This window comes from Pseudorhodoferax aquiterrae (genome assembly GCF_014652235.1).
GTDB lineage: Bacteria > Pseudomonadota > Gammaproteobacteria > Burkholderiales > Burkholderiaceae_C > Pseudorhodoferax > Pseudorhodoferax aquiterrae.
In genome coordinates this window covers 1-57,671 of record NZ_BMYK01000026.1, presented here as the reverse complement: position 1 = coordinate 57,671, position 57,671 = coordinate 1, and the positions used below count along the sequence as shown (strand labels likewise).

Annotated in this window: 37 protein-coding genes and 1 pseudogene (1 of these 38 running past the window's edge); 22 read left to right on the top strand and 16 right to left on the bottom strand. The window is 63.1% G+C overall.

Annotated elements, in window-relative coordinates; translation table 11 throughout:
- From IE209_RS27140 to IE209_RS27130, 4 genes are all read right to left on the bottom strand, one after another.
- Window positions 1-731, bottom strand: the 5' portion of a protein-coding gene (locus IE209_RS27140; RefSeq protein WP_229883071.1) for a methyl-accepting chemotaxis protein. It extends 325 nt beyond the left edge of the window; only the first 731 of its 1,056 coding nucleotides appear in the window; the start codon lies at window positions 729-731; the stop codon falls past the left edge of the window.
- 90 nt (window positions 732-821) lie between these two features.
- Window positions 822-1,295, bottom strand: coding sequence for an MCP four helix bundle domain-containing protein (locus IE209_RS34020; RefSeq protein WP_229883070.1), 474 nt, complete (start codon window positions 1,293-1,295; stop codon window positions 822-824).
- Between the two features lie 110 nt (window positions 1,296-1,405).
- Window positions 1,406-2,575, bottom strand: a complete 1,170-nt coding sequence (locus tag IE209_RS34390; RefSeq protein ID WP_189690001.1) for a diguanylate cyclase — start codon at window positions 2,573-2,575, stop codon at window positions 1,406-1,408.
- Between the two features lie 11 nt (window positions 2,576-2,586).
- Window positions 2,587-5,487, bottom strand: a complete 2,901-nt coding sequence (locus IE209_RS27130; RefSeq protein WP_189690000.1) for a bifunctional diguanylate cyclase/phosphodiesterase — start codon at window positions 5,485-5,487, stop codon at window positions 2,587-2,589.
- 153 nt (window positions 5,488-5,640) lie between these two features.
- Between IE209_RS27130 and IE209_RS27125 the strand changes: the two genes are divergently transcribed.
- Window positions 5,641-5,910 carry a hypothetical protein gene (locus IE209_RS27125; RefSeq protein ID WP_189689999.1) on the top strand — a complete coding sequence of 90 codons (270 nt, stop codon included), beginning with the start codon at window positions 5,641-5,643 and terminating at the stop codon, window positions 5,908-5,910.
- A gap of 16 nt (window positions 5,911-5,926) precedes the next feature.
- Here the strand turns inward: IE209_RS27125 and IE209_RS27120 are convergent, their stop codons facing one another.
- On the bottom strand, window positions 5,927-6,166 hold the full coding sequence (locus tag IE209_RS27120; protein ID WP_189689998.1) for a hypothetical protein: 240 nt from the start codon (window positions 6,164-6,166) through the stop codon (window positions 5,927-5,929).
- A 366-nt stretch (window positions 6,167-6,532) separates the two neighbouring features.
- Here IE209_RS27120 and IE209_RS27115 point away from each other — a divergent pair, with 366 nt between their 5' ends.
- Window positions 6,533-8,722 carry an ATP-binding protein gene (locus tag IE209_RS27115; RefSeq protein ID WP_189689997.1) on the top strand — a complete coding sequence of 730 codons (2,190 nt, stop codon included), beginning with the start codon at window positions 6,533-6,535 and terminating at the stop codon, window positions 8,720-8,722.
- Here IE209_RS27115 and IE209_RS27110 read toward each other — a convergent pair.
- The 3 genes from IE209_RS27110 to IE209_RS27100 all read right to left on the bottom strand — a co-directional run bounded on the left by IE209_RS27110 (window position 8,694) and on the right by IE209_RS27100 (window position 13,841).
- Window positions 8,694-11,282, bottom strand: coding sequence for a putative bifunctional diguanylate cyclase/phosphodiesterase (locus tag IE209_RS27110; RefSeq protein WP_189689996.1), 2,589 nt, complete (start codon window positions 11,280-11,282; stop codon window positions 8,694-8,696). The genes IE209_RS27115 and IE209_RS27110 overlap by 29 nt on opposite strands.
- Window positions 11,283-11,318: 36 nt before the next feature.
- Complete coding sequence (locus tag IE209_RS27105; protein WP_189689995.1) at window positions 11,319-11,795, bottom strand: prepilin-type N-terminal cleavage/methylation domain-containing protein; 477 nt, start codon at window positions 11,793-11,795, stop codon at window positions 11,319-11,321.
- Window positions 11,796-12,116: 321 nt separating this feature from the next.
- Window positions 12,117-13,841 carry a diguanylate cyclase gene (locus tag IE209_RS27100; protein ID WP_189689994.1) on the bottom strand — a complete coding sequence of 575 codons (1,725 nt, stop codon included), beginning with the start codon at window positions 13,839-13,841 and terminating at the stop codon, window positions 12,117-12,119.
- A gap of 389 nt (window positions 13,842-14,230) precedes the next feature.
- Here IE209_RS27100 and IE209_RS27095 point away from each other — a divergent pair, with 389 nt between their 5' ends.
- The 3 genes from IE209_RS27095 (at window position 14,231) to IE209_RS27085 (ending at window position 18,952) form a co-directional block, all read left to right on the top strand.
- Window positions 14,231-14,521: a hypothetical protein gene (locus tag IE209_RS27095; RefSeq protein WP_189689993.1), complete on the top strand. Its 291-nt coding sequence runs from the start codon at window positions 14,231-14,233 to the stop codon at window positions 14,519-14,521.
- Between the two features lie 331 nt (window positions 14,522-14,852).
- Window positions 14,853-16,592, top strand: coding sequence for a methyl-accepting chemotaxis protein (locus IE209_RS34385; protein WP_308433226.1), 1,740 nt, complete (start codon window positions 14,853-14,855; stop codon window positions 16,590-16,592).
- 209 nt (window positions 16,593-16,801) lie between these two features.
- A complete protein-coding gene (locus tag IE209_RS27085; RefSeq protein ID WP_189689992.1) occupies window positions 16,802-18,952 on the top strand; it encodes a sensor domain-containing diguanylate cyclase in 2,151 nt (716 codons plus the stop codon).
- Between the two features lie 34 nt (window positions 18,953-18,986).
- Here the strand turns inward: IE209_RS27085 and IE209_RS27080 are convergent, their stop codons facing one another.
- Window positions 18,987-19,220, bottom strand: coding sequence for a hypothetical protein (locus tag IE209_RS27080; RefSeq protein ID WP_189689991.1), 234 nt, complete (start codon window positions 19,218-19,220; stop codon window positions 18,987-18,989).
- A 99-nt stretch (window positions 19,221-19,319) separates the two neighbouring features.
- Here IE209_RS27080 and IE209_RS27075 point away from each other — a divergent pair, with 99 nt between their 5' ends.
- The 6 genes from IE209_RS27075 to IE209_RS27050 all read left to right on the top strand — a co-directional run bounded on the left by IE209_RS27075 (window position 19,320) and on the right by IE209_RS27050 (window position 34,818).
- Window positions 19,320-20,561 (top strand): GGDEF domain-containing protein, encoded by a 1,242-nt coding sequence (locus IE209_RS27075; RefSeq protein WP_189689990.1) that lies wholly within the window; start codon window positions 19,320-19,322, stop codon window positions 20,559-20,561.
- A 340-nt stretch (window positions 20,562-20,901) separates the two neighbouring features.
- A complete protein-coding gene (locus tag IE209_RS27070) occupies window positions 20,902-22,443 on the top strand; it encodes a TolC family protein (protein WP_189689989.1) in 1,542 nt (513 codons plus the stop codon).
- On the top strand, window positions 22,440-23,204 hold the full coding sequence (locus IE209_RS27065) for an efflux RND transporter periplasmic adaptor subunit (RefSeq protein WP_229883069.1): 765 nt from the start codon (window positions 22,440-22,442) through the stop codon (window positions 23,202-23,204). Before IE209_RS27070 ends, IE209_RS27065 begins: the two co-directional genes overlap by 4 nt.
- A gap of 30 nt (window positions 23,205-23,234) precedes the next feature.
- Window positions 23,235-31,346 carry an Ig-like domain-containing protein gene (locus tag IE209_RS27060; protein WP_189689988.1) on the top strand — a complete coding sequence of 2,704 codons (8,112 nt, stop codon included), beginning with the start codon at window positions 23,235-23,237 and terminating at the stop codon, window positions 31,344-31,346.
- Complete coding sequence (locus tag IE209_RS27055; protein ID WP_189689987.1) at window positions 31,346-32,710, top strand: efflux RND transporter periplasmic adaptor subunit; 1,365 nt, start codon at window positions 31,346-31,348, stop codon at window positions 32,708-32,710. The genes IE209_RS27060 and IE209_RS27055 overlap by 1 nt, the downstream gene beginning before the upstream one ends.
- A gap of 2 nt (window positions 32,711-32,712) precedes the next feature.
- Window positions 32,713-34,818 carry a site-2 protease family protein gene (locus tag IE209_RS27050; protein ID WP_189689986.1) on the top strand — a complete coding sequence of 702 codons (2,106 nt, stop codon included), beginning with the start codon at window positions 32,713-32,715 and terminating at the stop codon, window positions 34,816-34,818.
- Between the two features lie 106 nt (window positions 34,819-34,924).
- Here IE209_RS27050 and IE209_RS27045 read toward each other — a convergent pair whose 3' ends face one another.
- The 3 genes from IE209_RS27045 to IE209_RS27035 all read right to left on the bottom strand — a co-directional run bounded on the left by IE209_RS27045 (window position 34,925) and on the right by IE209_RS27035 (window position 38,461).
- Window positions 34,925-35,989 (bottom strand): TAXI family TRAP transporter solute-binding subunit, encoded by a 1,065-nt coding sequence (locus IE209_RS27045; protein ID WP_189689985.1) that lies wholly within the window; start codon window positions 35,987-35,989, stop codon window positions 34,925-34,927.
- Window positions 35,990-37,069: 1,080 nt separating this feature from the next.
- Window positions 37,070-37,765: a DUF421 domain-containing protein gene (locus IE209_RS27040; protein WP_229883068.1), complete on the bottom strand. Its 696-nt coding sequence runs from the start codon at window positions 37,763-37,765 to the stop codon at window positions 37,070-37,072.
- A 345-nt stretch (window positions 37,766-38,110) separates the two neighbouring features.
- Complete coding sequence (locus IE209_RS27035; RefSeq protein ID WP_189689984.1) at window positions 38,111-38,461, bottom strand: response regulator; 351 nt, start codon at window positions 38,459-38,461, stop codon at window positions 38,111-38,113.
- Between the two features lie 321 nt (window positions 38,462-38,782).
- Between IE209_RS27035 and IE209_RS27030 the strand changes: the two genes are divergently transcribed.
- Both IE209_RS27030 and IE209_RS27025 read left to right on the top strand, forming a co-directional pair.
- Entirely contained in the window at window positions 38,783-41,377 is a 2,595-nt protein-coding gene (locus tag IE209_RS27030) for a PAS domain-containing protein (protein WP_229883067.1), read from the top strand.
- 240 nt (window positions 41,378-41,617) lie between these two features.
- A complete protein-coding gene (locus IE209_RS27025) occupies window positions 41,618-42,208 on the top strand; it encodes a hypothetical protein (RefSeq protein WP_189689983.1) in 591 nt (196 codons plus the stop codon).
- 440 nt (window positions 42,209-42,648) lie between these two features.
- Here the strand turns inward: IE209_RS27025 and IE209_RS27020 are convergent, their stop codons facing one another.
- The 3 genes from IE209_RS27020 to ligD all read right to left on the bottom strand — a co-directional run bounded on the left by IE209_RS27020 (window position 42,649) and on the right by ligD (window position 48,271).
- The gene (locus tag IE209_RS27020) at window positions 42,649-43,095 is read right to left on the bottom strand and encodes a hypothetical protein (RefSeq protein WP_189689982.1); all 447 of its coding nucleotides are present in this window, start codon (window positions 43,093-43,095) and stop codon (window positions 42,649-42,651) included.
- 153 nt (window positions 43,096-43,248) lie between these two features.
- The gene (locus IE209_RS27015; protein ID WP_189689981.1) at window positions 43,249-44,031 is read right to left on the bottom strand and encodes a THxN family PEP-CTERM protein; all 783 of its coding nucleotides are present in this window, start codon (window positions 44,029-44,031) and stop codon (window positions 43,249-43,251) included.
- An 847-nt stretch (window positions 44,032-44,878) separates the two neighbouring features.
- The gene (gene ligD / locus IE209_RS27010; protein ID WP_189689980.1) at window positions 44,879-48,271 is read right to left on the bottom strand and encodes a DNA ligase D; all 3,393 of its coding nucleotides are present in this window, start codon (window positions 48,269-48,271) and stop codon (window positions 44,879-44,881) included.
- Window positions 48,272-48,575: 304 nt separating this feature from the next.
- Here ligD and IE209_RS27005 point away from each other — a divergent pair, with 304 nt between their 5' ends.
- From IE209_RS27005 to IE209_RS26990, 4 genes are all read left to right on the top strand, one after another.
- The gene (locus tag IE209_RS27005; protein WP_189689979.1) at window positions 48,576-48,758 is read left to right on the top strand and encodes a DUF3606 domain-containing protein; all 183 of its coding nucleotides are present in this window, start codon (window positions 48,576-48,578) and stop codon (window positions 48,756-48,758) included.
- A 264-nt stretch (window positions 48,759-49,022) separates the two neighbouring features.
- Entirely contained in the window at window positions 49,023-50,606 is a 1,584-nt protein-coding gene (locus IE209_RS27000) for a sensor domain-containing diguanylate cyclase (protein ID WP_189689978.1), read from the top strand.
- Window positions 50,607-50,742: 136 nt separating this feature from the next.
- A complete protein-coding gene (locus tag IE209_RS26995) occupies window positions 50,743-51,702 on the top strand; it encodes an MASE4 domain-containing protein (protein WP_189689977.1) in 960 nt (319 codons plus the stop codon).
- Window positions 51,639-52,721 carry an ATP-binding protein gene (locus tag IE209_RS26990; RefSeq protein ID WP_189689976.1) on the top strand — a complete coding sequence of 361 codons (1,083 nt, stop codon included), beginning with the start codon at window positions 51,639-51,641 and terminating at the stop codon, window positions 52,719-52,721. The genes IE209_RS26995 and IE209_RS26990 overlap by 64 nt, the downstream gene beginning before the upstream one ends.
- 696 nt (window positions 52,722-53,417) lie before the next feature.
- On the opposite strand, the gene IE209_RS26985 is transcribed toward IE209_RS26990, so the two are convergent.
- Window positions 53,418-54,512, bottom strand: a complete 1,095-nt coding sequence (locus IE209_RS26985; RefSeq protein WP_189689975.1) for a sensor histidine kinase — start codon at window positions 54,510-54,512, stop codon at window positions 53,418-53,420.
- Between the two features lie 56 nt (window positions 54,513-54,568).
- Between IE209_RS26985 and IE209_RS26980 the strand changes: the two genes are divergently transcribed.
- The 5 genes and pseudogenes from IE209_RS26980 to IE209_RS34505 form a co-directional block, all read left to right on the top strand.
- On the top strand, window positions 54,569-54,943 hold the full coding sequence (locus IE209_RS26980; protein WP_189689974.1) for a response regulator: 375 nt from the start codon (window positions 54,569-54,571) through the stop codon (window positions 54,941-54,943).
- A 270-nt stretch (window positions 54,944-55,213) separates the two neighbouring features.
- The gene (locus IE209_RS26975; protein WP_229883066.1) at window positions 55,214-55,531 is read left to right on the top strand and encodes a hypothetical protein; all 318 of its coding nucleotides are present in this window, start codon (window positions 55,214-55,216) and stop codon (window positions 55,529-55,531) included.
- A gap of 571 nt (window positions 55,532-56,102) precedes the next feature.
- Window positions 56,103-56,450: an IS66-like element accessory protein TnpA gene (gene tnpA / locus IE209_RS26970; RefSeq protein ID WP_189689972.1), complete on the top strand. Its 348-nt coding sequence runs from the start codon at window positions 56,103-56,105 to the stop codon at window positions 56,448-56,450.
- Window positions 56,404-56,775 carry an IS66 family insertion sequence element accessory protein TnpB gene (gene tnpB / locus IE209_RS26965; RefSeq protein ID WP_308433225.1) on the top strand — a complete coding sequence of 124 codons (372 nt, stop codon included), beginning with the start codon at window positions 56,404-56,406 and terminating at the stop codon, window positions 56,773-56,775. Before tnpA ends, tnpB begins: the two co-directional genes overlap by 47 nt.
- Before the next feature lie 120 nt (window positions 56,776-56,895).
- Window positions 56,896-57,619: pseudogene (locus IE209_RS34505) on the top strand (IS66 family transposase); the annotation flags it as partial.
- Window positions 57,620-57,671: the final 52 nt, after the last annotated feature.

Here is a 57,671-nt window from a genome sequence, read left to right as displayed (position 1 = left end):
TCGGCCACGAGCTTGGTTCCAAGTTGAACGCGTTCCACGCTGGTGCCGATGAGCGCCTTGATCTCGCGCGCCGCCTCCGCCGATCGACTGGCCAAACCGCGAACCTCCGTCGCCACGACCGCGAAACCCCGTCCCTGCTCCCCGGCTCGAGCTGCCTCGACCGCCGCATTGAGCGCTAGGATGTTCGTTTGGAATGCGATGGAATCGATGGTCCCGATGATGTTGGCGATCCGTCCCGAGCTTTCGTCGATGCCTTTCATCGTGTCGACGACCTGCGTCACCACCTCGCCTCCCCGTCCTGCGACCATCGAGGCGTTCTCTGCCAAACTCTTCGCTTGACGTGCGTTGTCCGCGTTCTGTTGGACGGTCGAGCTGAGCTGCTCCATCGATGCGGCGGTCTCCTCCAAGGAAGAAGCCTGTTGCTCGGTCCGCGAGGAAAGGTCGTTGTTGCCTTGCGCAATCTCTGCGCTCGCCGTTGCGACGCCGTCGGCGCTGCGGCGCACGCCCGATACGACGGTCTCAAGCTTTTGCTGCATGTCGCGCAGCGCCATGGCCAAGTCGGTGGCTTCGTCCCGCCCATCGATCTGGACGTGGTTCGTGAGGTCCCCGTCGGCAATGCGTCGCGCCAGCACCGCGGCGTCTCCGAGCGGGCGCGTGATCGACCGTGAAATCGCCCACACGAACGCCGCGCCGAGCAGCACGGCGACGATGCCGCACGCGATAAGCACCATTTGCCCGTGTTCGGCAGACGTTTGCGCATCCTTGAGCGCCTGCAGGTACAGGTCCTGCTGCCGCTGCTCGAATTTCTGGATGCTTTGGCTTTAAGCATCAGCCAGAGGGCGCAGCGTGCGCTCCAGCTCGACGGAAACGTCCTCACCGCCACGGTGTCGCTTGAGCAGCGCACCGCGTGGCGTGCGGTAGGCTTCGCGCTTGGCATCGATGTCCTGCATGAGCTGCTTGCCGACGTCGGTGCGGACCATCTGAAGAAGCTTCTCCCGTATGCTCAACGTGAGCTGGGACGTCTTCTCGATGTCGGCCTGCATGCGCGCGATCCTTCCAGGATCGGTGTCCAGCATCGCCGCCTCGGTTCGGATCCAGTTGGAGTCGATCGTTTGACGCCAGCGAATGGCCAGCTCCTGACGCTCCTTGTCCACCGTACCAAGCCGTTGCGTCGCGTCGTTCGACTCCTTGAGCCGCCAGACGCCGATGGCGGCACTGACCACCACGATGAGCAGCACCACGGAGAAAGCAAGGCCCAACCTTTGGCCGATCTTGAGAGTCCGCAGACCGTTCATGTTCCAGCTCCTTTTAAGCCCCAGTTACGGTTCATGGTTCGGCTCGCACACTGTGCAGGCACCGACACCACACTTCAACCTATCGGCAAGACCAAGCGCCCGCCCTGCCGCTAGCCCACCCTGCGCCCTCGCTCGTTCCCCTGAGCGTTCTGCGTAGACCGTTTCACGGCATACGACATCGCGTCGGCCGACTCGCACAGACATGCAAACGTCTTGTCGCCCGCGGTGCACGCGTAACCGACTGAAGCGCCGACACTCAGTTCACCCGGTCCGAAAGCGACAGGCGCCTCGATGGCGGTTCGCACGCGCGCAGCGATCGCTCCAAGGGTGTGATCGTCCTGCAAACCCGGAATCAAGATCACGAACTCGTCGCCGCCGACCCTCGCCACCAAGTCCCCGCCGCGCGATTGGTGCAAAAGGCGCTGCGCGACGGTCTTGAGCACGTGGTCGCCTGCTGCGTGGCCGTAAGCGTCGTTCACCGGTTTGAACCTGTCCAGGTCAAAGCTGATCACGGCCATTGGCATGCCGTTCAAAGCTTCGGCCTGTCTTTGCAACGCCCGACGGTTGCTCAACCCCGTCAGAGGATCCTTGTCGGCGTGCGCGTGGAGGTCCCTGACCTTGGACTCCCCCAGGCCCACCAGCTTGTTGACATGGATGACAGTACCCAACGTGAAGCCGACAAACGCTGCGCCCAGTACGAGGCACCAGCGCTGGACCGCCGCGAATCGTTCCTCCCGCTGAGCCCTGCGCACGTCCAACCGGCGCCCTTCCTCCTCGTCCATGTCGTCCAGCAATCTTCTCAGTCGCGAGCTGGCATCGATGTTCACGCGCGAGGATAGTGACTGCTGCAGAGCGGCAACCCCGTCTCGCTCGGCGATGACCCGCGAACTCAAGTACCAGCCGACGATCTCGCGCGCCTCAGCCGCCACTTCTTGCGCCCTGACCAGCTGATCAGGATCTTCTGCCACCAGATTCTCCAGCTGCGTCGTGGCGCTCGTCGCGGCTTGCGACAGTCGCGCCGTCGCCGAAAGGAATTCCTCTTTTGGAGATATGGCGTAATTGCGAAGCGCCAGCCCTCCGTGCAGAACGGTCGAACGCACGGTGTCGATCTGAGTTTGTACGTCGTGCGAGCGATCGATCCATGCCTCCGCGCGTCGGAAGTCGGAAATGTTGCTCCACAGGAGAACTCCAAGCGCAAGAAGAACGAAGAGCGCTGCAATGTGCGAGATTTGAAGCACCCTTGCGATGCGGTGGAAGGCCCCGATGGTCGCAGCTGGCATGTCACCCTTCTTCAACTGGAGATGAGGTCCGATGTGCGCCCCACGCTGATGGCAAGTTGCTCTTTCGGTACCGGCTTGCTGAAGTAATAACCCTGAAATGCCTGGCAGCCATAACTGCGAAGGAGTCGAAGCTGCTCCGCCGTCTCCACGCCCTCCGCGATGACCGACAAACCCATGTTCTCGGCGAGCGACAGCACGGTGCGGGTGATCGCCACGTCGTTCGAATCGGTCTCGAGGTCGTTGACGAAGGACTTGTCGATCTTCAAATGGTCTAAGGGCAGGCGCTTCAAGTAACTCAACGACGAATACCCGGTTCCGAAGTCGTCGAGCGCGAACAGCACGCCGAGCGTCTTCAAGGTTTGCATTTTCACGATGGTCCGATCGACGTTCACGTGCATCATGCTTTCGGTCAACTCGAGCCTCAACTTCCCTGCAGGGGCTTCGGTCGCCTCCAAGATTCGGATCACCGAACTCACGAAGTTCTCGTCGTGAAACTGCTTGGCGCTGACGTTGACCGCAAGCGTCCAGTGTTTGCGCAACTCGTCACCTTCCCACTCTCTCAGTTGGCGGCACGCTTCCTTGAGGACCCACTCCCCGATTGCGATGATCAAGTTGGATTGCTCAGCCAAAGGGATGAAATCGGCCGGCGATACGAGACCGAGGCGATGCTGCTGCCATCGGATCAAACCCTCCACCCCGATGATGTCCAGGTTGGCGTTCACCACGGGCTGGTAGAAGAGCCTCAACTCGCCGCGCTCGTCGGCCCAGCGAAGTTCTCGCAGCAGTTCCGCGCGCGAGTTGATCTCCGACTGGAGCTTCGGATCGAAGAAGACGATCCGATTGCGTCCTTCGTCCTTGGCCTCGTACAACGCCATGTCTGCCTGTTTGACCATCTCGTCTGGGCAGTCGTCGTCCCCGCGAACCAAGACCACCCCGATGCTCGCACTGGTGTTCACCGTCTGCGCCGAGAGCGTGTACGGTTGTCTGAGGGCCTCCAAGATCTTGGTGCCGATGTCCAGGGTGTTGGCGGTGGCCTGGGCCTGCGTGTCCGCCAGTTTTTCCAAGATGACGACGAACTCGTCTCCGCCCAGCCGAGCCACCGTGTCGGTCTTGCGCACGCACTCGGTGATCCTTGAGGCGATCTGGCGGAGCAGCTGATCGCCCGCGGCGTGACCGAAGCTGTCGTTGACGTCCTTGAAGTTGTCCATGTCCAGCATCAGCAGCGCGCCGAAGCTGCGTTCGCGGTGGGCCGCATCGATGGCATGTTGCAGTCGGTCGCCCATCAACCGGCGGTTGGGCAGGCCCGTGAGCGCGTCGTGCAGGGCCATCCGCTGTGCCTCGGCCTCCGCCTCCTTGCGCTTGGTGATGTCCGCGCGTATCGCGATGTACTGCTCTGGAACACCCTTTTCGTTGATCAATGGAACGATGGTCGTCTGCACCCAATAGCGCGTGCCGTCCTTGGCCCTGTTGCAGATCTCGCCGTTCCAAACCTCACCGCTGGAAATCACCTTCCACATGTCGGCGAAGAAGCCTTTGGGATGATGTCCGGAATTGATGATGCGGTGCGTCTTCCCGATCAATTCTTCACGGGGGTACTTCGAGATTGCCACGAACTTGTCGTTCACCCTTGTGATGACGCCGCGCGCGTCAGTGACCGCCACGATGGCATGCGCGTCCAAGGCTGACTTCAGTTCCAACGTTTCGTGGGCAGCGTCCGCCGCCTGTCGTATGGCGTTTTCCCGTTCCGAAACGTCCGAGATGATCGCCAGCACACCGTTGATGACCCCCTCTCGGCTCGTGGGTGCGAGTACCACGTGCCTGTACCTGGGTTCGGCCCCCGCCAAACTCGTGGAGAAATCGAACTCCACCCTCGCGCCAGCCAGTGCGTGTTGAAAGTGGTCTTTCAGAACCGGTGCGTCCTCGGGCTGGACGAACGCGTCGAACGGGGTCCCTGGGAGGTGTCGATGGAGAATCCGCATGATTTTGCGGAAGTTGCGGTTGGCGTACCGGAGCTTGAGGTTCGCGTCCAGCCGGCAGAGCCCAGCGGGAATGTTCTCAACGATGGTGTTCAACTCCGACTCGCGCTCCTTCAAAAGGTTTTCCGCAAGAACCAACCTCCGAATCGGCCCGCGGACTCCTGCTAGATAGAGGGCTCGCGTGAGGCAGGCGTACGACCCCAGGCGGAACACGTCGACCATGAACTCGGCTTGCACGCTGCGGGAACCATACAGGCCGAATATCAACTGCGACGCAGCTGCAAAAAAAGTGCTGAGGGCCAGCCACAGCTCCGAATCGTCTTTGCGTGCTCGAAGCCTTGCGTAGAAGGCGAACGACGCCACGAGGTTGGCCATCGCGAGGCCTGCTGCGCCAGCCTCGGCAGCGTTCGCGGAGAGCTGCTCAGTGCCCATCCTGAGCCCGATGAACGCGATGATGCAAAGGATCACGAACGCGCCGAGTGCCCACCACGTCTGCTGCCAGGGCAAACTGAGGTGCGTGAGCAACACGGCCACGACGGCCAGCTGGAAGAGCCGGCCCGCGATCCAGTAAAAGTCGGCGGTGGACTCGTTCAGCGCAAGCATCGGATGGTGCCCTGCCTCGTGCGTCATCGCGTGCAGCAGGTCCAAGCCTGCAATGACGCCAAAGCAAAGGATCAGCGCGTTCGCAACCCGGCACACCGAAGGGCTCAAGCCACACCATGCGGTGGCAATGACGTGCGTTGCGACGGCGAAGGCGGCCATCTCGGCAATGAAATGGGCGACCTCCGCGGCTTTGTCCGAGCCCAGAAGGGCATTGGGCGTAGCCAGCACCAACGCGGCCACCATGGCGGACATGACGGCGAGGAACAACACCTTGCGTTGTGCCGACCTCAAGTCGACCGGCACCTCCAAACGACTCCGCTCCTCAGTCTTCATGCTCTACCTCTACGGAACGCTCTCTGTTGTTTTTCACGTGGCACTGAGGCGGAGCGCCTTTGAGCCCCCGCGTTTCGGTCGACCAGGTCTCGCAATGCCAGCGTCAGGTCAAGCCGAAGTCGTCAATGGTCGACACGTGGCACCGCCGCAGCCATGGCGCACATTGCGAGCGCACCCCGTCGCCTTGGGCAAGTAGCATTCCCGCAGTTCGGATTTTTCATGGGAGAACGGGGACCGCCTGCCCTGCAGCGCCCTGCACCGGATGACGTTGTCGGGACTGCCCGACACATCTTCGAGGTCATGATCGAGGTACGCGGCATCTGGGTTTTCCAGCAATTCGATCGACGCAAAAATTTTCTGACCGCATGCGGCTTGATTGTGGCGAAACTGTGGAAAGCGTTGCTAGCACGCGTCGCTCATTGACGCTCTGGACGGCTGGTCACGCACACTTGAGCACAGTTCCGAGTTTGCATACGGCTGGAACGCTGTCTGCAACCCGTCGGAGGGCTTCCCAGTGCGGCTTCAGCTCAGCGCTGGCGACTCCCTGCTCGTGGACGATTTCAAACAATCGTTGCGTTGCGTGTCTGGCAATCCGCAGGTCAGAGGCGTCGAGCGCAGATTCATCCAAAGCAGCGCGCACGTCTACCAACGCGAGCAGGGCGGTGTTGGTGCCGTCCATGAAGTCTCCTTCCAATTCGCAGCGGTTCTTATGTCGTTGCACGGCGACCCGTCGATTGCCAACGAGAATCGTTCTCGACGAATCCGCTCCTCCGAAACAATCAGCTGGCGTGATGCATTGCCTGCAAGTGATAAACGGCTGGACCATCAAGAGGCCCGTCGTCCCGCCAATTTTTTGGGATCTTTTCACAGGAAGGACACAAAAATTCTACGGCCTGTGCCTCGCTTGAATTCGTGACATTTGGCGTACTAATATCCGCCGACCATCGGCACGGGGACCGGCGATACGGCTGTTGGGATCGCACCGGACACCGATCCAGGTGCATCGTTCCGCCGCAATCGAAAACGTGGAGTCGAAAGCTGAGCCATGAGTCTCCGAGCACGCCTGTTGATGCTGGTTTTGGCAGTGTGGGTGCCAGCCGCCGTTGGCTTCGGTGTGTTCGCCACTTTCCTGTACAACAAGGAGGTGGAACTGGCGTTGGACAAGGTGGAACGTTTGGCCAACTGGGTGAGCACCGCGACAGAACGTCACGTGGATCAACGGGTGCTCCTCGCGAGAACATTGGCCTCGAGCAGTGCTTTGCAGGAGAAGTCTCTCTCCAAGTTCCACGACGAGGCCGCAGCAGCCGTGGACGCCTCCAACTGGGTGACCCTTTACAGCGGCAGACGCGTCTTCGTTGAGACTCCAAGGCCGTTCGCAGCACAACCTATGCTCAGCGACGTGGGTCTTCCAACACCGGGCGACCGTCCGACCGTGGTGTTCAGCACGCTGGGCAACGGCACGCCCAAGCCGGTGGTGAGCGTACTGGTAGCTGTGGCCCATTCCGCAAGGCCGGGCATGAACGTCGCCGTGTCGTTCGAACCCCAAGCGATCCAGTCCCTGTTGAACGACTCCACGCTTCCCCTGGGCGGCGTCATCGCGGTGCTGGACAGTGAGCAGACGGTGGTCGCACGAAGTCGAGACCCCGAGAAGTGGGTCGGTCGCAAGGCCACCGGTGCAACCTTGGACCGCGCGAGAGCGGGCAAGGTGGGGTTTGAAGACTCGGTGACGCTCGACGGCGTCCACTCGTTCACCTTCGTCGGCCCAGCGAACGCTTTCGGCTGGACCGTGGTCGTGGGCACGCCCAAGGCCGCGCTCGCGTCCACGGCGACGCGCGTGACGACGCAGGCCGTTGCGGCCTCAGCAGTTCTTCTGCTCGTCAGCCTCGCGTTGGCGTTGTTCGGCGCCCAAGGCATCAGCAGCGTGGTCCGGGCCCTTCAAAGGTCGGCTGCCGCGCTTGCCACAGGGTCGGTTCCCGAGCGCCTGAGGACTGGTGTGCGGGAGGTCGACGAGGTGAGCGTGGCACTCCACGATGCAGGTGCCACGATCCAGTCCGCCAACCACGAACTCGAAGGCCGCGTCGAATCGGCGGTCGCCAAGTACCAAGCGGCACAGGAGAAACTGGTCGCTGCACAGCGGCACGAGGCGATCGGTCGCCTGACCGGCGGCATCGCACACGATTTCAACAACCTGCTTCAGACGATCAGCAGCGCTCACCAATTGCTCAGCCGACACGTGACCGAAAGCCAGCCGCGCAAGCTGCTGCTTGGAGCTGTCCGGGCCACGTCAAAAGCCAGCGACCTGGTCAAGCACCTCCTTACTTTCGGCCGCGCGCAAGCGCTGCAGCCAACGACGGTCCATCTTGGCGATGTGCTTCTCAGCACTCAAGACCTGACCAGCAAGGCGGTCGGCGAGAACATCGAACTGACGGCGAATTTGCAACCGGGATTGCCAGCGCTTTTCGTCGATCCCGTTCAGTTCGAACTTGCCTTGCTGAACTTGGTCTTCAACGCCAGAGACGCGATTGCCGATCGGGGTCGCATCACCATCAGCGCAAGGCAGGCCGATGCGTCAGAGACCGCACATTTGGATGGCAATCTCTTCGTGCGGCTCGAAGTGGCCGATACCGGTGTCGGCATCCCGGACGACGTGAAGGCACGGGTTTTCGAGCCCTACTTCACCACGAAGCCGCTTGGCCAAGGCAGTGGTCTGGGGCTGGCTCAGGTTGACGGCTTCGCAAGGCAGTCAGGAGGCGATATTCAGCTGCACACCCAACCCGGTAGCGGAACGACCGTGGCTCTTTTTCTGCCGATCTCCACAGTGGCTGCGGGCCCAGGAAAGGAGCAAGCGCCTGCTGCGGTGTCGCGTACGCCACTGCGCGTGCTGATGGTCGAAGACGACGTGCTTTTATCGTCCGTGCTGGTACCGGCGCTGGAAGACGGTCTCCATCAGGTGACGCTCTGCCGCACCGCGGACGAAGCCGTGGAGCGCCTGCGAGACGGCGCTCCGTTCGACGTGCTGTTCACGGACGTCGTCATGCCTGGGAGCATGAACGGCATGGACTTGGTCAAGTGGGTCCGCGAACACTACCCTCACCTGCCGGCTCTGGTTGCTACCGGTTACGCCGAGCGCCTTTCCGAGGTGCCGGTGCAAGTGCTGCGAAAGCCGTTCGATCTGGAAGAACTGATGGATGCGCTACAGCAGTCGGTCATGGCAAGCGGGGCCACAGCGACGTAGGTTTGATCGTGGCCGCCTCCTCCACCGGGCGTCGATCGGACAACCCCTTCAGAGCCATCGAAGCTTGCGATAGCTCCTGACTTCCGCTTTTGCAATGGGATCTTCGAACCAATCTTTCGAAGTCCTCCTTCGCCAACGGACGGCTGAAGTAGTAGCCTTGGAACTCATCCACCCCTAGATCGCGAAGCACAGCCACTTGTTCGAGAATCTCGACGCCCTCCGCCACAACCGCCTTGTCGAGCGACTTGGCAAGTGCGACGATGGCCGCGGCAATCGCCTTGGAGGAAGGCTCCAGGTGGATGGTGTCAACGAAGCTCTTGTCCACCTTCAACGTGTCGAACGGCAATCGGTTGAGGTAGCTCAACGCCGAGAATCCCACCCCGAAGTCGTCGATGGCGATGTGGCACCCCACCTCGCGCAGGCGCTGCATCCCTTGTGAAGCTTTCACCACATCGTGGACGAGCGAACTTTCGGTGACTTCGAGTTCGATCCCACCGTCCTCGATCTGCCAGGTGGCCAAAAGAGCCGCCGTTCTCGAGAAGAAGTCGTCAGCCAACAATTGCGTGGGGGATACGTTGACCGACAATTGGGCAACTGGCAAACCGGCCTTCCGCCAGCTGGCAAGTTGCTGGCACGCCTGCGCAAGAACCCAATCACCGATCGCGTCGATGAGGCCATGCTGCTCGGCAAGCGGGATGAACTTGGCAGGGGGCACCGTGCCCAAGGTCGGGTGTTGCCAACGAAGCAGAACCTCCGCCGACAACGCTGCCGATTCGTTCCGGTGAAGACGCGGCTGAAACACCAGGTGGAACTGAGACCGCTCCAAGGCTGAACGGAGTTCTTCAACGAGCGACAGTCGCACCGCAGTGTCGCCTTCGAGTTCCTCGGAGTAGTGCATGACCGCTTGGCCACTGCTCTTAGCCCGATACATGGCCACATCCGCTTTGCGCAGCAACTCCACGACGGAGGTGCCATGTTGGGGAGCGCGCGCGACGCCGAAACTGCCGCTCAGACGCAGCTTCACAGTCGCGATTTCGAACGGTTCCAGGAACACCGCCTGCATGCGACCGAGACCGGTGGCTGCATCGTCTTGTGGAATCACGAAGGCGAACTCGTCGCCTCCCAACCGTGACGCGACGGCGCCCGTGCCCCTTAGCGACGCAGACAGCCTTCCTGCCACTTCCCGCAGCAGCGCGTCACCGGCTGTATGGCCGAATGCGTCGTTCAGTTCCTTGAATCCGTTCAAGTCCAGGTAGACGATGCTGATGTCGAAAGATGCGCCTTTGCCGATGACCCGTTGCAAGGCTTCGATGAAACCGAAGCGATTGGCAAGCCCCGTCAGGCTGTCCGTGGTCGCTTGCACGGCAAGCTGACGCTCGTAGGCATACGCCGCCGCAGCGATGACCAGTCGCTGCCCAAGGCTCTTCGTCTCTTGGAGGACCGGGCCTATTTCCAGCGGATTTCGTACAGGGCTGGCGAAGACGACTTCATAGACGACGCCATCCGCGGTAAAGAGCGCATGTTCACCCGTCCGATGGGCTTCGCTATCGTCGCGGTGACCTGCTTGGTCCAATGGTCTTACCGTGACGTCGGCGCCTACCGATGCGCCGCGCACCCTCACATAGTCGCGGACCATTTCGACCAGCTCCTTCAGCGGCCTTTTCGCCACGATGCCCGCGTCCAATTCTTGCGCAACCCGCTGGTACCGGAAACTGGCCTCCAGCGCCTCCATCATGCCATTGAAGGACGACCCCAGCTCTGCCAACTCATCCTTCCAACTCTGCGCCTGCACGCGAGTCTCCAACCGTCCCGCCTGAGCTGCACGATTCGCGGTGATCAAGGTGGCCAAAGCCGCGGTGACGCGCCGGAGGAAGACCGAGGCACCAATGGACGAGAGAAGCACTGCAAGTAAAACGACCCCTGCGACGACGAACAACGCATACGCACCATCGATGCGATTCAGTTCATCCGTTGCCTGTGCCCTTACAGTCCAAGCAGAGCCGCGGAAGTAGGGCTCAAACTGCAGCGCACGAACCAACGTCGGTTGCCCGCTGAGCAACCGCCCACCGGGACACCAAAGCGGCACGTCGGTGATGTCCAAACACAGGTTCAGCATCGCAGTGTCGGCATGGTCGAACAGATAGCCGGGATCGATGACGGCGACCACTTCGCGCTTGCCCTGAGCAGCGGGTACGAGGAGCCGCACTTGGGGTGGTCCATCGACAGTCGGAGCCGTTTCAAGGCGAGCTGTTCTTCCCTCCTCCCCGCGCATCGGAAGAGGAGTCTCTCGGATGGACACGGACGAGAAGATGGGCTGAATGTGCCTGTCCTTTTCGACGGCCGTGGCGACATCGGAATCGCTGTCGATCGACGCCGCCGCGCGCTGAGCCGCAAAAAGGCGATCCAGCACAGCACGTTCGAACGCCTGCGTCGAACGCAAAACCATTTGAGAGGCGACCCTCTCTTGGTAGGCGGTTGTGAAATGATGGAAGCCCAGTCCCGCTGCCAGGAACGCCGACACGATCAACGCCATGAGCCCCGCGAAGATCTTCTTGACCAACGCCGTTCTCAGGAACACCCCCTGCAGAGCCATGGTTCAAAAATCGACGGCCACGCCGATGAAGCGTCCGTTGGCTGCACGAACGATGTCGTCGCGGCTCGCGCTGGCCGTCAACGGGCCGACGCTGCGACCGTCGGGTCCCATGCTGTAAAGGTCAAAGTCGGTGTTAATGGGAACGAGCGACTTGTCTTTCCGCCGCTCTCCGACGCTACTGCCTTCTATGGGCAGGTACTGATAGGGATTGCCCCATGGATCCAACTTTTGAAAGTCGGCCGGCAGTTCGTCAGGATAGCGGCCGTAATCCATGTGGTACGCCTGCAAAAAGACCGCCATCACGGTGATGTCCGTGATGGCGGTCTGATTCTTCTGCCTGTTCCCGCTTGACCGATAGTAAGGTATGGCAAGGGAAATGAGAATCCCAACGACCACCACACCCACCAGCAATTCGACAATCGTGAAACCTAGAATCCTGCGTTTGCCTCTAAGTCTCTCTTGGTTATTCTGGAAGAACATACGCTTTGCTGCACCTCGCCACGGCAACTTACGGATGCGAAGTGGCGGCCCATGAATTGAAGATTTTCGAATTAACGGAATTTCTTATTCTTGGCACCGTCATTTTTACGCAACCAGTGCCCGGCGCTTGTGAACTCCAGCACACGTTCGTATCGGTTACAAGAATCTGTCACCGCGCCGCGACTTGGTGAGATCGTGTCACTTCGGGCGCAAGCGACTTGTCCCAAGCCCTGCACCTTGGCGTTCAAGATCGACAGAGTCGTTCGCTGAAGGGCGCCGTCGATTGTCCAACAGGCGATCAGATCGTCCGGCTCACGTTCGCTACTGGATGCGTAGCCAACTTGACGCCACGGTCTGCTTCGGCGGTTCCCTGCCTGCCGCTACCACGCGGTTTCGCCCGCCGCGCTTTGCTGCGTAAAGCGCCTCATCTGCGGCGGCCACCATCGCTCCAGCCCCCTTGAATGCGTGGCCATCGGACGTCGCGACACCGATGCTGACGGTGATGGCCACCTCCCTCGTGCCGCCGAATCTGGCTTGTTCTACGGCCGACCTCAGTTTTTCGGCAACCGCTAGCGCCTGCCGTTCATCCGTAAGCGGCAGAAGCAACACGAACTCTTCTCCGCCCAAGCGTGCAGCCAGATCGCCTGCACGATGCGTGAACGAGTCGAGCATCGGCCCGAACGAACGGAGAACTGCATCGCCGAACGGGTGGCCGTAGGTGTCGTTCAATGTCTTGAAGTGATCGATGTCCAGAACCAGAACGCTGAGCGCACCCCCCTCCCGTTGAGCCCTGCGCCATTCAGCGGCAAGGGCCTGTTCCAGCTTGCGTCGGTTGGCCAAGCCGGTGAGAGCGTCGGTGGTGACGAGGGCGGCCATGCGCTGGGCAGTTCTTTCTTGCTCTTCCTCAGTTGCCTTGCGCGCCATGATGGAGCGAAGGTTCAGAACCAACATCGAAGGACGGCCGTGCGCGTCGGACTTCGTTCGCGTCGCGCGGGCCTCCACCCATACGTGACTTCCGTTCTTGTGCATCGCACGAGCGCGGTGGTCCACCTCAGGCTGATGCTGGAGCGACTTAAGCGCCGACGTCACGGCCGGCACGTCGTCGGGATGGCACAGGCGCACCAGATGCTGGCCTTGAACCTCGCGCGGATCCCAGCCGAGCAGCGGCGTGATCGCAGGTGAAGCGTAGGAGATGAGACCGCCTTGCATGGCGATGATGATGTCGCTGGAATGCTCTGCAAGCAGCCGGTAGCTGCTCTCGGCTTTGGCAAGCGCTGCCTGCTGTCGCTTCGAATCGGTCACGTCGACGTGCACGAAGTAGCCGCGACCATCGACCTCCCCGGTCTGAGCCACAACCCGCACGCATCGATCACCCGGAAGGCTGAGTTCGAAGGGCATGCCCGGATAGCGCTGGCCCTCGCGCAAGGAGAAAAGCATCGGTTCCAGCCGTTCTTCTCTCAGGCCCGCCCAAGTGGTGCTGTAGAGCTGCTCGAACGTTCGTCCGATCACCGCGTCCAATGAACGAAGGCCGTAGAGCTGAAGGAAGGCGTCGTTCGCCCACATCGCTTGGTTGGCCACGTCCACGATCAGCACACCGTCCGTGAAGCGTTCCAGCACCGCGGTTGCGTTCGTTTCTGCGAGGCGACGCGTGCTACTGCCTGGATGGACGACCCGCGCAGGCAGCGTGGCGACCTTGCGCCAAATCCTCACACGACCGAACGGTCCCAGCTCGACGGAGGAGACGCGCAAGCGGTAATCGGCGTGGTCGAACTCGTAGGGCCGCTGCTGGCGGCGATGCCTCAAGAGCCCTTCCTGGACGTAGCGATCGATGTCATGGCGCTCGTCCTCGTTCAGTCTGCCTGCATAGAAGCGGCGAAGATTTTCAGCATAGTGCTCGCCCACGCGCACGTGCCCGTCGTGCTCAGGAAAAAGCTCCAAGAACGTAACGTTCCAAGCCACTGCGCGATCCTGCGAGTCGAATGCGCAGAACCCGACGTCCAAACCGTCTAGCGCGAGGCCCATGGCGCGCAGCACCGCATCGATCATTCAGTTCTCCCCAAAAGGCCGAGGTGGGCACTTCGGACTTCGGCCCCCGAAGTGGTTTCGCGGACTTTCAGCAACCAACCTTTCCATTGCTGACGTGCTGCTTACGAGCGCACGCGGCGGTCGCATGGGGCGGCGAGTCAGGCGGACAAGAAGCACGGTGGCCTGCTTGGCGCGCTTGAAAGGCGTGGTTCAGCGCACGGCGGCGATTGTGATGCGGCTCGACATCACGGTGCTGCGAATTTCTGCGCGGATTCGCCCCAAGACGGCATGCAGGCCAGCGCAGGGCAAAGTCCGGCGCAGAAGCTGCGTCACACTTACTCCACAGTACGGCAGAGGCGGCGCTCGACAATACCAACGCCCAGATACAGGGACACCTTCAGGAGCAAACAATGGCATTGCGATGGATCGCTAACGAAGCACCAATCAGTCAGCGGACGTTGGGCCTGCGCCCGGCCCAGCAGGTGTTTGACACCGCTGGGCTTGATCCTGTGGCCGCGCAGTTGGCCTACCGGCAATGGGTGAGCGACGCGCAGGACGAGCAAGCACCGCAACCAAGCCCTGCCATGCTGCGGGCAGCCTCGGTATGGAAACGAGCCCATGAGGTGGCGCTGGCTGTCAGTGGGAGCATCGGCGCCGACCAAGGGCGTGCGCAGATCCTTGCGAGTTCCGAAATCTCTTGATGCTGAGGTTGCTCCGGCGCCGGCAGTGGCGCCGGTCGCCGTCGGCCTCGGCATCGCGTCGTTCCTCGCGGCCACGATCGCTCTGGTAACCCTCTTCCACGGTAAAACGGAACGCAGGAGCGAACGCAGTGTCTCGGAGGCACTGCGTACCCGTGCAACGGCACCGTGTGGCCGACGAACGAACGCTGTGGCGCATGCAAGCCTAGTCATTCGTTGATATTCTGACCGAGCGCGACAGCGATGGGGTCGGGAACTGGCACTGCTGCCCAGTCGGTTCGGTGCCATGCTGCCGTCTTGTCCTGCGGCAACGAGTCATCAAAGCCACACCATCATGAAACTGATCAACCGCTTCAACATCGGCCCCCGCCTCGGCTTGGGATTTGGAATTGTCTTGGTCCTTGCTGTGCTCGTCGGCGCTTTAGCGTTGTACCAGCTCGGCAAGGTCAACAACGCGACGAAGGACATGGCCACCAATTGGCTGGTCTCCATGGATGCGTTGGACGATTACCGTACCGAACTGGCCGTGCTCCGCAACGCCGAAGGTGCCCATTTGTCGGCGGCAACGCCGGCCGACATGAAGACCCAGGAAGCGGTGGTGAAGGCGGCACAGGGAACCATGGCGTCGGCTTGGCAACGGTACGCGCCTCTGGTCGACGACGGGCCAGAGCGCGAACTGGCCACGGCCGTTCAAATCGCGCAGCGCGCCTACCTGGAAGCGGCCGGCCGCATGCTGAACGAGTCGAGCAAGGGCGAGGACAACGCCGAGGCAGCCAGGCGCGCGTACATGGGCGACAGCGGCAAGGCCTACGCGACGTTGGTCAGCGCGCTGGACAAGGCGGTCCAGTTCCAGGTTCAAGGCGGACAAGACGCGTTCGCGACGTCGCAAGCCGCGTTCTCTTTGGCGCAGCTGGAGGTGACCGGCATCTTGGCGGCGGCTCTCGGCCTGGGCGCCTTTTTGGCCTTCATCATGACTCGCTCCATCACGGTCCCTCTCGAGACGGCCGTCCATGTGGCCCAGACCGTCGCGAAAGGTGACCTCACCTCGGTGATCGAAGTGCAGAGCAAGGACGAAACCGGCGTCCTGCTATCTGCTTTGCGAGACATGAACGAGAAGTTGGCGGGGATCGTGCACCAGGTGCGGAACAGTTCGGACTCCATCACCACCGGGTCCACGGAGATCGCAAGCGGCAACAGCGACCTGAGTTCGCGCACGGAAGCTCAGGCTAGCAGCCTGGAGCAGACTGCGGCGTCCAAGGAACAACTGACCGCGACCATCCGACAGAATTCGGACACTGCGCAGCAGGCCGCGCAGCTTGCGCAGACGGCGTCGTCCGCGGCCGAGGAAGGAGGCCGCGTTGTCTCCAACGTCATCGCGACCATGCAAGACATTTCCCAGTCTTCCTCCAAAGTGGCGGACATCATCGGTGTCATCGACGGCATCGCCTTCCAAACGAACATCTTGGCGCTCAACGCGGCCGTCGAAGCTGCGCGAGCTGGGGAGCAAGGCAGGGGGTTTGCTGTCGTTGCAAGCGAGGTCCGGGTCCTGGCGCAGCGAAGCGCTGGGGCGGCCAAAGAGATCAAGGACCTCATCACGCAAAGCGGCGAGCGCGTGCAAGGTGGAGCCAAGCTCGTGGCGGACGCCGGTGCATCCATGCAGGACATTGTGGGTCACGTGAGGCGTGTTAATGACCTCATCGCAGAGATCAGCGCGGCCAGCAGGGAACAGAGCAGCGGCATCGGTCAAATCGGCGAGGCTGTCTCCCAACTCGATCAGGTCACTCAGCAGAACGCGGCCTTGGTCGAAGAGATGGCCGCTGCGGCGGACAGCCTCAAAAGTCAGGCCGCGCAGATGAGCGATGTCGTCGCGGTCTTCCGCGTGGCGGGGGCTCAGCTGGACCAAGCGACACACCAATCTTTGGTCCCGCCGACGTCCACGCGGGCGACCCAGCCGCGCCGGCCGGAACCAAGGCCGATCCATCACCGGCCGACGCGTTCCCCTGTCAAGCACGTCAAGGATGGCAAGGCCAAACCCAAGCAACCGAGCGTTGAGGCAGACTGGGAAGCGTTCTGATCGAGCCGATATGCCTTGGTGCGGAAGACATGCTTCTCGTCCGACGTCTTGACTGACCCACGGTAAGGGTCAAAAGGGCAGATTGAAAAGGCAATTCAGGTACAAAGGCGATCACCACAGGCGGCGCATGCTGCAGACGGCAAGGTGCGGCCTTACAAGACAGTTCTGCGGGTTCCTCGACCGCAGCAGAAGAAAGGACGCGACGCACGATGCCCCGTTCCACCTTGCAGCTGCAGTCGGAGGAAGAGCGCTTGGCGCGACTGCGAAACCTGGTCGTGTTGGACAGCGAACCCGAAGCGGTTTTCGACTCCATCGCGCAGTTGGCCTCGCAGGTCTGTGAAGCCCCCATTGCCCTGATCAGCCTGGTCGATGAAGAGCGGCAATGGTTCAAGGCCAATGTTGGACTTCCGGGCGTGAACGAGACCCCTCGTGACGTGGCCTTTTGCGCACACGCGATCCAAGGCCATGATGTGTTCGAAGTGCCCGATGCCACCCGAGACGACCGGTTCTCACGCAATCCACTCGTGACAGGTGGGCCTGACATCCGCTTTTACGCCGGGGCACCGCTGGAAGTGGACGGCGGCGCAAGGGTTGGCACCTTGTGCGTTATCGACCGACAGCCGCGTCAGCTCAGCGCAGAGCAGGCCGAAACGCTGCGGTCTCTCGCACGCATTGCGACGCAGGCGTTGGAGATGCGCCGCGACCTGATCAACAAATCGCTCGCAGTGCGCACTGAGTACAGCAAGGCCCTGGAGGACAGCGAGGCACGCCATCGGGCTCTCGTCGAAGAGCAGTCCGATCTCGTCGGCCTGTGTCGCCCAACGGGTGAGTTGGTCTACGCCAATCCCGCGTACGCGAGGCAGTTCGGGCGTTCTCCGGAGGAGATGGTTGGAACGAACCTCTTTGATCGGGTGGAGGCGAACGACAAAGACAAGGTCAGAGCGCGGCTGCTTGCGGTGTTCGAGACTGGCACGCCTCACACCGGCGAAAACCGCATCCTCAACGCGGAAGGGAAAACGGTGTGGGTGGCCTGGACCACACGCCTGCAACGCGGGGCGGATGGCAGCAAGCTGTTGCACAGCGTCGGTCGCGACGTGACCGATCGCAAGGCTGCTGAAGAGGCGCTTTGGGCAAATCAGCAGTTCCTCTATCGCACAGGTCAGGTTGCCGGTGTAGGAGGCTGGGAAGTCGACGTCGCCACTTCGCAGGTCACTTGGTCCGATCAGACCAGGCTCATTCATGAGGTAGACGACGACTTTTTTCCCACCTTGCACAGTGCGATCGAGTTCTACGCGCCCGAGTCCCGCCCACTCATCCAGGAAGCGGTGGAGACCGGCATCCGCACCGGGGAGCCCTGGGACTTGGAACTTCGATTTATCACCGCCAAGGGACGGCCGATTTGGGTGCGCTCGGTCGGCGAGGTGCTCTTCGACCATGGACAGCCCGTCAAGCTGGTCGGTGCCTTTCAAGACGTGACGGCACGCAAAGACCTGGAGCACATGTTGGCCCAAAGGAGCGCCACCCTGGGAGCGGTGATCGAGGCGCTTCCGGCCCACGTGTGCGTCGTCGATGGGTCCGGCCGGGTTCAGTTTGCGAACAGGAGCTTCGAGCGGTGGGCATGCCCCACCCCCCGTGACTTCTTCCTCGGTGTCCTTCTGCGCGACATCTTGGACCCTGCCGACTACGAGCGCTGCAGACCCTGGGCTGCGAAGGTGCTTTCAGGAGAGACGGTTAGCTTCGACGTCCCTTTCCACAACCGCGTTACCCTTTCCGTGACGCTCGTCCCGTTGCGCGATGGCCGTGGAGCGACCGAGGGGTTTGTGCTCGTTGCGCACGACATCAGTCGGCACCGTCTGGAGGAGGACAGGCTGTTGCAGCTCAGCCAACGTGACCCGTTGACCGGCCTGTTGAACCGCTCGGGACTGGAAAGCCACGTGACGAAGATGGTGCAGGCCGGCGAAGGCGAAAGCCTCGCAGTCCTGGCCATCGATCTTGATCGCTTCAAGCCGGTCAACGACCTGCATGGCCACGCCACGGGCGACGAGCTCCTGAGAGCGTTTGCGCATCGGCTCGGCAAGTTGGTTCGACCGACCGATGCGGTTGCGCGGCTGGGGGGCGACGAGTTCGCGGTGGTCCTCTCGGGTATTGGCCAGGCGTCGCACGCGGATGCGGTCGCCGACAAGATCATCGCTGCGGTGGACAAGCCGTTCCAGGTGGGCGCGTTGGAGCTAAGCATTGGCGCAAGCATCGGCGTGGCCTGCAGCGTGAGACCGGGCGAGCCATGGACCGCGTTGCTCGAGAAGGCGGACGCCCTGCTCTACGACGCCAAGCGCGCAGGCCGGGGCCGCAGGGTCAGCTGAATCCGCGCCGCGTGGGTGCGCTGAAGCGCGGCGATCAAGGCTTCGCGACGCAGAACTCGGCGTCGGTCCGGCGCGAAGCCACCTTCGCCCGAACCAAGACATGGCAGGCCCACAAGACCTCCCAGGGGATCTCGCCTAACCGTAAAGCGATGTCCTCGTAGTCCATCGCGCGCGGCGACGCCGCCTTCAGGATCGATTGCAGATGACGGTTCCACGCTTGCAAACGAACGGCAGTCCTTCCAAAGACGACTTCATATTCTTGCCACATTGTTCGATGCTAAGCGAACAACAATTCCGACGTTGGGCGGCGCTTCGGTGAAGACGTGAACGTTCCGCTTTCGTTCGGCAGTGGAATTTTGGAGAGCCCATGAGCATTCGCACAGGCATTCGCCACAAGATGCGGGCGCTTGGTCACGCACCTTCGCACTTGATGTCGGGTCTGCGTGAGCTGCAAGACATTGACGACGAGACACGCATCGAGTTGTATCGCATCAACCTGCGACGCCTACTCATCATCGCGTTCAGCGTGGGAAGCCTTGTCGGCGCGTATGCAGTTATCTTCTGGCCATTCACTCTCGAACTGGATAGCGTCGAAGCGTTGTGGCGCAGGCACATCGGGATTGCCCATTTGTATTTCCTGGCGTGGTGGATCGTGGTCGCCTTCGCCACCATCGCAATCCGTCGATTGCCCGTCGAGCACGTTGCGGTCAAGGCGCTGCAGTTCGGCGTTCCGACCGGAGGACTGTTGTTCTGCGTGGCGGTGACGGTCATCGACCAAGCGGTGACGCCCAACACCAGTCCTTTTCTGATCGGCAGCATTGCAATTGGCTTGCTGATGCTCATGTCGCCTGCGATGGCCGCCACGGTTCATGCCGTCGGATATTCGGCGTTCTTCTTTGCGCTTCCGCTGACCCAACACAGTCACGCGGTGCTGCTCAGCAACCGATCCGACGGTTTGACGATCTCCGTGATCAGCGTTCTTCTGAGCATCATGCTATGGCGCAAAGATGCGTCGGTGATCATGGCGCGCAAGGCGATCGAGAGAAAGAACGAAGAGCTGAAACGCGCTGCCGAACACGATGCGCTGACGGGCGTTCTGAGTCGCGCGGAGCTTCTTCGACGCGCCGGCGCGCAACTGCTTCGCGCGCGGCGCAGAGGGTCTGACATAAGCGCGGTGATGCTCGACTTGGATCACTTCAAACGCATCAACGACGTTCACGGCCATCAAGCCGGCGATGCAGTGCTCGTGAACGCGGCGCGTCTGATGTCGCGAAGCGTCAGAGACACGGATCTGGTCGGGCGCATGGGCGGTGAAGAGTTCATGATCGTGCTGCCCGATACGAACAACAAGGACGCCGTGGGCGTTGCCAACAAGCTCTGCTCTTCGATGGCCACCGCAGCTTTTGATCTGCCTGGAGGGAGTTCCATTGCGGTGACGGCGAGCTGCGGCGTCAGCACCATCGGTTCGGGAAGCGGGCGAGAGTTGGAATGGCTGTATGCATCCACCGACCACGCGCTGTACGAGGCAAAAAACACCGGCCGCAACCGGGTCAGCAACGCTTACCAGTTGCATGCACTTTCCACGTCCGAGTTCCAGCGACTCCGTTGAAGGCCGCCTTTGCCCCAACTTCAACAACTCATCTTGATCTACAGGCTATTCGAATATCCGGCGGACGTTTGAACCTGTTGCGGCGTGTTTTCAGTCCAAGGGTTTCCCTCAGCACCTACCGTCAAGCTCGAAAAGCGTGGCGTCCAGTCCACATATCGGCTTGTTGGTCCTGTGAGCGCTTCGTAAGATGAAGCACGCACGCTGGTGCAATTCGCCGGCTCGCGGCGCCACAGCCGCTCCGAATCGTGCAACAGTCTCCGCCGGAGCGCGCGATCGCATCGGCCTGGAGCCAGCGTTTTCCAACCATTCGACCGCCGGTCCCCACCTGCGGTCCCTTCACATGCCGCCTGAACGCATCCTGCAAGCCGCCCCTTACCGCGCGCTCATCGCCGCCGCTGCTGCTTTCGCATTGACGGCCTGCTCGTCGATCGCACCCAGGCCACTGACCGCTTCCGAACTTCAACCCTCAACGGGGGCGGACCGAGCGGCAGGGAGGGCGGGCGTCGAGCCGCTGAGCGGCAATGCCTTGACGCTGTCGGAGGCGCTTGCTCGGGCACTGAAGTACAACCTCGATCGTCGGGCCAAGATGATGGAGGAGGCGCTGGCCCTCAACCAGCTTGAGATCGGCAAGTACGACATGCTGCCGCGCTTGCTGGCCCAGGCCGGCTACCAGACGCGCAGCAACGACCGGATCAGCGAGAGCCGCAACGCCGACGATGGCAGCCTGTCGCCGTCACGGTTCATCTCCCAGGACCGCACCCACCACTTGCTGGGCTTGGACTTCAGCTGGAGCCTGCTGGACGTGGGCATGGGCTACTACGGCTCCAAGCAACAAGCCGACCGGGTCCTGATCGCTACCGAACGGCGCCGCAAGGCCATGCACGTGCTGATGCAGGACGTCCGCACCGCCTATTGGCGCGCGGCAAGCGCTCAGAAATTGCGCGGCGACGTGGAGCGCACGCTGGCGATGGCCGAGGAAGCCCTGGGCGATGCACGCAAGGCCGAGCAGGAGCGCGTGCGCAACCCGTTGGACGCGCTGCGCTACCAAAGGCAGCTGCTTGAGAACATGCGCTTGCTCGAGTACATCGATCAAGAGCTAGGCGCGGCTCACCTCGAGCTGGCTTCGCTGATCAACGCGCCTTTGGATCAGCCGCTGAGGATCGCCGACGCGCAGCCCGAGATCAAGGACGATGGCCTGGCGGGCGTTCCGGTGCAGCGCTTGGAGGAGATCGCCCTCGAAAACAACGCCGACCTGCGCGAGCAGCACTACAACGGCCGCATCGCCCGGGAGGAAGTGCGCAGAAGCATGCTGCGCCTCTTTCCCAACCTGAGCTTCAACTACGGCGTCAAATACGACTCCGACAGCTACCTCGTCAACCGGCACTGGAACGAGGCCGGCATCCAGCTGTCGTTCAACCTGTTCAACCTGCTGACGGGACCGGCACAGGTCAAGCTTTCCGAGGCGGGCGTGGCGCTGGCCGATCAGCGCCGAATCGCCATGCAGATGGCAGTCGTCACGCAGGTGCACCTGGCGCGGCTGCAAGTGCTCAATGCGCGCAGCCAGTTCAGCCGCGCCGACGCCATCTACGCCGCCGACCAGCGCATCGCCGAGCACGTGCGCAACCGTGAGGCGGCGCAGGCGCAGAGCAAGCTGGACCGCGTCGGCAACGACACCGCGGCCATCCTCAGCCTGCTGCGACGCTACCAAGCCCTTGCCCAAGTGCAAGCCGCCGAAAGCAAGCTCGCCGCAAACTTGGGCCTGGAGCCGCGCATCGGCAACACCGACGAACTCGGCTTGGCTGCTCTGACCGAGCAGATCCAGATCGCGGCCCCCAATTGGCTTCAGGTCACTGCGCCGCAGGGCGCGGCAGTGCAACGGTGAAGCGTCGTTGTTGGACCGTGGCGGTCGGCGGTGTGCTTGTCCTTGGCAGCGTCGCCGCGCAGACGGTTTCGAATGAGGCAGCAAGGCCGGCCCTCGAGCGTCAGGAGATCCGTGCCCAGCTCATGCCTCAGCGGTACACCACGGTGGCTGCAGAGATCGGCGCCAAGGTGAGCCGTCTGCCCATCCCCGAGGGCGGCGCGTTCAAGTCGGGCCAGACCTTGGTGAGTTTCGATTGCACGCTGCAACAGGCCCAGCTTCGAAAAGCTGAGGTCGAGGTGCAGGGCGCCGAGCAGACCTACCGATCGAACCAGCGGCTGGCAGAACTGAACTCCGTGGGCCAGTTGGACTTGGAGCTGTCGCGCACCGCCGTGGCTAAGGCGCAGGCCGACTTGGCGGCCACGCGAGCCCTCCTGGCCAAATGCGGCGTAGCCGCGCCATTTGCAGGACGCGTTGCCGAGCAGAAGGTGCGCGAACAGCAATTCGTTCAGCCAGGCCAAGCCCTGCTCGACATCATCGACGACAGCGTGCTCGAGTTGGAGTTCCTGGTGCCATCGCGCTGGCTCGCCTGGATCAAGGTCGGGGGCACGTTCTCCATCCAGATCGACGAAACCGGGAAAACGTATCCTGCACGCTTCCTTCGCATCGGCGCCCGGGTGGATCCCGTCAGCCAATCCGTCAAGGTGGCTGCGGCCGTCACCAGCCGCTTTCCCGAACTCGTTGCAGGCATGAGCGGCCGTGTGCTCATCACGCCGCCGCAATAAGCTCCCCGTCAAGACTCATCGGAGTCGTTCATGCGCAAGCCCCTCCCCTCCCCCGGTGCTGGTCGATCGTTGATCCGCAGCGGCCCGCGGCCCATGGCGCTCGAACAGCGCTTCATGTTCGACGGCGCAGCCGTCGTCGATGCCGCCAGTGCGGTCAGCAAACCTCATGCCGCAGATACCGGTGCCGCCCAAGCGTCAGGTGCTGCGGCTGCGGCCGCCCGCGAGCCGGCGGTCCTTCAGACGGCACGTCAAGAGGCAGAGCGACAAGTCACCGAGTTCCTGTCCAAGCCGGATGCGTTGCAGCACCTCTTCACGTTGTTCAACGGGGGGCAAGCTCAGCCGTCGCAAGCGTGGCAGTCCTCCGCACAGACGCTGCTCAACCAACCGGGCTTCGGCGCGGGCATCGAAGTGCAGCTTCGGTCCCAAGCGGAGATGCACGGTGCGCTCGGCGCGTTCTCAGCGTCCGGCCCGGATGGGAAGCCGGTCATCTTTCTGAACGCAGACTGGGTGAATCGCAGCGCGGACACTGCCACCCTCGCGCGCGTGCTCGTGGAGGAGCTGGGCCACGGTCTGGACGCGCGTCTCAACGGCGCAGCCGACACGGCCGGCGACGAGGGTGAGGCGTTCGCGGTGGCCATTTCTGGACAGCGCATCGGCGCACCCGAGCAGCAACGCATCGCGACCGAGAACGACCACGGCAGCGTCACCATCGATGGCGTCACTTACGCTGTTGAAGACGCCACGGTGTCCTTCACGCAGGCGTACACGGGAACGCCGTCGGCGCTCAGCGAGGAAGCCAGTGCGTTGAACAACATCGCGGTCCTCACACCTTTCGGTGGCACCGGCTTTCAATTCGTCTCGGCCAATCCTGGCGACCCCTATTTCTCGGGGAACAACGTCACTGGGTACCTGCAGTACAAAGACAGCAGCGGAGTGGACCAGTCGATCTACGGCGTGGCCAGCCGCCAGTTCAAGAGCAACGGCGTCACCAACGGCTTCTACTTCTACGCCCCCGGTGCCGACGGGGTGATCGGCACAGGTGATGCCGGTGAGGTCGCCTACCTGCTCGTCACGGACCCGACGAAGTTCACCGCGGGGGGCAACTACGGCACGAGCAGCGACCCTGTCGACACGGCGCTCAACAACTACCTCAACCACTACACACCTGCCAGTGCCTTGGATGACGCAGGGACAGCGGTCGAGAAAGGCGGACTCGCCAACGGGAGTGGCGGCAGCAACGCGACCGGCAACGTGCTTGGCAACGACGCCGGCAGCGCCAATCCCGCCGTGAACGCTGCCGGGACGAGCACCGCTGGCACGGCTGTGACCACCACGTTGGCAGGCGGCGGCACCGCGATCACGGGCGCATACGGCGTGCTCACCATCGGCACGGATGGAAACTACAGCTACGCGATCAACAACGCGAACGCGGCCGTGCAAGCCTTGAGGGGTACCTCCAACACCCTGACGGACACCTTCACCTATCGGATCGGGGACACGCAGTCCACGGTCTCCACCGCCCGTCTCAAGATCACCATCGAAGGCGCCAACGACACGCCAGTTGGAGCGGCCGACGTGGGCAACGCCAAAGTCAGCCTGCTTACAGACGGGACGGCCTACAGCGGCACCGACACGATCGGGAGCAAAAGCACTGGCAACGTGCTGAGCAACGACACCGACGTGGACAAGTACGGCGAAGCCTTGTCCATGGCCGGCCTAACGGCCAGCGGCACGCTCGCAAGCTACACCGCAGGCGGCACGGCCACGAGCCTCACGTTCTCTGGAAGCAACGGCAGCTTTTACAAGTCCGTCAACGTCGGTGACTACCTGTACACGAGCAAGATCAGCAACGCGTACTACCTGCTCAGGACCTCCAGCAACGCGCTGATCCAAGTCACGAGCAAAGCGACCAACGCCGACGGCTCGTTTTCGATCGGCCTGAGCGGCACCATCGACCACTACTCGACGAACACGCCCTTCACGATCACCGGCGGCACGACCAAGATCGACTTCTACCCGGACGCGACGCGCGACGGCAATTCCAACCTGCCCAGCGGCAAGGAAGCCACGGTCAACACAGCAGCGGCGGTTCAGTACTCGACGATCACGCTTTCCGGCATCGCAGGCAACGTCGTCGTGGGCATGACCGCGACCGGCACCAACATCCCGGCGGGAGCGAAGGTGACGGCGATCTCCGGCAACACCGTCACGCTCGACAAGCTGATCACCAGCGCGCCCAGCGGGACCATCGGTTTCCTTGCCGCGGGCGGCACGACGGTCAACGGGGCCCTGGGCACCTTGGTCCTCAATAGCGACGGCAGCTACGTGTACACGCCACTTCCCGACGCGACCGGCGGCACGTCCGGCTCCGACGTCTTCACCTACACGCTGCAGGACGTCGGTGGCCTCGTGAGCACCGCCACGCTGACGATCAACGTTCAGGCTTCCACGGCCAACGACCCGAACGCACGAGACGATGCCGTTTTTGGCACCGAGCAAGGGACATCGGCTGGCGTCAACCCAGCAGGCAACGCCGTGACCGGCACCGTCACGTCCGGCAGCGGCACTCCGACGTCGGACGCTGCAGGCAGCGGCGCCACGTTCGGGGCCAATCCGGTCACGGCAGGCCGCATCGCCTCCGCTTCAAGCAGCACGGCCATCACCGCGGGCGGCTTCATCGACCTCGTCGGGCTTTACGGCACGTTGCGGCTCAACGCAAACGGCACGTACGTCTACACGATCGACAACGCCAACCCGACCGTCAACGGCCTGAACACGGGTGCGGCCCTGACCGAGGTCTTCTACTACACGGTCACCAACTCGCTGGCGAAAACCGACACGGCGACGCTGACGATCACCATCAACGGAGCCAACGACGCGCCGATCGCAGCCAGCGACGCCTTCAACACCTCCGAGGACACGCCGCTCACCTTGACCGCCGCAGACTTGCTGGGCAACGACAGCGACCCGGACAGCACCACGCTGACCCTGGCCAGCGTGAGCAGCGGCGCCGGCGGTACCGTCGTCAAGAACCCTGATGGAACCGTCACGTTCACGCCCACGGCCAATTTCAACGGGAATGCCACGTTCACCTATACCGTGTCGGACGGGGTCACGACGACGACGGGAACGGTCGTCATCGCAGTCGCACCCGTCAACGACTACCCCATTGCCCGTGGCAACGACTACACGACCCCGGCCGACACCTTGCTCGCAGGGCGCAACGTCATCACGAACAACGATCCGGTTGCAGGTGCCGACGGCGACGTGGAAACGCCGGCCAGCGCACTGACCGTCGCACGGGTGAACGGAGCCGCTTTCGCGGCCAATGGAAGCGACGCCGGCCATCTGGCCGCCAACGGCTGGATGCAGGTGGCGCTCTCCCACGGCATCCTGTTCATCAAGGCGGACGGCACGACCGAGTACCGACCTGCACCCGGTGACACCACCGGCGACAGCTTCACCTACACGATCAGCGATGGAAGCGCCGAATCGGACGCGGCTACCGTCCAGATCTCCGTGAGCGCCGTGGCGACCCCGACGATCAGCGTCAGCAGCACGACCGTCAGCGAAACATCCCCTTACGCGGTCTTCGAAGTCAGCCTGGACTTCGCCGCAGCCAGCTCCATCAGCTTCAACCCGACGCTGGTGGGGGGGACGGCCACGATCGGCACGGACACCGGACCCAGTGGCGCACTGCAATTCTTCAACGGATCGAATTGGGTTTCCGCCTCTGGGGGGGTCACGCTCGCGGCAGGAACGACGTCGGTGCTCGTGCGCACGGCCATCACCAACGACGTAACGTTCGAAGGGGCGGAGAGTTTCTCGCTGGCCACCGGTGCCATCACCGGGAGCGTCGCGAACGCCTCGGGTGCCACAGGCGTTGCCACGATCAAGGACGACGGGACCAGCACGAACGTTTTTCTGGCAGGCACCAACGGCCCTGTCCCCGTGGCGGGGGTGGCGGACAACGACACGCCCACGATCTCGGTGAGCAACGTCGCGGTGAGCGAGGCTTCTCCTTATGCGGTGTTCCGGATCGCGCTGGACCGACCGAGCACGAGCAGCGTGGCGTTCACGCCTGGCCTCGCAAGCGGCTCGGCATCGGTCGGGACGGACACGGCCACCAGCGCAGCGCTGGAGTATTTCGATGGATCGGCTTGGGTCTCCGCTTCGAGCGGCATCACGCTCGCGCCCGGCGTCACCTCGGTCCTGGTACGGACCGCCATCAGCAACGATGCCGTGTACGAGGGCGCCGAGTCGTTCACCCTTGGCACCGGTGGCGTGAACGGAGCGGTGACCAACGCGGCAGGGGCAACCGGAACTGGAACCATCCAAGACGATGGCACCGAGGTCGGGGTGTTCCTGCCTGGCAACAACACCTCAACGCCCACGACGGGCACGGCGGACGACGACACCCCGGCGGTGTCCATCACCGTGACACCATCCTCCGTCGTGGAAGACTCGGGTGGGGTGCTCACTTACACCATCGCGCTCAGCCACGCTTCGGCCTTTGCGACCACCGTCAATTACGCGTTGTCGGGGACGGCGACGGCTGGCAGCGACTACACCAGCTCCGGAACCGGTACGCTGACGATCGCTGCGGGTGCGACGACGGGCACGATCACCATCACCCCCAGCGTCGATGGAAACGTGGAGCCGGACGAGACGGTCGTCGTGACCTTGACCGCTGGCAGCACCAACGGGCGGACGCTCGCGCTCGGCACGGCCGCAACCGGCTCCATCCTCAACGACGACGTGGCCGCGGCGCCGACGATCACCATCACCAGCGACAAGTCGGCCCTGCGTGGCGGCGAGACCGCAACGCTCACGTTCACGCTCTCCGAGCCATCTTCCGACTTCACGTTGGCGGACATCAGCGTCAGCGGCGGCACCTTGAGCAATTTTGCGGGCAGCGGCAGCAGCTACAGCGCGACGTTCACGCCCAGGGACAACGTTACATCGCCAGGCCTCATCCACGTGGCAAGCAACGCTTTCTCCGGTGCTGGCGGCACGCCCAACGCAGACGGGACGGACGCGGACAACACCGCAACGCTCTTCATCGACACCGTGCGCCCCACCGTCGCCGTTTCGACCGACCGCACGAACCTGCGTTTGGGCGAAACCGCCCTCGTGACGTTCGCGCTGTCCGAGCCGTCTGCGGACTTCGGCGCCGCCGACGTCGCCGTCACGGGCGGCGTGCTCAGCAACTTCAGCGGCAGCGGCTCGGTTTACACCGCGACGTTCTCACCGAATGCTGCGAGCGGAACGATCTCCGTGGCCAGCGCCACCTTCTCCGACGCCGCTGGCAACTTCAATGCGGACGGCGCGGACGCCAACAACTTGGTGGCCATCGCCCACGACGGCACCCGACCCACCGTCGTCGTCTCGACGGATCGGGCGAGCCTCAAGCAAGGCGAAGCTGCGGTCATCACCTTCACCCTGTCCGAGCCTTCCACCGACTTCGGCACACCGGACGTGACGGTCACCGGCGGCACGCTCAGCAATTTCGTTGGCAGCGGCACCGTCTACACGGCGACGTTCACTCCAAGCGCAGCTGCAGGGTCCGTCTCCGTCGCCAGCGCCGCATTCTCTGACGCTGCCGGCAACTTCAACGCGGACGGCCTGGACGCCGACAACTCGGTGGCCATCTCGTACGACGGAACGTCGCCCACCGTGGTGGTCTCGACCGACCGAGCCAGTCTCAAGCTCGGTGAAACCGCCACCATCACTTTCACCTTGTCCGAACCCTCTGCGGACTTCAGCGCAGCAGACGTGGCGGTCACCGGAGGCACGCTCAGCAACTTCAGCGGCAGCGGCTCCGTCTACACGGCGACTTTCACTCCGAGCGGCGCTGCAGGGTCCGTCACCGTGGCAAGCGGCGTCTTCGCCGACGCTGCTGGCAACTTCAACGGGGACGGCTCAGACGCTGACAACTCGGTGGCCATCGCCTACGACGGCGCGCGTCCGACGATCGCCATCTCCGCCGACCGGACCAACCTGCGACGCGGCGACACCGCGGTGCTCACGTTCACGCTTTCGGAGCCATCTTCCGATTTCGTCCTAGGAGACATCGCCGTCGCGGGCGGCACGCTGAGCGATTTCACCGGCAGCGGGACCACCTACACCGCGCGGTTCACGCCAACGATCGGCGTCGCAATGACGGGGTCGATCAGCGTGGCCAGCGCTGCATTCACCGACGCAGCGGGCAACCTGAACAACGACGGGAGCGACGCGGACAACCGAGTGGCGCTGGCCATCGACACCCTCTCGATGCCGAGCGTGAGCAATCCTGTCGTGAACGAGGCATCGCCCTTTGCCGTCTTCACCGTCAGCGCGTCGCCTGGGCAGTCGGTGACCCTTGCGTTGTCGGCAGGCACCGCAACCGGGCTCGGCACGGACTTCGGCAGCGAAGGCCCTGGAGGCCTCGAGGTGTCGATCGACGGTGGTGTGACCTGGTCGGCTTACGCGAGCAACGTGACGGTCCCCGCTCTCGGAACTTTCTTGGTTCGCACGCCCGTGGTCGACGATGGGTTCAGCGACGACGGCGAGACGTTTGCGCTCACGGTCACGACCGGGACGGGCACGACCACCGGCACCGCGACGCTGAAGGACGACGGCGGCGGCGACGTCTACCGGCCCGATGGAAGCATCGATCCGAGCGCCCCTCGCAGCGATGACCGCCCGGTCTTCGTCAGCAATCCCATCGTCAACGAAGCTTCGCCGACGGCGGTCTTTACCGTCAGCGGCAGCCCAGGCCGATCCCTTAGCCTTGCCTTGGAAGGCGGATCTGCCACGGGCGGAGGCACCGATTTCGGGCCAGGGCTGCAGGTTTCCGTGGACGGCGGAACGACATGGGCCGACTATGCGGGTCCGATCGCGTTGCCGGCCAGCGGCCAACTGTTGGTCCGCACGTCCATCGTTGACGACGCCGTGGCCGACAACGGCGAAGCGTTTGCGCTGATAGCCACGCCGCGGGGCGGGGCCGCCGTGCGCGGCGATGCGACGATCCGCGATGACGGCACGGGGAGCATCTTCGGGCCCGACGGCAGCATCGACGCGTCGGCGGTGCCAGACGACGACCGGCCGCTGAGCGTCAGCAGCCCCACGGTGAGCGAAGCGTCGCCTTACATCGTGTTCGCGGTCGACGCAGCCGGCGGCGAACGTGTGACCTTGGCACTGGAGTCTGGAACGGCCACGGCCGGTGCCGACACAGGCACTGCTCTGGAAGTCTTCGACGGCATCGCGTGGCGTTCCTACAATGCCGGCAGCTTGGTCCAGGTCGGTGGAAGCGGCCGGCTGCTGGTTCGGGTGGCCGTGGTCAACGACAGCAGCTTCGAAGGGAGCGAAACCCTTCGCCTGCTTGCTCGCAGCACGGGCGGCACGGCAGCTGTCGGCACGGCCACCATCAGGGACGACGGCGGGTCCGCCGAAGTCTTCACCGCCGACAACTCCGACGGCGTGGCCGCGACGGGGACTGCCGACGACGACCGCCCAGTGGCCGTGGATCCGCCGCCGGTGCTACCGCCTGCTGCGCAGCCGGCTGCTCCCGAGCCCGCGCCGGTCGCCGCGCCGGCTTTCGCGTTCGACGTGCCCGTTGCGCAGCCGACCGTGCCGATCACGTTTGCGTCCGTCGAAAGGGTTGCCACCGAGGCCGTGGCGGCTCTGCCGGACCGCTTCGGCGATGCGTTGACCCAACCGTCGGGTTTCCGCGTCATGGTACTGAGCGACACCCAGCCCAGGCTGAGCGTCTTCATGGGCATCACGGACCAGTACGTCGAGCCAGGCGACCCGAGCAGCTTCACCCTGCCTTCCGACGCGTTCGCTCACACGCAGCCGGACGCCACGGTGAGCTTGACCGCCAGGCGCGCTGACGGTGCCGAGCTGCCGGCCTGGGTGCAGTTCGACGCCCGCACGGGCACCTTCCGAGTGGATCCCCCGGCGGGGTTCGATGGCGAGCTGCAAGTGGTCGTGATCGCGCGCGATGCCGAGGGGCGCGAGGCCCGATCGGTGTTCAAGATGTCGATCGGCAAGGGGAAGCGGATCTCGTTCGGTCATCCAGGGCTGAGCGAACAGATCCGCGTTGCGTCCCAGGCGGGCTCCGGCTGGATGCCTGAACGCGTCGTGAGGGTCCCGGCCTGATGCAGGAATCGGGTGGGGCTGCGGTCGCTCGGCTGTACGAGCTGGTCCGCCGTGCCCGGCTGGCCAAAAACGCGCGCGAGCTGGCCTTTCTGCTCGTCAACGACACGTTGCAGCTGCTGCCGTATCGGCAGAGCGTGTTTTGGCGCGCAGACGCTGGCATCGATAGCCTGTCGGGCGTGCTGCAGCCCGAGGCCAACGCTCCGTATGCGCAATGGGTCACCCGACTGTGCCGGCACGTGGCAGCACAACCTCCTGCTGACGGACGTTTGGCAAGCGACGACCTTCCATCCGACTTGGCTGCCGGTTGGGCCGAATGGTGGCCTGCGCATGCCCTGGTGCTTCCCATGGGAGGAAGCGGCGAAACCGAGCAATCCCTGCTGGTGCTGCTCGGCGAGCGCCCATGGAGCGACATGGACGTCGCGCTGGCCCGCGAATGGACGCAGGCGTGGTGGCACGCGTTCGCTGCGCTGCGCCGCCCGCGCGGCGTGGGAGCGGTGGGCGGCTGGTTCTCGCGCCTTGGAAACGCGACGTCGGAGGGAGCCAAACGTCCCGTTTGGTGGCGGCGCGCAAGTGTGCGTTGGCTGGCCGCTTCGTTGCTCGTCGCTGCATGTCCCGTTCGCTTGACGGTGCTCGCTCCCGGCGAACTGGTGCCCGCTCATCCAGCCGTGGTGCGCGCACCGCTGGACGGCGTCATCGCCCACTTCCAGGTCCAGCCGAACGACAGCGTCGCCAAAGGCCAGGTGCTGTTCGGGTTCGATGAGATGCTCATCCAGGGACGGCTGGACGTTGCCCGCAAGGCGCTGGCCACGATCGAAACGGAGTACCGGCAGTCGTCGCAGCAAGCCCTGGGCGATGCGCGCGCCAAGTCGCAGCTCGTCTTGCTCACCGGCAAGATCGACGAGAAGCGCGCCGAGGTCGAGTACTTGGACGGCCAACTGGCCCGCGCCCGCGTGCTAGCGCCGCAGGGGGGCACCGTGTTGTTCGACGACCCGAGCGAGTGGATCGGCAAGCCGGTCACCGTGGGCGAACGGATCCTTCGCATCGCGGAGCCGGACGACGTGGAGATCGAGGCATGGCTGCCGCTGGCCGATGCGATCGCGCTGCAGCCTGGCGCGCAGGTGAAGCTGTACCTCAACGCCACGCCGCTGGAGCCGATCACCGCGCGGGTGCGCTACTTCGCTCACGATGCGGTCCAGCGCCCCGAAGGCGGCTACGCCTATCGGCTGCGAGCGACCTTGGATGGTCCCACGGCACATCGTGTGGGTCTCAAGGGCGCGGCCAAGCTCTACGCAGGCTGGGTGCCCCTTTCCTATTGGGCGTTGCGACGGCCGCTTGCAACCGCACGGGCCACCTTGGGACTGTGACGATGGCGTTGCCGCCTCTGCGCGAAGAATTGGTTCTTCATCCCGGCCCTGCCCTGCCCGATGGCCAGCCGAGCTGGACGCTCCACGACCCCGTTCGTCAGCTGTTCTTCCGACTCGACTGGCCAACCTTCGAGATCTTGAAGCGCTGGTCACAAGCCAACGTGGAGGCGATTGCCGCTGACGTTTGCGCGAACACCACGTTGGACATGCAAACGCAAGACGTCGAGCGAGTGATCGAGTTCTTGGCCGGACACCAGCTGACGCGACCCGAGCCAGGTCGCGCGGACGAATGGGCCGAAAGGTGGGCCCGCCAGCGCTCGTCGCTGTGGAAATGGCTGCTGCATCATTACTTGTTCTTCCGGATCCCACTTTGGAGACCTGATGCGTGGCTCCATCGCTGGCTGCCCGCCGCCCGGTTGTTCGGGACCTCATCGTTCCGCTGGTTGACGGTGGCGGCGTTGCTGGTGGGCGTCGGTCAAGCCGCCCGGCAATGGGACGTGTTCCAGGCGTCCCTGGTGGACGCGTTCAGCTGGCAGGGCCTGGCCGCGTACGGCTTGGCGCTTTTCGTCACGAAGTTCCTCCACGAACTCGGCCATGCTTTCACTGCAAAGCACTACGGGTGCCGCGTGCCGACGATGGGGGTGGCCTTCCTCGTGATGTGGCCAGTGGCCTACACCGACACCAACGAGACCTGGAAGCTCACGGACGCACGTCGCCGGTTGCGTGTGGCGTGCGCAGGCATCGTGACGGAACTGCACATCGCGGCATGGGCCACGCTGGCGTGGGCGTTTCTGCCTGACGGTGCCTGGCGTTCGGCAGCCTTCGTGCTGGCCACGACCAGCTGGCTAGTGACGCTGGCCATCAACGCCAGCCCGTTCATGCGCTTCGACGGGTACTTCATCCTCTCCGATGCGCTGGACATGCCGAACCTGCACGAGCGCAGCTTTGCACTGGCTCGGTGGCATTTGCGAGAACGCCTCTTCGATCTTCGAGAACCGGTCCCCGAGTTCCTTTCTTCTGCGCGCACGCGTGCCATGATCGGATTCGCATGGGCGACCTGGGTTTATCGCTGCGTGCTCTTTCTCGGCATTGCGCTGCTGGTCTACCAGTTCTTCTTGAAGGTTCTCGGCATCTTGTTGTTCGCGGTCGAGATCGGCTGGTTCATCATGGCGCCGTTGCGACAGGAGTGGGTGGCATGGCGAGCGCGTTGGCCACGCATCCGTGCGTCGTCAAGGACGCGCTGGACGGTAGCGCTCCTTTTCACGGCTGTGCTGCTCACCCTCTTGCCTTGGCCGACGCGCTCCACGGCGACGGCCTTGTTGCGGCCGGCGGAAATTTGGCCGGTTTACGCGCCCGGACATGCCCGTCTTGAAGCGTTACCTTTCTGGGACGGCCAGCCGGTTGCCCTAGGGGCGGAGTTGATGAGCCTGCACTCGTACGAGCTGACGCAGCGAAGAGCCGCTTTGTCGGCCCGCTTACAAGGGCTTCAATGGCAGGCCGCCACGGCCGGATTCGACGCCGAAACGCGCAAACAGCTGCTCGTCAGCGAAGACATTGTCTCGGCCACGCGCGCGGAATTGGCCAACGTCGAAGCAGAGCTTCAGACTTATCGCCCGACCGCGCCGTTCGCGGGCCACTTGCGGGACGTCGATCCCGACCTGCGCCCAGGCCAGTGGGTCGCGCGTCGCGAGCGGATCGGACTTCTCGTTCGCGACGACGGTCGGTGGATCGTGGAGACCTGGGTGGACGAGGACATGGTGCGAACGATCGCCGTTGGCGATGCGGCCGTGTTCATTGCCCCTGCCGCGCCCTTGCGTGGGCTTGCGTTGGAGGTCGCCTCGATCGACCGCGACACCGCCCGCAGTCTGCCTCGCCCGGAGGTGGCGGCCCAGAGCGGGGGGCATCTCTTGACGCGTGAGAAAGGCAACCAATTGGTGCCAGAACACGGTGCGTATCACGTCGTGCTGACGTTGCAGGATCCCTTGCCGGAGATGCTGAGCGGCCAGTCGTGGAGAGGCCAGTTGTCCATCTCGGGCCGCTGGGAGCCACCTGCCGCAAGGTACGCCCGACAGATCCTCGCCGTCCTGGTGCGCGAACTCGGCTTTTGACGCTCACGTGCCTTTGTTCGCGACGCGGTTGGCCGTGCGATCCCAAGGATGCCGGCCTGAATCCGGAGCTACGTTCGTGGGGCCGAACGGTCCAACGGCGCCCCGCTCAGACTGGAGTGCACAGCCCGAGGACCTGCTCCTGTTGTGAGCAGTTCTTCGAAGGCTTCATCTTCACAGGCAACGCCTGCTGAGTCTTGCCAGCGATGCAGGATCGGATCTCTCGCGTCGTCGGAGGGTAGTAGAACCACCCGCGGCCCAAGTCGGGAAGAGCCATTTGGACTTCGCGCCACTTCGGATGCCCCTTCTCCTGAAGCGTCGAGAAGTTTTGGCACAGAGAACGCGTCATGTTGCGCAGGTGGGTTTCCGTGTCTTTGAACTGGAAGTCATAGGTCACAAGAAAAGCTTTCACCGCAAGGCCCGGAATGTCTGACGCAAGCAGGTTGGGGTAATTCTTGGAGAGCACGTCGGCAGCAAAATAGGTTTTGAGAACCGATGCACTGGTCGCGTGATTGGGATCGAACTTGAGCAGCTTGATCAGTTTCCGCGATTCAGGCTTCATGTCCACGAGCAACTTCGCCGGCTGTCCTGCGACGACTGCCACCACGTCCATGCTTTTGTCGGTCACAAGCTTGATCAGCGCGTCCTCGTTGGAAAGGTACGTGGTGTTCGACGGAGGCATCGGCTCACCAAACATCAAACGATAAAGCGTCGCCGAGGTCAGCGCCGTTCCACTGCCTGATTCGCCCGCCCCGATTTTCGCGTTCTTGATTTCGTGGATGTAGTTCAACTCCGAGTCGGCTCGAACGATGAAGTAAATCTCCTCGTTGTAAAGCGGCATGATCACGCGCAGCGGCCGAATCATGTCCTTGGCTTCAACGTTGCCTCCAGCAGCGATGTCGAGGAACGCTTGATACACGTCCGATTGCACCAAGGCGAGTTTCACGCCCGCGTCGTAACGCAACCGCCGTACGTTTGCCGCCGAACCCGCGGAGGGCAAAACCTCGAACTTCAAATCCGCAGATGGCGCCACAAACTGCGCAAGATCCTGCCCGATCTTGATGTACGTTCCCCTTTCGGAAGCCGTCACGATCTTGTACTCGGCCCCGGCGAATGAAGCGACGTGAAGGAGAAACGTCGCCATGGTCAGCGCACGCAGGAGGAGTTTGTTCATTTTTGTGAGGATCTCTTTGAAACGAGTGCTATGGACTGGAGAGCCCTAGCGCCGCAACGGCAGAGGGGCACGTTTCCGTGTTTGCCGGGATTCGCGCGGGACCTGATGGGGCATTGATTTTTTGCGGGGCGGACAATCCCAGTGCGGTGTCATTCGCTGAGGTCGAGGAAGGCCTTCCATCGTCTTGGTGTCCGCCGCTTAGGCGAGGTGAGTCCACCACCTTGAGGTTCGACGGGGCGCCAGTGGACGACCCAACCAACGCCGATGTCGCTTCAAGGCCGCTCGAGTTGGACACGATCCCGGCTGACGGTGGTTGGCCCCTCGCCGGATCGATCTTCGCGGGGTTTCCAGCGAACAGAAAAGCCGAAGCGGCGGTCAGCAGCAGGAGCAAAGCCCCTGCCATTGCAACGCGGGGCCTTGGTCGAACTGTCGCGGCAACGGGCCCCTTCTGCGGCGAGGCGATCTGATCGTCACGATTGAGATCATGATGCGAGGAATTCTCACCAACCAAAGATTTAGCAATGGACTCCGCGATTCTCGAATTTTTCGCAGCTCCGTCGATCATCTGCTGGCCGAAATTGGACGGCCTGAACTGGAAATCACCTGTCTGAGTCAACGCTTCCGAGAAATCTCCACCGCATTTGTGGCAATTCGAAGCGGTCCTGAGGTCAATCCCTTCGCAGCGATAGCAAGGACGCAGATTTAACTGCTCGTCACACTTGTTGTAATAACCTACATCAGCCGGATTGAGTTGGTGGCAGAAGAGGCATTGAAGACTTGAAGTCCGCGCATCTAGGGAAAGGCCGACCTTCGCGGTCGGCAAATTAGAGTTGTTGTTTTGATCGCTCGATCACCATTATGTTGGTTGCGCGCGTAGCGTTAGGGATGGTTCCCCTTAGAGACCGCGCGAATCAGGTGCAGTTGCAGGTGCCGAGATGGGTAGAGTGCGAAGTTGCGCGGGATTTTTTTCGATTGCCACTTCGCTCCGTCTGCCGCACACTGAACGAGCCCAGTGCCGCAACGCTGGGTAAAACGAGCTTTGCACCCGCCGTCTGGCGGGTGTTTTTTCCGCTTGCGAGATCACTGCACGCGGGGACGCGTCAGCGCTCTTGTCCACCTGTCATGGTCACAACGCAAGCATTTGGCGGCCCTGCCGGCGCTGAGGTCGCTTGAGAAGCCGCAACGGACGCAGCAATACAGACCTTGCGTCGGCGGTTCTTGGACCACCTCCCGGTGTTCGGGCGGCAGCACCGACAACCCCGCTCGCACTTGCTCGGGCTCGAAGAAGTACAGGCTCACGTCTCCATCGGTCTCCAGGATGGCAAGCCTGACTTGGCCGAGATGCTCCACGCCGCGCTGTCGAAGCTCCATGAACAGCTCGGACGAGGACATGTTGAGGCCTTCCAACGATTCCAGCTTGTACAGCCCGTCTTCGATGACCGTGACCGGCCTGCCATCCATCCAGCTTTCGAACCGCTTGCTCCGGGCCATGGCCATGGTCGTCAGTCGGTACACCGCGAGCAGCGTCAGGAACACCATCGCGACCGGGAAGATCGGCACGTCTTCGTAGAAGGACACGTCTCCCGCTGCCGAGCCCAGAGTCAGGATGACCACCAGTTCGAACAGCGAAAGTTGGCGGATGCCACGCCGACCGCTCAGTTTGAGGAACAGGAAGACGGCGCAGTAAGCGAAGAGGGTTCGAAACGCCACTTCACCCAAAAAGGCTAAAGGCAGGTCCTTGAGGAACATGCGCCCGGGGTCGAAGGTTGTCAGCATGGGTGTTGGTATCTTGTTGAGGCAATAAGCCCGGCCGGTCGGCAGGCCGCCGATCTTCTCTGGACTTGCGACAACGGCACCACAAAGAGGTAGCTGTTCCTCATTTCTGGGATGAGGTCCAGGGTGTCGAATCAGAGGTCTTCTCCCTGCTCGCACAAGTCGCTGAGCACAGGCCGGTCGGGTGCGGAGTTTCTTCGATTGCAAGATGCAAAGAGGTGGAGGACACTGCGAGGGCCCGGCCGCCACGCCGGGTCAACGCAACGTTCGCACCCGCCAAACGGCGGGTGCTTTTTTCCGATTGGCGTTGCGGTGGATCGGTGTTGGACATGCGTCGAGCGGTTCTTCTTACCGCAGGATCGCAAGCTGGTCGAACAGCAGATCCAGTTCCACCGACTTGTCGAAAACGGCATCCACGTTCAAGGCTGCGCATCGCGATCGCATGTCGGGAGTAGCGTAGTTGGTGGTCACGAAGACAGGCCTCGCCTTGTCCCGTCCCTGAAGCGCGCGGGCAACGCTTAACCCCGAGCCAGAGGCCACGAAAAGATCCACCAGCGCGACGTCCCAGTCCAATTCGGCGAGCATCTTGATCGCATGGCTCTCGGTCGCGGCCCAGCCCACGATCTCGGCACCGAACAACTCTTTCAACGTCTCGATGAGATTGATCGTGGCACTGTCTTCCACCACAAACACGCGCATCGCCACCTCGTCGTTTGGAGCGTTCCCGGAACAGGGTCACAGGTTGGTCTGAAACGCAGCCGCCGTCGGTAGGCAAAACGCTCCTCAGCGGTTCAGGACGACTCGTACGCGCAGCAACAGCGCGCGAGTCGGCGGCTGAAGGCGCATCCACGAGGAGATCCACCGAAGGCGCTAGTCGCCATAGGAATTGTGTCGAGGAGGCAGCGTTGCAAGGGCACCACGCACCGCGCGCCGAGTGAGGTAGGCTCCTCCCTGCGTCGCATGGCTTTCAGCCTGGTCCTCGCCCCCGGGGACTGACGGCAGTTACGACAGGAGACTTCCGTGGCCGAGTCGCCAAACCCTTCGGACTTCGATCTCGACCCGCGACTGGTGGGGCTTGATGACGGAACGGACCCGTTCGTGGCGGCCGTCCGCGCGACGCGGATGCCCATGGTGATCACGGATCCGCGACAGACGGACAACCCGATCGTCTTCGTCAACGCAGCCTTCTGCACGATGACGGGTTACGAGCGATCGGAGATCGTCGGCCGCAACTGCCGCTTTCTGCAGGGGCCGCAGACGGATCCGAGCGCGGTGCGCAAGATCCGCGAGGCCGTTGAGGCACGAACAACCATCCAGCTCGAGCTGTGCAACTACCGCAAGGACGGAAAGACCTTCTGGAACCGTTTGCTGTTGGGGCCGGTGCGAGCCAAGGACGGCGGGGTCGCCTACTTCTTTGGTAGCCAGATGGACGTGACAGCGGATCGCGAACGGCTTTCCGGACTGGAGCAAACCAACTCGGTGCTGGCGTCGCAGGTCGTGGCGCGCGAGCGGGAAATCGAGATCAACGAGGCCAGACTCTTGGCTGCTGCGGACGCAGGGGATCTCGGCATTTGGCAGCTGGACCTGGACAAGCTTGAACTGCGCGCATCCAAACACTGCAAAACGAATTTCGGCCGCGATCCGAATCTGCCGTTCACGTACGCCCAGTTGTTGGAAGCTGTCCACGCCGACGACCGTTCGCGGATGCAAACGGCCGTGCAACGCACCGTTGCAACCGGAGAGGTCTACCGGATCGACTACCGTGTGCTCCGCCCCGACGATCAGCAGGGCTGGGTCCGCATCCAGGGGCGTCTGGAAAGGGATGCGGACGGCAGGCCTGCGTTTCTTGCAGGGATCTCTCAGGACATCACTCCCGAAGTCCTCGGTCGCCGGCGCACGGAGCTGCTGGACTACCTGGATCGGGAGGTCTACGGTGTGCTCGACGACGCCAGCGAAGTCGCGTATCGCGCGGCCGAAGCGCTTGGCCGCGCGCTTGATGTGAGCCGGGCGGGCTACGGGACGGTGGACACCCAGGCCGAGACCATAGCGATTGCCCGTGATTGGAACGCGCCAGGCATCCAGACGCTGGCCGGCGTGCTGCGTTTCCGCGACTACGGCTCCTACATCGAGGACCTCAAGCGCGGCGACACCGTGGTGTTCGCGGACGCCTTCTTGGACCCCCGCACCCGTGACAACGCCGATGCGCTCGTTGCCATCAGCGCGCAGGCCGTGGTCAACATGCCGGTCAGCGAAGCAGGGGGAATTGTCGCCCTGCTCTATTTGAACCACGCCACAGCGAGGAATTGGACGCCGCACGAACTTGCCCTCGTGCGTGAGGTGGCCCTGCGCACTCGACAAGCGGTTCAGCGCCGACGCGCCGAACAGGACCTGCAAAACCTTGCCGACTCCCTGGAGCGCCAGGTACGGGAGCGAACGCAGGAGCTTATGCGATCTGAAGCTGCGTTGCGCCAATCGCAAAAGATGGAGGCGGTCGGGCAACTGACCGGTGGTCTGGCGCACGACTTCAACAATTTGCTAGGCGCCATCTCGGGCAGCTTCGAGATGCTGCAGCGGCGCCTCAAAGGCGACGCGGCGCTCGCGCGATACGTGGATATGGGCCAGGCGGCCACCAAGCGAGCGGCGGCGTTGACCCATCGGCTTCTCGCCTTCTCCAGACAGCAAACGCTTGAGCCGAGGGTGCTCCAAGTCGACAGCCTCATCGAAGGGTTCGAGGACCTTGTGCGACGAACCATCGGTCCACAAGTGGCGTTGGAGGTGGCTCCGGCAAACGGACTTTGGCAGGTGCTTGCCGATCCTGGTCAATTGGAGAGCGCGCTGCTCAACCTGTGCATCAACGCGCGGGACGCGATGCCCAACGGCGGGCGGCTGACCATCGAGACCGCGAACCGAACGATCGGTGAAGAGGGCGCCCTCGCTCTTCAGCTCACCCCGGGACAGTACGTGAGCATCTGCGTCACGGACAACGGGACTGGCATGCCGGAGGACGTGGTCGAGCACGCCTTTGAGCCCTTCTTCACGACCAAACCGATCGGTGCAGGTACCGGCTTGGGCCTGTCCATGGTTTACGGCTTTGCTCGCCAGTCGGGTGGGCAAGCGCGCATCCATTCGAAGTTGGGCGCAGGAACGACGGTGTGCATGTACCTTCCTCGCCACGAAGGAGAGCCGACAGGGCCCGGCGAAAGTATCGCGCCAACCAAGGCGCCGCCCGACGCAGGGCCGGGCGCGACGATCCTTGTCGTCGACGATGAGCATGCGGTCCGCACGCTCATGGCCGAAGTGCTCCGTGAAATGGGCCACAGCGTGCTGGAAGCGGCAGACGGTCCCGACGCCGTACGGCAGTTGCAGGCGGACCTCCGCATCTCGTTCTTGGTCACCGACGTCGGTCTGCCTGGCGGCATGAACGGACGCCAGGTCGCGGAAGCCGCTCGCACGATGCAGCCCGCCATCAAGGTGTTGTTCGTCACCGGATACGCCGACCACTCTGCACTGAGCCACACGCACCTTCTCAACGGGATGCACGTTTTGACGAAACCTTTCGATCTGAACGCGTTTTGTCAGCGGGTCCAGGACATGATCGAGGCCACCGGGCCGTGAGCCAGCGCTTCAGGTTCCGAGCAAGCAGCGCCTGCGATGGCACGGACGGTCGTCGAACGCGTCACGATCGCGCCATGATCCCGAAGGCCGAACATCGAACAATGCGGGCATGCGAATTAGCTCGCAGCCCTGCAAAAGTGCTTCATGCGCCCCCCGAAGGCCCTCCTCCACCATCGCTTCTTTCGCATGCTTCACGGCGAAACCCTCGCCGCACGCTCGAGCGGACATTTAAGGGCGCGAGTGACCATCGCGCTCGGATGCGTCGTCTCCGCCGCCATGGCGCCGCGATGCAGGAAAGGGTGGTCCGAATCGGCGCAGCCTGCGCGCCGCCCGTCGTCCGCGCACGAAAAGGCGGCCGATCGTGCCAGCACGACGCGGCTGGTGTGCTCGTCAACGTTGGCATTGCTATCGGTCGTGGGTGTCCGCGAAAGCGAAGCCGCGCCCTTCATCCACCGCACGATCCCGCCGCAGCCGACCCAGGTCACTAAGGATGAGCAGCCCTGCAGCAATCGCTCCCGCCGAGCTGATCAAGATCTCGGTCAGCTGGTGACTCGAACGCTCACGGTCAACGCGTCGGCGTTGCGCCGCGCAGCTTCTAAGATCGATGCCAACATGTTGCCACCGCTGCGCCACGACTTCGAGGTGTGCCAGCTTCGCATGGCCCGCAAAGTTATGCCGCCTGAAGTTCTCATCGTTCTTGAGCAGTGCCGAGAGACGCTCAGACTCCTGGAGGGCCCAGCGGCACTGGACAGTCTCGCTGCCGACCTCGTCAAGCACTTGCTTCAGCTGCTAGAAGGTCGAAGGTTGACGTTGCCTTTCCTGAAGCGTTAGCTGGAAACGCTCGCAGAGGTGCCGCAGCTCGCCTCAATCATCGGCGCCATGCATCGGTTTACTGGCCGCCTCTGCGCTGAACTTGAACCTCGCTCGGTCCAGCCGCCCCAGCGACTGACCCGGGCGCCCTGACCGAAGCGCCTTCCTGAGGCGGCTCCGCTCCTGCTCCACTGCGTACAGCAGCAAAAAATTGGCGCCCGGGTTTCGCTCCGGGCGAGCGGGAAAGGCCTGGTTTCCGGCAGCCCACACTACCTAGTGGACAGGGGACGATGACGCCCGCCGCAACGGTAGCAAAGCCATGTGACAGGAGGAGCATTCCCCTCTCTTACGGGGGCCATGAGCGGGCGTCGCATCCGGGAGTAGTTCAGCATGGGATTTGCATCGCCAGCTTGCCAACGCGGCAGGCGCACCCGCTCGCTCCGGAAAACGCGTTCAGCAAACTAGGCGGTCACGCGCCTTTTCTCGTAGGCCTCGATGACGGCCGAAGCTATGGTTTCCCACTGCTGCTTCTGCTCGTTGCTCATGTGCTGCCAGCGAGGGCTCCAGCCGCCCGCTTTTGCTACAGCATCGTGGGCCACGCGACCGAACGTTTTGTCGATCGCCACGGGACTCTCGTCCGCCTTTTTCTCTTCGGGCATGACGGCCCAACCGCCGTCAGGACTCGATTTTGAACGGCGTGTGTATCCGATGCGACCTGCGGCCCGCATCGCTTGCAGCCGCCGCTCTACGATGCGTCGATACAAAAGGCCGCTTCTTGTCGCCGAGACGATTTTGAGCGCTTCCCTCTTCACAGCGCCCTCTTTCAAATCGCCCATCTCGCGGTGACCGTTTGCAATGGCCTCGAGGATGGCCACGTCCAAAGCGCTGTAATCGACCAGGTTGTCCATCGACAGAATTTACCGCGACACCGAAGTTGCGGAACATTCCGGTGCGTCCTGCGCTGAACCGTTCAAGGCACGCCGATCGCGGTGCGCGACCGCGCCCTGCAGCCGGCCCCCGACGACCGTGGGTCGCACCGAGGGCTGGCGTCTGGCTACGGACTAGTTGCGTCGGCGCGATGCGGCAAGGCCGAGCAGTCCCAGGCCCAGAAGCGCCACGGAGGCTGGTTCGGGAACGTCGATGGCCTTGCTGGTGATCATCAGGTTGAAATTCACGGTGGTGCTCATGAACTCTTGCGTCGTGAAGCCCAGGCACCCAGCGTCGGCACCGGCCGCTGCGCAAACGGCTGGATCCAGGGCGGTCAACGTCGGAGCAGCGAAGAAACTGACGAAATATTCGAAGCCGTCGTAGGTGAACGATTCGTTGAGGGAGCCGGCAAGAACGAAGATGTCATCGCAGGCGACTGCGCTCTGAACCACGCAAGTGCCCGCCACGTTGGGCGTTTCAGCGAAATTGATCGTGTACGTCGCGCCCACGGAGGAATACGGCAGACCGGAGTTGGTCGGACGCAGCTGCAGCTGGGCTGCGATCTCGGCCACTTTCAAGGAAACGCTGTTGCGGCCGAGGTTGCCGTTGTTCACGTGGGTGTAGCTGTTCGCCAGCGCGGCATCGCCATCGGTGATGAGAACGCCGCCACTGGGTGAATTGGAAATGATCAGCCCACTGCGGTTGACCCCGACGGTGCCGCCAGCGACTCCCCAATTGATTTCGTCAGACGAGGCCACGCCGTTGCTCGAAGCGCGACCGCTCGTGAACTGCGTTTCGGCCGCCAAGAACGAGCTGTTGACCATGTAGTCCCACTGGGCGATGGGCGCGGCAGACACGGCGCTGACGCAAAACGCAGCCAGAGCTGCCGCACCCGATTTCAAAATCACAGATTTCATCTTTCTCATCCTAGACCCCGCACGCGAAGTACGTACGTACAGTTACTTCCGCAGCTTTTGGGCCAAAGCACGTTTCTTGTGATTTATCAAGCCCTTGCGATCATCATTTCAGATGAAATGCCAATTTTTGCCAAGCCACTCGACGTAGGACAACCCGCCGTCCCTCACGGCGCCGTCAGTGCCTACCCTCGGCCTTAAGGCATCTCCGTGTGGCGGCGCCCAAGCATCGCTCGCGGTCAGCACAGTCGCCATCTCACAACGGCGCGGGGCTGGTACGCGACGAAGGGCCACCGAGCGCCATGAGGCGCCTCACTTCCTTCGCATTGATGGCTGTGGCCTGTTGCTCGCGCACGAAGTCCAAGAAGCAATCCGACGCCAGCGGTCTGCTGAAAAGATAACCCTGAATTTCCCCACACCCGTGATTGCCATGGCGGCACAATAATTCTGGTAGTTCTTGACTGAATAGTTTTGGTAGGTGGTCCGTGATAGCAGTGTTTAGCGTGGTATTTGGAGCCAGCTCCGCCCGAAGCACGTGCTCTCTGCTGCGGATATGGCCAACCGGAGCTACTGCACCTTAAGCACCAAAACACGATCTTTGACGGCGAGCACTTTTCGGCGGTGCTCGGTCTCGATGCGATTTATCAGCGGCGATCGCCCGCCCCAGCCTGGTCCTTTCGATTGGCTTGTCAGCGACTGCTCCGACTAGTCTCATGCGATTTAGGCCGCTCGACTGGTCGATGGACCAAGGCTCCGTCCATCGCAGCGAAGCACGTTGCAAAGAAACATCAACGCGGGACGGCCGCGGCATCTCTCGTGGGACTCGTCGATCGCGAATGCCCGACAGAAGCTACCGCGCCAACGTTTTCATCGCCGCGGTCAAAGTCTGTCTCGTCTTCCAGTAGGCCGACCAGGGATCATGCTTCTGAAAGCTCAGGTATTCCCGCGCGTTTGTGATCGTCCACTGCGCGCCGCTCTTGAGTTCACCGAGCTGCTCCCATGCGACGGGCATCGACACCCCAAGCCCCGGCCGCGACCTCGCCGAGAACGCCGCTGCCGTCGTCGCGCCGTGGCCGTTGCGCAGGTAGTCCACGAACAGTTTGCCCACGCGGTTCTTCGGTCCGCTCTTGGCCACGAAGCGCGTTGGGATGGTCCGCGCCAGGTGCTGCACCACGGCCTGTGAGAAGCTTTTGACGGTGTCGTAGTCCAGCCGCGGCGCCAACGGCACGACCACGTGCAGGCCCTTGCCGCCTGAAGTTTTCAGCCAGCTCTCCAGCCCAAGCTGCTCGAGCATAGCGCGCACGAGCGTGGCCGCCTCCTGGACGTGCTGCCAAGGCGTGCCCTCGCCCGGGTCCAAGTCGAAGACGATGCGGTCGGGTTTGTCGATGTTCTTCGCGGCCGAGTTCCAGGTGTGGAACTCCAGGACGTTCATCTGGGCGCACGCGACCAGCGCCTTGGCATCCGGGATCTCGAGCAGCTCCGCATGCCCTGGCCACAGGTGCGCCGGAAGATTACGAACGTGCGGGATCGACAGCTTGTCGTCGTGCTTCTGGAAGAAGAGCTCGCCCGTGATTCCCGTCGGCCCGCGCACGAGGGACACCGGCCGGCCCTTCAGATGCGGCAGCATCCACTCGGCCACGCTCTCGTAGTAGCGCACGACATCGACCTTGCGCAGCCCGGTGGTCGGATCGATGACGCGCTCCGGGTTCGAGACCTTGATGGCGGTCTTGGCCGCTGGCTTTGCCGCCGCGGGCGCCCTGCCGGCCGCCGTCGGCCGCTCGCGCACGATGTTGGTTGGCGGCTTGTCGGTGCGCACGCCGCGGAACACAGGGTGGCGGATGCGGCCATCCGGCGTCCACTCCGAGAACGCCACCTCGACCACCATCTTCGGCTGCACCCAGTGTTCGTCGCCTGCCCTGCGCTTGGACCAGCGTCCCGGCTTGGCCTCTTCGGTGTCGACGGTGGCTTCCTTGACCTGCAGCTTGGCCAGCGTCACCTTCAGGTCGCGGCCTTTGGCGGACCCCCATCCCGTTCCCACCGACCCGGCGAAGTGGAGCTGGCCGGCTTCGTGGTAGCCGAGCAGCAGGCTGCCCACTTCGCCTGGCGCGTTCGAACGGTCGGTGTAGCCGACCACCACGAACTCCTGACGGTTCTGGCACTTGAGCTTCAGCCAAGTCTCCGTCCGGCCGGCCACGTAGGGTGCGTCGGCGCGCTTGACCATGACGCCCTCCATGCCCATCTGACAGGCGGCTTCCAGGAGCTGGCCTGGTACCACGTCGAACGACTGGCTGAAGTGCAGCGCCTCGCTGTCCACGGCCTTGAACAGCTCCTGCAGCACCGCACGCCGGCTCGCCAGCGGCACCTCGCGCACGTCTTTCCCGCCGAGGAACAGGATGTCGAACACGAACATCTCGACGTCCTTGGTCCGCGCGTTGTCGATCGCGTTCTGGAGCAGGTTGAAGTCCGGCAGCCCGGCATCGTTCATCACGACGATCTCGCCATCGAGCCAGGCGCTGTCCAAGCCCAGCGCGGCCACGGCCTCGGCCACGGGCTGCAGCTTGGCGGTCCAGTCGTGTCCGTTGCGGGTGAAGAGCTGCACGCGATCGCCGTCCACGCGCACGAGCATGCGGTACCCATCGAACTTGCTCTCCACGACCCAGTCGCCAGGGGGCACCGACGACACCAGCGTGGCGAGCTGCGGCTGGACTTTCGCAGGCAGCGCCGCCCGCTTGCCGCGCTGCAGGTGCTCTTCGGCCTGGGCAGCCGACGGGCGCTTGGCGGTTGGCCGTTCGCGCGGCTCGCGCTCTTCGATAGGGCCCAGTGGTTTCTCGACCACGCTGTCCGGCAGCGCGGAGATCACGTCGTACTCGGTGCTAGGCCGCACCCAGGCGTCGCCGCGCTTCTTGAAGAAGATCCACTGCTCCTGCTTCTTCGCCCCGGGCTTGGAGATCCGCACCAGCTCCCACAGCCCTGCCAGCTTCTCGCCGTGCAGCTTGAAGATGAGCTTGCCCTTGGTCATGCCCTCCGCGGGGTCTTCGACAGGCTCCCAGGTGCCGCGGTCCCAGACGATGACGGTGCCGCCGCCGTACTCGCCTTTCGGAATGTCCCCCTCGAAAGTGTTGTAGTCGACTGGATGGTCTTCGACGTGGATGGCCATCTGCTTGATCGCAGGGTCGTAGGAAGGCCCCTTGGGCACGGCCCAGGACACCATCACGCCTCCCAGCTCCAGGCGCAGGTCGTAGTGCAGCCGCGATGCCCAATGCTTCTGGATGACGAAGGCCAGCGCCTTGGACTTCTTCCCTCTCCTTTGGACCGCCTTTCCACTGGGCTCGGCGGTCTTCGTGAAATCGCGCTTGGCTTTGTAGCGACCGAGCGGTGCGGCATCGGGCTCGGCCGCCTCGGTGCCTCCCGGCTTCTGGGACGGACGGGGCGCCGCCGACTTCTTGGCAGCACGGCGCGCCGGCGCTTTGGTGAGATTCGGCTCCAGCTCTGCCCAGACGGGGGCGTGGTCGCTGGCCCCTTCCCGGCCGCGTTCCTCTCGGTCCACCCCTGCATCGATGACCTTCAGTCGCTCCCCCACCAGGATGTGGTCGATGCGCAGCCCGGCGTTGCGCTCCCAGCGCTTGCGGCGGTAGTCCCAGAAGGTGAATTGCTTGCCGCCCGGATGCACGCTCTCCAGCGCATCGGTCCAACCCTGCGACAGGATGGCTGCGAACGCTTCCCGGGGCTCTGGCTGCAGCAGCGCATCGTCTCGCCAAGTGTCGGACTTGTAGATGTCCCGGTCCGTGGGCACCACGTTCCAGTCGCCAAGCAGGACCACCGGTTGACCCGAGTTCCACAGCTCCTGCGCACGCAGCCGCATGCGCTCGAACCAGCGCATCTTGTAGTCGAACTTGGGCCCCGGCTGCGGGTTACCGTTGGGCAGGTAGAGGCAGGCACACAACACCCCGTTGATGGCGGCTTCGATGTAGCGGGCCTCTTTGTCCTTGGGATCGCCTGGAAGCGACGTCACCACGGGCAACGGCTCATGCCCACGGGCCAACAGCGCCACGCCGTTCCAGGTGCGCTGTCCCACCACCAAGGAGCGATAGCCGATTGCCTCCAACTGCTCTGTTGGGAAGTCTGCCGTCGGCGCCTTGAGCTCCTGCAATGCCACCACGTCAGGCCGCGTGCGCTCCAGCCAATCGCGCAGGAGGTCCAGGCGCTTCACGACGTTGTTGACGTTCCAGGTGGCGACGCGCATGTCGAAAAAGGTTCTGGTCAAGGCCGTTCGGGGCGCGAAAGGGTTGGAGCGCGGAGCGATTTGAGGCCGTTCCATGGGTTGGTGGCAACAGCCATCATCCATTCACCCCTTCTTGGCTGCAGCTTGAAGCATCAGCAACCGGTCGGATGTAGGAGGTGCCTTCAACCTCTCGTCGGTCGGGCCTTGTTAGTTGCACCGTAAGCCGCATCTGGCTGACGGTTTCGGCCACGTCTGTCGGGCGCGCAAGCAATCGCATGGCATGTTCTCTGCGGTGGCACCGAACGCCGCTAAATAGGAGCACAACATGGCAGACGACAAAAGCAAGACCGGCGGGCAAGACCGCCAACGCATCAACGTGCACGAGGACTATGAACTTCGCGGTTGGGCCAAGAAGTTCAACGTCACGCCCGAACGCTTGAAGGAGGCCGTCCAGGCGGTGGGCACCCAGGCCGACGATGTCGAGCGCCATCTGGCCGACAAAAAGTGACGCTGTCGCGGCTCCCAGAACCGCCAGCCGCATTGTTTCGAATGCGGGCTAGAAGGAATGCTCGTTCTCCGGATCTTGGTATGCGCCGGAGCAGCGACATCCACCTGCGCCATTGTTGGCCCGCTGTTGGACCGGGATAACGTTGACTTCGAAGGTTGGAGGAACCGGGGCGTGACGACCACGCTGGGGTCCGTAGCCTCCATGCTGGCAAACCCTGTGTAAGGAGCGGAGTTGAGCAGTCCGCCTGGTAACCAACCTCCTCGGATGAATGAGGAGCTGCTGGAACCGACCACGGGATTCAGCGAGTTTGCGGAGCCAAGAGATCCGCCGGAAAGCCCACGCCCGCGAACGTTCATTGCGCGCTGGCTGATCGGATTCGTTGGTCTTGCTCTTCTGGCAACGAACGTCTGGCTGGTGGTTACCACACGCAAGCACGAGATCGCCCAGACCCATCTGGTGAACACCAATTTGGCTCGCGCCATGTCGGATCGCGTCGAGGTCTCGATCGCTCAGGTGGAGCACATCCTGGATAGCCTTGTGCACGCACTGGAACGTGATGAAATAACCAACGACCTACTGTTGGACCTTCAGCCCGTCCTGGTGAACCACGTGGCCCGAACGGACCAGTTGCAAGGGCTCTTCCTCTACAACGCGGGGGGTGCCTTGATAGCGACGTCGGAGCCACTCTGGGATGAAGGCTCCAACAACTCGGACCGACCGTACTTCCTCCACCACCGCAGCAATTCAAGCGGATCCGCGCTGGTCGGTGCGCCCATCATCAGCCGGTCGTCGGGAAAATGGGTCGTACCGATCTCTCGCCGGATCAACGACGCGGATGGCGGCTTTGAAGGCGTGGTGCTTGCCACGTTGAGCCTGGAGCATCTGCGGCTGGTGCTCGAACGGTTCGACGTCGGCGAAGGCGCAGTGACGCTGTCCATCGCGGGACACTACGCCGCCAGGCATCCGCTGATCGCTTCCGACATTGGCAAGCCAGCCGACGCAGTGGAACTGGTTCTCGGGAAAACCAGCGCTGGCTTTGGCGACGCACCCTCCCCGATCGACGGCGTGCCTCGGTTCTACAGCTTTGAACGTGGCAGAACTTACCCGGTCCTGGTCATCGCCTCCTCGTCGCATGACGAGGTGCTTTCCGCCTGGCGCGTGTCTTCTTGGCTGCAGACGCTGTGGGTGCTTCTGCTTTGCGCGGCGCTGCTCGGGGGATTGCGAGTCATCCGACGTGCATTGCGACAGAGACTTCGCGCAGAGAAGGAGCTCCGTGAGGCCCACGGCGCCCTTGCCCTTGCCAACGCCCGCCTTCAAAAGCTCGCGCAGCTCGACGGTCTCACCGGCCTGCCGAACCGCGGGTACTTTGATCGGCGGCTGGAGCGATCCTTTAAACAAGCGCAGCGTGATGGGACGGCACTTGCGGTGATCATGGTCGACGTGGACTTCTTCAAGCAGTTCAACGACACCTACGGTCACGTCAAGGGCGACAGCTGTCTCGTTCGCGTGGCCGCCGCCTTGCGCACCGTGGTTCGCCGCCCCGAGGACTTGGTGGCCCGCTACGGGGGAGAAGAGATGGTCATCCTCTTGCGCGGAACGGACCTCGAGGGTGCGGGAGCAGTCGCTGAAGCGTGCCGCGGCGCCGTCAAGGACCTGGCCATCGCGCACGCGGGCTCGACGATGGGCATCGTGACCGTCAGCCTTGGCGTGGCTGCGCTCGTTCCGGGGCCGCAAAGCACGTCAACCGCGTTGGTCTCGGCAGCAGACAAAGCTCTCTACCGCGCGAAGCAGCAAGGCCGAAACCAAGTGGCGAGATCGTTCTCCTCAGATCCGAAATTGGGGGCCTGATCGCAAGGCAGGTCATGATCGGCGCCCCTCATTTCGATCTTGCGTTCGGCATTCACTTTGCGAAACCGAACAACGGGACAGGTGTTTTTGGACGTCACGTTACAGCGACAATCTTCTCCGTTCCCATGGAGAGCGGATGCAAGTTCAGGACGTCGTCGATGAAATCGCGAGCGCCAAGCAGCAGCGAAAGGTCTTCTTCTCAGCAGCGTTGGTCCTTATCTCGACCGCGGCAGTACTTCCCTTCGCGGCTGTGCCGCTGCGTCCTCTGCCTCACGTCAGTGGGATCTACGCTGCGGCCACTGCGATGATCAATCTGGCAACGTTCTGGCTGCTGACCAGTGCGCCAAGGCAACCCCTATCGCACGCGGTCATCGCTGCCGCCTACCTCTTTTCCGGCCTCATGGCCGTATTGCACCTCCTGACCTTTCCCGGCGCCTTGATTCCGGACCAACCAGTGATGGGTTCAGAGCACGCGGTGAGCGCATTGTTCATCGTCTGGCGAGCTGGCTTCGCGGTCTTTATCGTGTGGGCCGCCTTGTGCGAGGTCGGCAGTGACAGGGGTATCGCCCGACAGGCCCGCTTCCCGACGGTCGTGGCGCTGGCTGCTGCCCTGTTTGGCGCCATCGGCTCGCAGTTCACGGACGTGGCTGCGACCGACGACCACAGCGGGCAGCAGTTTTTTGGTTTGTTCAGTTTGTACGGCTCCTATGTGGCTGCGTTGCTCGCCGCCGGGGCAGTCGCGCTGATCCTGCTGCGAGGATTGCATCAGCGCGCCATCTTCGTATGGCTTATCGTAGTGCTTGCTGCCGAGGCAGCAGGCGTCTGGTTGAGCACCTTCGGCGGAGCCCGCTACACCTTGGCTTGGTACGCTGTGCGCGTCGAGGGCATCATCGCTTCAGCGTGGTGCTGCTCCTTCTTGCACAGCACTTCCGGATGGTGCAGCGTCGCCTGGCAGATGCCGTCGACAACCTGCAACGCAGGACCGAGGAGCTGCAAGCGGCCATCCATCGACGCGAGCGTGCAGAAACCAAGTTGGCTCAAGCCGAAAAGCTGCGTCTGGTGGGCCAACTCGGCGCTGGCCTCGCGCACGATCTGAACAACATCCTGCAGGTCGTGACCGGACGGCTGACGATTTTGCGTCGGCGGATCGGCGAAGCCGGCGAGGCGGACATTCAGGTCGTCCGCCGAAGCGTGAAGAAGGCGGAAGCTTTGACGCGTCAGTTGTCCCTCCTGTCGACCCAGCGGACGCTGACCCTGCGGAGCATCGTGCCGGGCGATGAGTTGGCCAGGATCGCGGACACGACCAAGCACCTGCTTGGCGCGCAGCACACGCTCGTTCTCGACATCGGGAGTGATCTTCCGGCCCTCAGGGTGGACCCGTTGGAACTGGAGATCGCCGTGACGAACCTGGTGACGAATGCCAGGGATGCGTTGGTTCAGGGCGGTGTCATCGAATTGTCCGCTCAGGCGCGGTTGAGCCCAAACGGCGATACCAGCCTGGCCGTGACGGTTCGCGATTCAGGAATCGGCATCGGTCAGGAGTTGCAGGAGCGCATTTTCGAACCGTTCTTTACGACCAAGCCGCAGGGCAAAGGCACAGGGCTTGGACTGGCCCAGGTGGCTGCTTTCGTCGAGTCGGCGAAAGGGGCCGTCGAGGTGATCAGCGCCGTCGGTGACGGAACGCGGGTGACGCTCGTGCTGCCAGGGAACGAATCTGGTCAAAGGAAAACGGAGAGGGGATCCGAACCCAGCGCAGCTCCAGACATGACCGGAACGTCGATTCTGCTCGTCGACGACAACGACGACGTGCGCGACGCGGCCGACCAACTGCTGTCAACGTATGGCTTCGTCGTCAGGGCGGTGCGCAGCGGGGAGGAGGCGCTCAAGACCTTGAGAGCCGGATTCAACCCCGATTTCGTGGTGTCCGACATCGTCATGGATGGCATGCATGGCGTCGAACTGGTGCGCACGATCCGGCGATCGCACCCGCACGTCAGGTCGGTACTGGTCAGTGGGCACAGCGACATTGCTCAAGCTGCGATCAAAGAAGGCTTTGTCGTTATCGCCAAGCCGTACGACATCTCCTCGCTGCTGCCGGTCCTCATGGAGCGCTGACGCAGCCCAGGCACTGTGGGCACAGGAATTGGGCGAACCACGCAGAGTCGCCGCAAGAATGCCTACCTGACCGGACGATCCCTGCGGCGCGGCATCAAAGGCAGAAGCCACCACCGCTGTACTTGCTTGGCTGCACGGCCGCTCAGCTCGGCCGCGTGAACCCTCGTAGGCATCCACCACGGCCGAGGCGATCAATTCCCACTCCAGTTTTTGCTCGGCGCTGAGGTGGAGCCACCGCCGGCTCAGCCCCCGGGTCCTGGCCGCAACGCCGTAGGCGATCCGACCGAGCGTCTTGGCTGGCGCGGAAGTCGCTGCATCCTGCGCCGTCGGTTTCAAGGCCATGACCCAGCCCCCTTCAGGGTTCAGCCGGGACGGGCGGGTGAAGCTGATGCGACCTGCAGTCCTGAGCGTCTGGAGCCGGCGCTGCACGACACGCCAGTATGGAGTGCCATTGTTCAGATGCTTCACGATCTTCTGCGCCTCGACCCGGACGGCCCCAGACCTCAGATCGCGCACTTCACGTTGGCCGTTCGCAATCGCAATGAGGATGGCAGCGTCAAGGCTGTCGTAATCGATCGATTTCTTCATACGCAAATTTTCCACGACACAGAAGTAGCGGAACGTCCTGCCATGGCGCACGGAAGGCAGTAGGTGGCCGGCTTTGTCACCGCGCGCAGTCGACCCACGCGCCCCCATTTACTTTTTGGGCAGCTTCAGCGTGAAAGTCACTTGATGGTGATCGCACCGACCCACGACGTCGCCGCCGTGCGCACGGGCGATCTGCCTGGCGATGAACAGCCCCAGTCCCAGGTTGGTGCGGTCTAGCCCCGGACCGCTTTGCCCGCGGTGAAGAGGCTCGAAGAGTTGTTCCATGCTCTCTGGCGCCAGTTCGCCGGGGTTTTCGACCGACACGGCCACTCCATTGGCGGTGCCCTCGACCCTTACCGTGATGTTTCCCCCAACGTCCCCATGTCGAACAGCGTTAGACACGAGATTTCCGAGCGCCTCCCGCACCCGAGATGCGTCGTACGCACCCTCGGCCGGCCCATGTGCATGGAACGCGATCTTGGCGTCCGGAAACGCGGCAAGCTGTAGTTGGACCTCTTCGCTGCAGGCAGCTGCCAGATCGGTTTGGGCCAAATGCAAAGCCATACCGGCACCTAGGCTGGACCGGCTGTACTCCAGGAGCGAGTCCAGGAGAGTCTTCATCCGGCTGACCTGCCTTCCGAGCATGGCAGTTTGCTGGGCTGGAGCGATGCCTTGCTTGATCATGACATCTGCCGTGAGGCTGATGGCATTGAGCGGGCCGCACAGATCATGACCAAGGACGCCCAGGAAAATCTCGCGCCAACGCTCGCGCTCCTGGGCGTAGAACTGCACGGATTCAGCTACGGCCTGGTCGATCGCCTCGTTGAACCGCGTGATGTCCTCGATGGTGGTCGGCTCCACGGAATGGGACTCTGACCACAGCCGCAGAACGCTCGACCGCATGGCCCTGAACTCGGCCACCAGCTGCTCGATGTCGATTCCGCTTTGTGCCCGCATCAAGCCATGGGTCTGCGCGGAACTCTGACCCGGCTGAACCGGCGCGTTGCCATGCGACTTGTCGATGGACTCCGTACGGGTCTGCGGCGTTCGCAAGTCGGCCGAAATGGCTTCTAAGACGTTAGGCAGATGGTTGCGCAGCGCCTTGTCGTCACAGTTCTGCAAGGCGGGAATCGTTTTTGCGAAAGCAACGACCTCTTCCAGGATTTGGTCCCTGGCCGTTTCCAAAAAAGTTGCTAGCCGCATGATCCATCCTCTCCTGGCGCACGTATTACCTGTAGAACGTACCGGGCCGGCCCGCCATGTCCAAGCCCATCATCCTGATCGTAGACGACGAGCATGACTCTGCCGACCTGCTGGGGATGCTGCTCGAAATGCATTTCCCAGACGCGGGGTTCTTCGTGGCGTACGGAGGGCGAGAAGCTCTCGACCATGCCACCAGCCAACGCCCCGTCGCCGCGGTGCTGGATCTGGAGATGCCCGGCATGAACGGCGAGTCTTTGGCCCACGCCTTGCGTCAGAAGTTCGTCGACCGTCCCCCCTTGCTGATCGCGTTGTCTGGCAACGTTCTCCTCCTTTCGCAGATTCGGGCCAATGGTGCGTTCGACCACCACCTGAGCAAGCCGGCTGACACAGACGCGCTCGTGCACCTGCTGCGAGAGCAGCTAGCGAGCTGACGTTGCAGTTGCTTGCAACCTCCAGCTTGCCCCTGAAGACGGCGTTGGCGCAAGATGCGTTGCGGCGACGCGCGCAGACTGCCGCGGCGAGCGCACGACCGCAAACGCCCACCTAGCATGAGCACTCCTCCCTTCACTTTGCCGCAGGCAGCCGGAAGCAAGCACGATCAGCGCAGCGAGTCGTCTGACCGCTATGCATCTGCGGCTCAGTCAGAGGCACTGGTACGGGCGAGCGCGAAGTTTCGTCGGACCCGGCTAGACGCCGCAGACATGGTCACCTCGAACGAAGCAGCCGCGCTCATTGGAACAACCAGCGTCACGATCAACGCCTGGATCAAAGCGGGGCGCTGCGTTGGGGTTTCAGACCTCCGAAATGGCTTCAAGCTGCCAAGCTGGCAGTTCGAGCCGGGCATCTGGCCGGTACTGCAACCTTTGGCCAAATGCCTCGGCACTGCTGACGGCTGGCAGTTGCTTTCCTTCTTGGAAATGCCTTCTGGAGCCCTCGATGGACTGACTCCACGCATGGCGTTGGAGCAAGGAGTTCCTGTTGAGCGCATCTTGGCCCTGGCAACAGCCGCGGCTCATTGAACGATTGCCCGGAAGATCAGGGGGCCAGATGCTGCCCTACCACATCAGGATGTGTTCCGCCATGCAGGCCATGGACCATGCCGATGGAATGGTTTCGCCAGCGACCTCGCCAGATCCGATGATTTGAGCGACGCGTGGAGAAAAAGTCGTCGATCCGCCCGTGGTTGCTAACCTTCCTTAGGAGTCCGTTGGCGTTGCAAGGGGGCATCCTTGGTGGTCGTGCGCGCCATGGACTCCTCAACGTAACGTATACAGTTGAAAAGCAGGCTCAAGACGTCCTAACGGGCATGCTTTGACCAGCTCGAGACCGACAAGCTCTCGCCCGCGCGTGTAAGCGCCTCGTGGCAAGAGACGTTCAAGAGCTTCGCCACTTCCGCGACGGACAGCCCTTGCGCGTGTACGCATCGCGCCCAGCATCTCGCGGCTGCGGTCAGAAAACCCTCGCGAGCAGTTCGGGGCCGCATTTTGAACGATGCTGTTGCTGCGTAGCTCCGTATGCGTCCGGCCAAGTCATCCTGAACTGAACCGAAGCGGCGGCAAGGATCGTGTCCACGTAACTTAGGTGGACGCGATGACAAGCGAGAAGACACAGGCCCGGCGGCGCTACAGCGCTGCGACGAAGACCCAGGTAGTAGCGGAATGCGATGAGCCCGGCGCGTCGGTGGCCAAGGTGGCAATGGCGCACGGCATCAACGCCAACGTCGTGCACCGCTGGCGGCAATTGGCCCGCGAAGACCAAGTGAGACCCGCCAACGCTGGCGAGTTCATCGCACTGCCGCTGATGGCGTCACCCGAGGCCGCTGCCGCGTCGGCAGACATCCGCGTCGAACTGCGCCGCGGCCCGGTCACGATGATGATCACATGGCCGGCCAGTGCCGCAACGGACTTCGCGGCCTGGACGCGCGAGCTGCTGCGGTGATCCGCGTGGAGGCGTGTGGCTGGCCTGCGAGCCGCTGGACATGCGCGCTGGCACCGAGTCGGCGCTGGCCCGCGTGGTCAAGGTCTTCGGCGAGGCGCGTCCCCACCATGCCTACCTGTTTTCCAACCGACGGGCCAACCGCATGAAGGTGCTGGTACACGACGGCATCGGGGTGTGGTTGGCAGCGCGGCGGCTGAACAGCGGCCGCTTCGTCCGGCCCAGCGATGGCAGCACGCTGTCGCTGACCCACTCGCAGCTGAAGGCCTTGGTGCTCGGACTGCCCTGGCAGCGTATCGGCGAGGCCGGCGTGATCAAGGTGGTGTGAGCCCGTCCATTGCGGACTGTGCCGATGGTGGCCGGCTGAGCCTGCTGGCACCATCACCGCGTGATGGACAGCAGCAGCGCCAACGCCCTTGATGCAGCCCTTGATCCGGCGTTCTCGGGCATGAGCTTCGCCGAGGTGTGCGCCTTGGCCAGCCGGCTGCAGAACGAGGTACGGCACGCCCAGGCGCTGAACGCCAAGATGGCCCATGAGATGGCCGTGCTCAAGCGGCTGAAGTTTGCCGCCAGCGCCGAACGCTTCAGTCTCGAGCAGAGGAGCCTGCTGCAAGAGGCCATCGACGAGGACCTGCAAGCCCTGGAGCGCGAGGTAGACAAGCTGCAGTCGCCAGCCGGCGAGAAGCAGACCCCCGAAGCGCCAGGCGCTGCCGGCCCACCTGCCACGCCACGACATCCACCACGAACCCGACGACACCACCTGCACCACACCGGGCTGCGGCTGCCAGATGAAGCGCATCGGCCAAGACATGGCCGAGAAGCTGGACTATGAGCCTGGACGCTTCAGCGTGCAGCGCCATGTGCGCGGCAAGTGGGCCTGTACCCGGTGCCAGACGCTGGTCCAGGCACAAGTGCCAGCCTGTGTGATCGACAAGGGCATCGCCACCGCCGGCCTGATGGCGCATGTGGCAGTGGCCACGTACATCGACCACCGACCGCTGTACCGCCAAGAGGCCAGCCTGGGCCGCGCAGGCTTCGCAGTGCCGCGCTCCACCCAGGCCGAATGGATCGGCGCCATCGGCGTGGAGCTGGCGCCGTTGGTGCAGGCCATGCGCGAGGACCTGCTCGGGCGCCACGTGCTGCATGCCGACGAGACCCCGGTGGCGATGCTCAAGTGCGCATTCCACTGATCGCGGGCACCCATTCCAGACGATGGCGGGCAGC

Bases quoted from the DNA above. Each gene is read 5' to 3' on its own strand.
- IE209_RS26995 (WP_189689977.1), top strand. From the start codon at position 50,743: ATGCAAGTTCAGGACGTCGTCGATGAAATCGCGAGCGCCAAGCAGCAG.
- tnpA (WP_189689972.1), top strand. From the start codon at position 56,103: ATGACAAGCGAGAAGACACAGGCCCGGCGGCGCTACAGCGCTGCGACG.
- IE209_RS27125 (WP_189689999.1), top strand. From the start codon at position 5,641: ATGGCGCACATTGCGAGCGCACCCCGTCGCCTTGGGCAAGTAGCATTC.
- IE209_RS27000 (WP_189689978.1), top strand. From the start codon at position 49,023: ATGAATGAGGAGCTGCTGGAACCGACCACGGGATTCAGCGAGTTTGCG.
- IE209_RS27005 (WP_189689979.1), top strand. From the start codon at position 48,576: ATGGCAGACGACAAAAGCAAGACCGGCGGGCAAGACCGCCAACGCATC.
- IE209_RS27045 (WP_189689985.1), bottom strand. From the start codon at position 35,989: ATGAACAAACTCCTCCTGCGTGCGCTGACCATGGCGACGTTTCTCCTT.
- IE209_RS27085 (WP_189689992.1), top strand. From the start codon at position 16,802: ATGCCCCGTTCCACCTTGCAGCTGCAGTCGGAGGAAGAGCGCTTGGCG.
- IE209_RS27095 (WP_189689993.1), top strand. From the start codon at position 14,231: ATGGCATTGCGATGGATCGCTAACGAAGCACCAATCAGTCAGCGGACG.
- ligD (WP_189689980.1), bottom strand. From the start codon at position 48,271: ATGCGCGTCGCCACCTGGAACGTCAACAACGTCGTGAAGCGCCTGGAC.
- IE209_RS27100 (WP_189689994.1), bottom strand. From the start codon at position 13,841: ATGATCGATGCGGTGCTGCGCGCCATGGGCCTCGCGCTAGACGGTTTG.
- IE209_RS27075 (WP_189689990.1), top strand. From the start codon at position 19,320: ATGAGCATTCGCACAGGCATTCGCCACAAGATGCGGGCGCTTGGTCAC.
- IE209_RS27050 (WP_189689986.1), top strand. From the start codon at position 32,713: ATGGCGTTGCCGCCTCTGCGCGAAGAATTGGTTCTTCATCCCGGCCCT.
- IE209_RS26985 (WP_189689975.1), bottom strand. From the start codon at position 54,512: ATGCGGCTAGCAACTTTTTTGGAAACGGCCAGGGACCAAATCCTGGAA.
- IE209_RS27080 (WP_189689991.1), bottom strand. From the start codon at position 19,220: ATGTGGCAAGAATATGAAGTCGTCTTTGGAAGGACTGCCGTTCGTTTG.
- IE209_RS26980 (WP_189689974.1), top strand. From the start codon at position 54,569: ATGTCCAAGCCCATCATCCTGATCGTAGACGACGAGCATGACTCTGCC.
- IE209_RS26975 (WP_229883066.1), top strand. From the start codon at position 55,214: ATGGTCACCTCGAACGAAGCAGCCGCGCTCATTGGAACAACCAGCGTC.
- IE209_RS27040 (WP_229883068.1), bottom strand. From the start codon at position 37,765: ATGCTGACAACCTTCGACCCCGGGCGCATGTTCCTCAAGGACCTGCCT.
- IE209_RS27070 (WP_189689989.1), top strand. From the start codon at position 20,902: ATGCCGCCTGAACGCATCCTGCAAGCCGCCCCTTACCGCGCGCTCATC.
- IE209_RS27130 (WP_189690000.1), bottom strand. From the start codon at position 5,487: ATGAAGACTGAGGAGCGGAGTCGTTTGGAGGTGCCGGTCGACTTGAGG.
- IE209_RS27035 (WP_189689984.1), bottom strand. From the start codon at position 38,461: ATGCGCGTGTTTGTGGTGGAAGACAGTGCCACGATCAATCTCATCGAG.
- IE209_RS27015 (WP_189689981.1), bottom strand. From the start codon at position 44,031: ATGAAATCTGTGATTTTGAAATCGGGTGCGGCAGCTCTGGCTGCGTTT.
- IE209_RS27115 (WP_189689997.1), top strand. From the start codon at position 6,533: ATGAGTCTCCGAGCACGCCTGTTGATGCTGGTTTTGGCAGTGTGGGTG.
- IE209_RS27020 (WP_189689982.1), bottom strand. From the start codon at position 43,095: ATGGACAACCTGGTCGATTACAGCGCTTTGGACGTGGCCATCCTCGAG.
- IE209_RS27120 (WP_189689998.1), bottom strand. From the start codon at position 6,166: ATGGACGGCACCAACACCGCCCTGCTCGCGTTGGTAGACGTGCGCGCT.
- IE209_RS34020 (WP_229883070.1), bottom strand. From the start codon at position 1,295: ATGAACGGTCTGCGGACTCTCAAGATCGGCCAAAGGTTGGGCCTTGCT.
- IE209_RS27055 (WP_189689987.1), top strand. From the start codon at position 31,346: ATGCAGGAATCGGGTGGGGCTGCGGTCGCTCGGCTGTACGAGCTGGTC.
- IE209_RS27105 (WP_189689995.1), bottom strand. From the start codon at position 11,795: ATGTTCTTCCAGAATAACCAAGAGAGACTTAGAGGCAAACGCAGGATT.
- IE209_RS34390 (WP_189690001.1), bottom strand. From the start codon at position 2,575: ATGCCAGCTGCGACCATCGGGGCCTTCCACCGCATCGCAAGGGTGCTT.
- IE209_RS34385 (WP_308433226.1), top strand. From the start codon at position 14,853: ATGAAACTGATCAACCGCTTCAACATCGGCCCCCGCCTCGGCTTGGGA.
- IE209_RS27060 (WP_189689988.1), top strand. From the start codon at position 23,235: ATGCGCAAGCCCCTCCCCTCCCCCGGTGCTGGTCGATCGTTGATCCGC.